The organism is Nocardioides endophyticus (genome assembly GCF_039543845.1).
GTDB lineage: Bacteria > Actinomycetota > Actinomycetes > Propionibacteriales > Nocardioidaceae > Nocardioides > Nocardioides endophyticus.
In genome coordinates this window covers 1-55,454 of sequence record NZ_BAABKN010000023.1, presented here as the reverse complement: position 1 = coordinate 55,454, position 55,454 = coordinate 1, and the positions used below count along the sequence as shown (strand labels likewise).

58 protein-coding genes and 3 tRNA genes (1 of these 61 running past the window's edge) are annotated in these 55,454 nt (G+C 71.1%); 34 read left to right on the top strand and 27 right to left on the bottom strand.

The window, feature by feature from the left end; genetic code table 11:
- Positions 1–715, top strand: the 3' portion of a protein-coding gene (locus ABEA33_RS17450) for an NAD(P)H-dependent amine dehydrogenase family protein (RefSeq protein WP_345528167.1). It extends 335 nt beyond the left edge of the window; 715 of the gene's 1,050 nt are visible here — the last part of the coding sequence; its start codon lies beyond the left edge, outside the window; it ends in the stop codon at positions 713–715.
- Positions 716–939: 224 nt separating this feature from the next.
- Here the strand turns inward: ABEA33_RS17450 and ABEA33_RS17445 are convergent, their stop codons facing one another.
- Complete coding sequence (locus ABEA33_RS17445) at positions 940–2,517, bottom strand: DHA2 family efflux MFS transporter permease subunit (protein ID WP_345528166.1); 1,578 nt, start codon at positions 2,515–2,517, stop codon at positions 940–942.
- A gap of 101 nt (positions 2,518–2,618) precedes the next feature.
- On the bottom strand, positions 2,619–3,107 hold the full coding sequence (locus ABEA33_RS17440; RefSeq protein WP_345528165.1) for a glutathione peroxidase: 489 nt from the start codon (positions 3,105–3,107) through the stop codon (positions 2,619–2,621).
- Between the two features lie 61 nt (positions 3,108–3,168).
- Here ABEA33_RS17440 and ABEA33_RS17435 point away from each other — a divergent pair, with 61 nt between their 5' ends.
- Both ABEA33_RS17435 and ABEA33_RS17430 read left to right on the top strand, forming a co-directional pair.
- Positions 3,169–5,880: a DEAD/DEAH box helicase gene (locus ABEA33_RS17435; protein WP_345528164.1), complete on the top strand. Its 2,712-nt coding sequence runs from the start codon at positions 3,169–3,171 to the stop codon at positions 5,878–5,880.
- The gene (locus tag ABEA33_RS17430) at positions 5,877–6,572 is read left to right on the top strand and encodes an SWIM zinc finger family protein (RefSeq protein ID WP_345528163.1); all 696 of its coding nucleotides are present in this window, start codon (positions 5,877–5,879) and stop codon (positions 6,570–6,572) included. Before ABEA33_RS17435 ends, ABEA33_RS17430 begins: the two co-directional genes overlap by 4 nt.
- On the opposite strand, the gene ABEA33_RS17425 is transcribed toward ABEA33_RS17430, so the two are convergent.
- Positions 6,565–7,107 (bottom strand): SACE_7040 family transcriptional regulator, encoded by a 543-nt coding sequence (locus ABEA33_RS17425; RefSeq protein WP_345528162.1) that lies wholly within the window; start codon positions 7,105–7,107, stop codon positions 6,565–6,567. The two genes, ABEA33_RS17430 and ABEA33_RS17425, sit on opposite strands and share 8 nt — an antisense overlap.
- Positions 7,108–7,245: 138 nt before the next feature.
- Positions 7,246–7,626, bottom strand: coding sequence for a thioredoxin (gene trxA, locus ABEA33_RS17420; RefSeq protein WP_345528161.1), 381 nt, complete (start codon positions 7,624–7,626; stop codon positions 7,246–7,248).
- Positions 7,627–7,713: 87 nt separating this feature from the next.
- Here trxA and ABEA33_RS17415 point away from each other — a divergent pair, with 87 nt between their 5' ends.
- The 6 genes from ABEA33_RS17415 to ABEA33_RS17390 are packed head-to-tail and all read left to right on the top strand — an operon-like array spanning position 7,714 to position 15,517.
- A complete protein-coding gene (locus ABEA33_RS17415) occupies positions 7,714–9,249 on the top strand; it encodes a carboxyl transferase domain-containing protein (RefSeq protein WP_345528635.1) in 1,536 nt (511 codons plus the stop codon).
- Positions 9,249–11,177, top strand: a complete 1,929-nt coding sequence (locus tag ABEA33_RS17410) for an acetyl/propionyl/methylcrotonyl-CoA carboxylase subunit alpha (RefSeq protein WP_345528159.1) — start codon at positions 9,249–9,251, stop codon at positions 11,175–11,177. The genes ABEA33_RS17415 and ABEA33_RS17410 overlap by 1 nt, the downstream gene beginning before the upstream one ends.
- A complete protein-coding gene (locus ABEA33_RS17405) occupies positions 11,170–12,093 on the top strand; it encodes a hydroxymethylglutaryl-CoA lyase (protein ID WP_345528158.1) in 924 nt (307 codons plus the stop codon). The genes ABEA33_RS17410 and ABEA33_RS17405 overlap by 8 nt, the downstream gene beginning before the upstream one ends.
- A 19-nt stretch (positions 12,094–12,112) precedes the next feature.
- Positions 12,113–13,201: a hypothetical protein gene (locus ABEA33_RS17400; protein WP_345528156.1), complete on the top strand. Its 1,089-nt coding sequence runs from the start codon at positions 12,113–12,115 to the stop codon at positions 13,199–13,201.
- A gap of 44 nt (positions 13,202–13,245) precedes the next feature.
- Positions 13,246–14,292, top strand: coding sequence for a hypothetical protein (locus tag ABEA33_RS17395; protein WP_345528154.1), 1,047 nt, complete (start codon positions 13,246–13,248; stop codon positions 14,290–14,292).
- 10 nt (positions 14,293–14,302) lie between these two features.
- A complete protein-coding gene (locus tag ABEA33_RS17390; RefSeq protein ID WP_345528152.1) occupies positions 14,303–15,517 on the top strand; it encodes a hypothetical protein in 1,215 nt (404 codons plus the stop codon).
- Here ABEA33_RS17390 and ABEA33_RS17385 read toward each other — a convergent pair.
- Entirely contained in the window at positions 15,478–16,170 is a 693-nt protein-coding gene (locus ABEA33_RS17385; protein WP_345528151.1) for an EcsC family protein, read from the bottom strand. The two genes, ABEA33_RS17390 and ABEA33_RS17385, sit on opposite strands and share 40 nt — an antisense overlap.
- A gap of 62 nt (positions 16,171–16,232) precedes the next feature.
- Between ABEA33_RS17385 and aat the strand changes: the two genes are divergently transcribed.
- Both aat and ABEA33_RS17375 read left to right on the top strand, forming a co-directional pair.
- A complete protein-coding gene (gene aat, locus ABEA33_RS17380) occupies positions 16,233–16,937 on the top strand; it encodes a leucyl/phenylalanyl-tRNA--protein transferase (RefSeq protein ID WP_345528150.1) in 705 nt (234 codons plus the stop codon).
- Positions 16,927–17,496, top strand: coding sequence for a hypothetical protein (locus ABEA33_RS17375; RefSeq protein WP_345528149.1), 570 nt, complete (start codon positions 16,927–16,929; stop codon positions 17,494–17,496). The genes aat and ABEA33_RS17375 overlap by 11 nt, the downstream gene beginning before the upstream one ends.
- Before the next feature lie 27 nt (positions 17,497–17,523).
- Here the strand turns inward: ABEA33_RS17375 and ABEA33_RS17370 are convergent, their stop codons facing one another.
- A complete protein-coding gene (locus ABEA33_RS17370; RefSeq protein WP_345528148.1) occupies positions 17,524–17,859 on the bottom strand; it encodes a rhodanese-like domain-containing protein in 336 nt (111 codons plus the stop codon).
- A gap of 131 nt (positions 17,860–17,990) precedes the next feature.
- Here ABEA33_RS17370 and ABEA33_RS17365 point away from each other — a divergent pair, with 131 nt between their 5' ends.
- Entirely contained in the window at positions 17,991–18,644 is a 654-nt protein-coding gene (locus ABEA33_RS17365; RefSeq protein ID WP_345528147.1) for a DUF4396 domain-containing protein, read from the top strand.
- Here the strand turns inward: ABEA33_RS17365 and ABEA33_RS17360 are convergent.
- On the bottom strand, positions 18,637–19,503 hold the full coding sequence (locus ABEA33_RS17360) for an Fpg/Nei family DNA glycosylase (RefSeq protein WP_345528146.1): 867 nt from the start codon (positions 19,501–19,503) through the stop codon (positions 18,637–18,639). The genes ABEA33_RS17365 and ABEA33_RS17360 overlap by 8 nt on opposite strands.
- Positions 19,504–19,562: 59 nt before the next feature.
- Between ABEA33_RS17360 and ABEA33_RS17355 the strand changes: the two genes are divergently transcribed.
- From ABEA33_RS17355 to ABEA33_RS17335, 5 genes are all read left to right on the top strand, one after another.
- Entirely contained in the window at positions 19,563–19,823 is a 261-nt protein-coding gene (locus tag ABEA33_RS17355; RefSeq protein WP_345528145.1) for a hypothetical protein, read from the top strand.
- 141 nt (positions 19,824–19,964) lie between these two features.
- Entirely contained in the window at positions 19,965–21,152 is a 1,188-nt protein-coding gene (locus ABEA33_RS17350) for an ATP-binding protein (RefSeq protein ID WP_345528144.1), read from the top strand.
- Positions 21,153–21,159: 7 nt separating this feature from the next.
- The gene (locus ABEA33_RS17345) at positions 21,160–22,800 is read left to right on the top strand and encodes an ABC-F family ATP-binding cassette domain-containing protein (RefSeq protein ID WP_345528143.1); all 1,641 of its coding nucleotides are present in this window, start codon (positions 21,160–21,162) and stop codon (positions 22,798–22,800) included.
- Between the two features lie 9 nt (positions 22,801–22,809).
- Positions 22,810–23,616 carry a glycerophosphodiester phosphodiesterase gene (locus ABEA33_RS17340; protein WP_345528141.1) on the top strand — a complete coding sequence of 269 codons (807 nt, stop codon included), beginning with the start codon at positions 22,810–22,812 and terminating at the stop codon, positions 23,614–23,616.
- Between the two features lie 9 nt (positions 23,617–23,625).
- The gene (locus ABEA33_RS17335; RefSeq protein ID WP_345528140.1) at positions 23,626–24,561 is read left to right on the top strand and encodes a DUF5926 family protein; all 936 of its coding nucleotides are present in this window, start codon (positions 23,626–23,628) and stop codon (positions 24,559–24,561) included.
- A 147-nt stretch (positions 24,562–24,708) separates the two neighbouring features.
- Here ABEA33_RS17335 and ABEA33_RS17330 read toward each other — a convergent pair whose 3' ends face one another.
- Genes ABEA33_RS17330 through larB form a run of 4 tightly spaced genes read right to left on the bottom strand, consistent with a single transcriptional unit; the run spans position 24,709 to position 28,403 of the window.
- Positions 24,709–25,929 (bottom strand): arginine deiminase, encoded by a 1,221-nt coding sequence (locus ABEA33_RS17330; protein ID WP_345528139.1) that lies wholly within the window; start codon positions 25,927–25,929, stop codon positions 24,709–24,711.
- A 10-nt stretch (positions 25,930–25,939) separates the two neighbouring features.
- Positions 25,940–26,530, bottom strand: a complete 591-nt coding sequence (locus ABEA33_RS17325) for a TMEM165/GDT1 family protein (protein ID WP_345528138.1) — start codon at positions 26,528–26,530, stop codon at positions 25,940–25,942.
- Positions 26,530–27,720 (bottom strand): nickel pincer cofactor biosynthesis protein LarC, encoded by a 1,191-nt coding sequence (larC, locus tag ABEA33_RS17320; protein WP_345528137.1) that lies wholly within the window; start codon positions 27,718–27,720, stop codon positions 26,530–26,532. Before larC ends, ABEA33_RS17325 begins: the two co-directional genes overlap by 1 nt.
- Positions 27,717–28,403, bottom strand: a complete 687-nt coding sequence (gene larB / locus ABEA33_RS17315; RefSeq protein ID WP_345528136.1) for a nickel pincer cofactor biosynthesis protein LarB — start codon at positions 28,401–28,403, stop codon at positions 27,717–27,719. The genes larC and larB overlap by 4 nt, the downstream gene beginning before the upstream one ends.
- 99 nt (positions 28,404–28,502) lie before the next feature.
- Here larB and ABEA33_RS17310 point away from each other — a divergent pair, with 99 nt between their 5' ends.
- Positions 28,503–29,270 (top strand): VOC family protein, encoded by a 768-nt coding sequence (locus ABEA33_RS17310; protein ID WP_345528135.1) that lies wholly within the window; start codon positions 28,503–28,505, stop codon positions 29,268–29,270.
- Positions 29,271–29,289: 19 nt separating this feature from the next.
- On the opposite strand, the gene ABEA33_RS17305 is transcribed toward ABEA33_RS17310, so the two are convergent.
- Entirely contained in the window at positions 29,290–30,123 is an 834-nt protein-coding gene (locus tag ABEA33_RS17305; RefSeq protein WP_425577445.1) for a prephenate dehydratase, read from the bottom strand.
- A 236-nt stretch (positions 30,124–30,359) separates the two neighbouring features.
- Between ABEA33_RS17305 and ABEA33_RS17300 the strand changes: the two genes are divergently transcribed.
- The 3 genes from ABEA33_RS17300 to ABEA33_RS17290 are packed head-to-tail and all read left to right on the top strand — an operon-like array spanning position 30,360 to position 32,889.
- Positions 30,360–30,755: a DUF4446 family protein gene (locus ABEA33_RS17300; RefSeq protein ID WP_345528133.1), complete on the top strand. Its 396-nt coding sequence runs from the start codon at positions 30,360–30,362 to the stop codon at positions 30,753–30,755.
- Positions 30,752–31,414 (top strand): ABC transporter ATP-binding protein, encoded by a 663-nt coding sequence (locus tag ABEA33_RS17295; protein WP_345528132.1) that lies wholly within the window; start codon positions 30,752–30,754, stop codon positions 31,412–31,414. Before ABEA33_RS17300 ends, ABEA33_RS17295 begins: the two co-directional genes overlap by 4 nt.
- Entirely contained in the window at positions 31,411–32,889 is a 1,479-nt protein-coding gene (locus tag ABEA33_RS17290; RefSeq protein ID WP_345528131.1) for a DUF6297 family protein, read from the top strand. Before ABEA33_RS17295 ends, ABEA33_RS17290 begins: the two co-directional genes overlap by 4 nt.
- Here ABEA33_RS17290 and ABEA33_RS17285 read toward each other — a convergent pair.
- Complete coding sequence (locus ABEA33_RS17285; RefSeq protein WP_345528130.1) at positions 32,886–33,797, bottom strand: MarR family winged helix-turn-helix transcriptional regulator; 912 nt, start codon at positions 33,795–33,797, stop codon at positions 32,886–32,888. The two genes, ABEA33_RS17290 and ABEA33_RS17285, sit on opposite strands and share 4 nt — an antisense overlap.
- A gap of 95 nt (positions 33,798–33,892) precedes the next feature.
- Here ABEA33_RS17285 and ABEA33_RS17280 point away from each other — a divergent pair, with 95 nt between their 5' ends.
- Positions 33,893–35,479, top strand: a complete 1,587-nt coding sequence (locus ABEA33_RS17280; RefSeq protein WP_345528129.1) for an MFS transporter — start codon at positions 33,893–33,895, stop codon at positions 35,477–35,479.
- 21 nt (positions 35,480–35,500) lie between these two features.
- A complete protein-coding gene (locus ABEA33_RS17275; protein WP_345528128.1) occupies positions 35,501–35,968 on the top strand; it encodes a nitroreductase family deazaflavin-dependent oxidoreductase in 468 nt (155 codons plus the stop codon).
- A gap of 111 nt (positions 35,969–36,079) precedes the next feature.
- Here ABEA33_RS17275 and ABEA33_RS17270 read toward each other — a convergent pair whose 3' ends face one another.
- Positions 36,080–37,651: a bifunctional phosphatase PAP2/diacylglycerol kinase family protein gene (locus tag ABEA33_RS17270; RefSeq protein ID WP_345528127.1), complete on the bottom strand. Its 1,572-nt coding sequence runs from the start codon at positions 37,649–37,651 to the stop codon at positions 36,080–36,082.
- A 73-nt stretch (positions 37,652–37,724) separates the two neighbouring features.
- On the opposite strand from ABEA33_RS17270, the gene serS reads away from it, so the two are divergent.
- From serS to ABEA33_RS17245, 5 genes are read left to right on the top strand one after another with little or no spacing between them, the layout of a single operon-like run.
- Complete coding sequence (serS, locus tag ABEA33_RS17265) at positions 37,725–38,993, top strand: serine--tRNA ligase (RefSeq protein ID WP_345528126.1); 1,269 nt, start codon at positions 37,725–37,727, stop codon at positions 38,991–38,993.
- Positions 38,990–39,814, top strand: coding sequence for an HAD family hydrolase (locus tag ABEA33_RS17260; protein WP_345528125.1), 825 nt, complete (start codon positions 38,990–38,992; stop codon positions 39,812–39,814). Before serS ends, ABEA33_RS17260 begins: the two co-directional genes overlap by 4 nt.
- Positions 39,811–40,305 (top strand): GNAT family N-acetyltransferase, encoded by a 495-nt coding sequence (locus ABEA33_RS17255; RefSeq protein WP_345528124.1) that lies wholly within the window; start codon positions 39,811–39,813, stop codon positions 40,303–40,305. The genes ABEA33_RS17260 and ABEA33_RS17255 overlap by 4 nt, the downstream gene beginning before the upstream one ends.
- Positions 40,298–41,119: an HAD family hydrolase gene (locus ABEA33_RS17250; RefSeq protein ID WP_345528123.1), complete on the top strand. Its 822-nt coding sequence runs from the start codon at positions 40,298–40,300 to the stop codon at positions 41,117–41,119. Before ABEA33_RS17255 ends, ABEA33_RS17250 begins: the two co-directional genes overlap by 8 nt.
- Before the next feature lie 16 nt (positions 41,120–41,135).
- Positions 41,136–41,720: a hypothetical protein gene (locus ABEA33_RS17245; RefSeq protein ID WP_345528122.1), complete on the top strand. Its 585-nt coding sequence runs from the start codon at positions 41,136–41,138 to the stop codon at positions 41,718–41,720.
- Between the two features lie 86 nt (positions 41,721–41,806).
- Here the strand turns inward: ABEA33_RS17245 and ABEA33_RS17240 are convergent, their stop codons facing one another.
- The 4 genes from ABEA33_RS17240 to mobA all read right to left on the bottom strand — a co-directional run bounded on the left by ABEA33_RS17240 (position 41,807) and on the right by mobA (position 44,443).
- Positions 41,807–42,385, bottom strand: coding sequence for a bacterial proteasome activator family protein (locus ABEA33_RS17240; protein WP_345528121.1), 579 nt, complete (start codon positions 42,383–42,385; stop codon positions 41,807–41,809).
- 100 nt (positions 42,386–42,485) lie between these two features.
- Positions 42,486–43,460, bottom strand: a complete 975-nt coding sequence (locus ABEA33_RS17235) for an NAD(P)H-quinone oxidoreductase (protein WP_345528120.1) — start codon at positions 43,458–43,460, stop codon at positions 42,486–42,488.
- Positions 43,461–43,497: 37 nt separating this feature from the next.
- On the bottom strand, positions 43,498–43,824 hold the full coding sequence (locus ABEA33_RS17230; protein WP_345528119.1) for a DUF6457 domain-containing protein: 327 nt from the start codon (positions 43,822–43,824) through the stop codon (positions 43,498–43,500).
- A gap of 70 nt (positions 43,825–43,894) precedes the next feature.
- The gene (gene mobA, locus ABEA33_RS17225; protein ID WP_345528118.1) at positions 43,895–44,443 is read right to left on the bottom strand and encodes a molybdenum cofactor guanylyltransferase; all 549 of its coding nucleotides are present in this window, start codon (positions 44,441–44,443) and stop codon (positions 43,895–43,897) included.
- A gap of 18 nt (positions 44,444–44,461) precedes the next feature.
- On the opposite strand from mobA, the gene ABEA33_RS17220 reads away from it, so the two are divergent.
- Together ABEA33_RS17220 and ABEA33_RS17215 are read left to right on the top strand one after the other, a co-directional pair.
- The gene (locus ABEA33_RS17220; RefSeq protein ID WP_345528117.1) at positions 44,462–45,226 is read left to right on the top strand and encodes a carbon-nitrogen hydrolase family protein; all 765 of its coding nucleotides are present in this window, start codon (positions 44,462–44,464) and stop codon (positions 45,224–45,226) included.
- 11 nt (positions 45,227–45,237) lie between these two features.
- Entirely contained in the window at positions 45,238–46,407 is a 1,170-nt protein-coding gene (locus ABEA33_RS17215; protein WP_345528116.1) for a hypothetical protein, read from the top strand.
- On the opposite strand, the gene ABEA33_RS17210 is transcribed toward ABEA33_RS17215, so the two are convergent.
- Entirely contained in the window at positions 46,319–46,975 is a 657-nt protein-coding gene (locus tag ABEA33_RS17210; protein ID WP_345528115.1) for a hypothetical protein, read from the bottom strand. The genes ABEA33_RS17215 and ABEA33_RS17210 overlap by 89 nt on opposite strands.
- A 68-nt stretch (positions 46,976–47,043) precedes the next feature.
- Here ABEA33_RS17210 and ABEA33_RS17205 point away from each other — a divergent pair, with 68 nt between their 5' ends.
- Positions 47,044–47,277: a biotin/lipoyl-binding carrier protein gene (locus tag ABEA33_RS17205; protein ID WP_345528114.1), complete on the top strand. Its 234-nt coding sequence runs from the start codon at positions 47,044–47,046 to the stop codon at positions 47,275–47,277.
- Positions 47,278–47,320: 43 nt separating this feature from the next.
- Here ABEA33_RS17205 and ABEA33_RS17200 read toward each other — a convergent pair.
- Both ABEA33_RS17200 and ABEA33_RS17195 read right to left on the bottom strand, forming a co-directional pair.
- A tRNA-Ser gene (locus ABEA33_RS17200) sits at positions 47,321–47,405 on the bottom strand.
- A gap of 70 nt (positions 47,406–47,475) precedes the next feature.
- Positions 47,476–47,859, bottom strand: coding sequence for a hypothetical protein (locus ABEA33_RS17195; RefSeq protein WP_345528113.1), 384 nt, complete (start codon positions 47,857–47,859; stop codon positions 47,476–47,478).
- Between the two features lie 109 nt (positions 47,860–47,968).
- On the opposite strand from ABEA33_RS17195, the gene ABEA33_RS17190 reads away from it, so the two are divergent.
- Positions 47,969–48,439 (top strand): hypothetical protein, encoded by a 471-nt coding sequence (locus ABEA33_RS17190; protein ID WP_345528112.1) that lies wholly within the window; start codon positions 47,969–47,971, stop codon positions 48,437–48,439.
- Positions 48,440–48,505: 66 nt separating this feature from the next.
- A tRNA-Ser gene (locus ABEA33_RS17185) sits at positions 48,506–48,599 on the top strand.
- 443 nt (positions 48,600–49,042) lie between these two features.
- On the opposite strand, the gene ABEA33_RS17180 is transcribed toward ABEA33_RS17185, so the two are convergent.
- The 3 genes from ABEA33_RS17180 to ABEA33_RS17170 form a co-directional block, all read right to left on the bottom strand.
- Positions 49,043–50,053, bottom strand: a complete 1,011-nt coding sequence (locus tag ABEA33_RS17180; RefSeq protein ID WP_345528111.1) for a LuxR family transcriptional regulator — start codon at positions 50,051–50,053, stop codon at positions 49,043–49,045.
- A gap of 122 nt (positions 50,054–50,175) precedes the next feature.
- Entirely contained in the window at positions 50,176–51,993 is a 1,818-nt protein-coding gene (locus ABEA33_RS17175) for a phosphoenolpyruvate carboxykinase (GTP) (protein WP_345528110.1), read from the bottom strand.
- A 347-nt stretch (positions 51,994–52,340) separates the two neighbouring features.
- Positions 52,341–52,610 (bottom strand): hypothetical protein, encoded by a 270-nt coding sequence (locus ABEA33_RS17170; protein ID WP_345528109.1) that lies wholly within the window; start codon positions 52,608–52,610, stop codon positions 52,341–52,343.
- Between the two features lie 108 nt (positions 52,611–52,718).
- Here ABEA33_RS17170 and ABEA33_RS17165 point away from each other — a divergent pair.
- A tRNA-Arg gene (locus tag ABEA33_RS17165) sits at positions 52,719–52,791 on the top strand.
- 562 nt (positions 52,792–53,353) lie between these two features.
- Here ABEA33_RS17165 and ABEA33_RS17160 read toward each other — a convergent pair.
- Genes ABEA33_RS17160 through ABEA33_RS17150 form a run of 3 tightly spaced genes read right to left on the bottom strand, consistent with a single transcriptional unit; the run spans position 53,354 to position 55,282 of the window.
- Positions 53,354–54,133 carry an MBL fold metallo-hydrolase gene (locus ABEA33_RS17160; RefSeq protein WP_345528108.1) on the bottom strand — a complete coding sequence of 260 codons (780 nt, stop codon included), beginning with the start codon at positions 54,131–54,133 and terminating at the stop codon, positions 53,354–53,356.
- A 5-nt stretch (positions 54,134–54,138) separates the two neighbouring features.
- Positions 54,139–54,972 carry an alpha/beta hydrolase gene (locus tag ABEA33_RS17155; RefSeq protein ID WP_345528107.1) on the bottom strand — a complete coding sequence of 278 codons (834 nt, stop codon included), beginning with the start codon at positions 54,970–54,972 and terminating at the stop codon, positions 54,139–54,141.
- A gap of 43 nt (positions 54,973–55,015) precedes the next feature.
- Entirely contained in the window at positions 55,016–55,282 is a 267-nt protein-coding gene (locus ABEA33_RS17150; RefSeq protein ID WP_345528106.1) for an alpha/beta fold hydrolase, read from the bottom strand.
- Positions 55,283–55,454 lie beyond the last annotated feature (172 nt).

Sequence of the window (55,454 nt, the reverse complement as noted above, 5' to 3'; positions counted from 1 at the left end):
GGACCGCGAGCGGATCCAGAAGTCGTGCGAGAGCGGGAACGCTTCGATCTTCGGCAGCGGCGCCCACCCCGGCATGACCAACCTGGTCGGCATGGTGCTCAGCGGGTCCTGCGAACGGGTGGACGAGATCCGGATCACCGAGTCGGTCGACTGCTCGACGTACGAGAGCGCCGAGACGCAGCGGGCCATGGGCTTCTCGCTCGACCCCGAGACGCCCGGCCTCGCCGAGTCGGTGCGCCGGGAGAGCGAGGTCTTCGCCGAGTCCGCCGCGATGATGGCTGACGCGCTCGGAGTGACCCTGGACCGGATGAGCTTCGACGTCGAGTTCACCGCGGCCACCGGCGACAGCGACCTGGGCTTCATGACGATCCCGGCCGGCACGGTCGGCGGCGTGATGGGTTACCACCGCGGCTGGGTGGGTGACCGCAACGTCGTGAGCGTCGGCTTCAACTGGACGATGGGCCAGCACGTCACGCCGCCCAAGCCGCTCCAGCACGGGCACGTGATCCAGGTCTTCGGGGTGCCCAACATGCGCACCGTCCTGCACTGCCTGCCGCCGAAGGGGTGGGCCGAGGGGTTCATGGACCTCGGGATGATCTACACGGCCATGCCGGTCACCAACGCGGTGCCGTACGTCGTCTCGGCGCCACCTGGGATCGTCACGCTGGCCGACCTGCCTCCCATAGCAGGAAGGGTTGCCGCAACCACCGGTTGAGGAGGGCCACCGGCGTCGGTCCCGCTGCGCGGGGACGCCCGGTTCGCTGTGTCGCCGGCGACGTACGCCGCGGTGAGGGTCCGTTGCGGCGCCGCGCCTCGCTTCTACGCTCACCGGGCGTCCCCGCTCCGCGGCTCCGGTGGTCGCCCCTCGGTGGTCGAGCAGCGAGCGCCAGCGAGCGTCGTCGAGACCCCCGCAGGGAGGGCAGGGTGCCGGGTTGCTCGTCAGTGACCGACGAGGACTGCGGGGTCGACGGGGGTGGCGGCCTTCTTCCGGGGCAGCATCAGGGCCGGGATGATGCAGACGGCGACCAGGATCGTGCCGACGAGGAAGGCCGAGCCGAAGGCGCCGGACATGTCGCTGAGTGCCGTGGGGACGATGCTCGGGTCGGGGGTCGTCCCGGACTCGGTCGCGGTCCGGAGCTCGGTGGCGGCCTCGCTGTCGTTGAAGCCGTTGGTGAGCACGACCGAGAACAGCGCCGTACCGATCGAGGCCGCGACCTGCTGGGTGATGTTCATCAGCGTGGAGCCGCGGGCGATCTCGTGGTCCTTCAGCGTCTGCAGCGCCGAGGTCATGATCGGCATCATCGTGCCGCCCATGCCCAGGCCCATGATGAAGAGGGCGGAGAGCAAGAAGAGGTACGACGGCTCCGTCACGTCGAAGCCGCTCGCCGAGGCGCTGATCGCGTCGGTGCCGACGGCCACCTGCGTGAACATGCCCATGCCGACCACGATCAGGGCGATCCCGGCCATCACGATCTTGCCGGGCCCGATCTTGTCCGTGAGGATGCCGGCCACCGGCATCGTCAGCATCGCCGCGATGCCCTGCGGGGCGAGCAGCAGGCCTGCGTCGAGGGTGCTCTCCCCACGGACGAGCAGGAAGTACTGCGGGAAGAGCAGGCTGGCTCCGAAGAAGGCGATCGCGAACAGCGACATCGCCACGACCGCGACGCTGAGCGACCGGTTGCGGAAGAGGTGCAGGTCCATCAGCGGGTGCTCGGGCGAGCGGAACAGGCTGCGGAGCACGAAGAGGACGACGAGGACGAGGCCGATCGCGGCCGTCACCAGGACCTTGGTCGCGAGCACCGTCCCGGTCTCGGGGATCGAGGAGACGCCGTACAGGAACAGGGCCAGGCCGGGGGAGAGCAGCAGCATGCCGACGAAGTCGAAGCTCTCGGACGGGGTCGGGCTGTCACTCGGCAGCACCTTGGCCGCGTAGACCAGCGCGATGATGCCGATCGGCAGGTTGATCAGGAAGATCCAGTGCCAGCTGGCGATGTCGATCAGCCAGCCACCGAGGATCGGGCCGAAGATCGGGCCGAGCAACATCGGGACGCCGAGCACGGCCATCACCCGGCCGATCCGGTGCGGTCCCGCGGCGCGGGTCATGATCGTCATGCCGAGCGGCATCAGCATGCCGCCGCCGAGGCCCTGGAGGACCCGGAAGAACGTGAGCATCTCGATGCTGTTGGCGGCCGCACACAGGATCGAACCGAGGGTGAACAGGGTGACCGCGAGCATGTAGAGGCGCTTGGTGCCGAAGCGGTCGGCGGCCCACCCGGTCAGCGGGATGACGGTCGCGAGCGCCAGCGTGTAGCCGGTCATCGTCCACGCAGTCTGGGCGGGCGAGGCGTCGAAGACGTTCTGGAACGTCGGCTGGGCGACCGAGACCACGGTGATGTCGAGGATCGACATGATCGCGCCGAGGACCACCACTCCCGCGACGAGGAGGACGTTGCGGTCGAGCTTGTCGTCGGCGGGGCCGGGCTCGCCAGCGGTGGTCGATGTCGTCTCGGTGCTCACCGGTCGAGGCTAGGTCGACCGGCCGACATCGGTCACCCGACTTTTGTCTCGTCGACCAGTGGTCTTCGTCACCGACCGAGTGCAAACAGTCGTGCGGCGGGTCAGCCGAGCTGGGCCTCGATGGCGCCGACGACCGCCGGGTCGTCCGGGACGACGCCGGGGCTGAAGCGGGCGACGACCGCGCCGGAGCCGTCGACGAGGAACTTCTCGAAGTTCCAGGTCACGTCGCCGGCCTCGCCCTTCTCGTTCGGGGTGTCGACCAGCGCGCGGTAGATCTCGTGGCGGTCGTCGCCGTTGACCTCGATCTTCTCGGTCATCGGGAAGGTGACGCCGTACGTCGCGGAGCAGAACTCCTGGATCTCCTCGGCGGACCCGGGCTCCTGGCCCATGAACTGGTTGCACGGCAGCCCGACGACGGTGAAGCCGCGCTCGGCGTACTTCTCCTGGAGTTGCTCGAGGCCGGTGTACTGGGGGGTCAGGCCGCACTTGCTCGCGACGTTGACCAGGAGGGCCGGCTTGCCGCCGGTGAGCTCGCCGAGCGTGGCGGCGGAGCCGTCGAGCCGGGCGATCGAGGAGTCGAGGATCGTCATGACTACGATCGTAGAACGCCGCGACAACAACCGTGTCGGTGTCTCGGGCTAGCGTCACTCCGTGTCCTTCGTCCCCCTCACCGGTCCGGCGACCTTCCGCGCCGCCGATCCGCCGAGGGAGGGGGTCGTCGAGTTCACCGATGCTCGCCGTACGGTCGCGCTCCCGATCCGAGCGGCGCTCCCGGTCCTGACGAAGGCGCGCAACCGCGAGGACCTGCACCCGAGCGTCGGGCTGCTGTCGGGGGCGGCGCTGCTCGGGATGCGGTTCGTGGCGGCCGGGAAGTTCGCGCCGAGCGCCCCGGCGTCGGGCACGGGTACGCCGAGCTGGCGGGTCAGCGGCCTCGACGAGGACGACGAGGAACGCATCGAGATGCTGGCGCGGGCCCAGCGCGAGGACGAGCGGCTGGTGCGTGACCTCATCGACGCGGTGGCCGACGCGATGCCGCGACAGCCGCCGGAGGCCTGGGTCGCCGTACCGAAGCGGCGGCCGAGCGAGCCGGCACCATCGTCCTTCGAGGAGCGGCTCCAGGCGCGGCTGGCCAAGCACCGTCGAGTCGACCCGACCGACCTGCCGCAGCTGGTGAGCCTCTCGATCCGGGTCGAGGCCGACGAGGAGGAGCTGGTCGCGGGCGCCGTACGACTGGTGCCGCAGGTGCACGACGAGCAGAACCCGTTGCACCTCTGCGACCTGGCGACGCTGTGGACCCACGACGCCGACGAGCACGGGTTCGGGGAGCGCGCGCGCACCCACGCGACGATCGCGCTGCGGGCCGCGGCCGACGCGTGGTCGGTGCTCGACCGGCTCCTGGAGCTCCGGGTGCCCGACCAGCTCGTGCTCGACACCGACGAGCTCGTCAGCCTGCTCGACGAGGGGGTCGGTGCACTGCGGGACCGCGGGGTCGACGTGCTCTGGCCGCGCAGCCTGGGCCGCGACCTGAGCGCGACCGCCACGCTCGACCGGGCGTCGCCGGCCGCACCACCAGGAGAACGACGGAGTGAGCCGCTCAACGAGCCGCTGCTCGGGACCGAGTCGCTGTTCGCCTTCAAGTGGCAGGTCGCGCTGCACGGCGACCCGCTGACCGACGCGGAGATGGACCAGCTCGCGTCGTCGGCGACCCCACTGATGCGGCTGCGCGGCAACTGGGCCGTGGTCGACCCGTCGATCGTCCGCAAGGCCCGCAAGCGGCTACTGCGCACGGTGAAGCCGGCTGAGGCCGTGGCCGCCGCGCTCACCGGCGTCGTACAGGTGGGCGCCGAAGGCGCCCCGGAGCAGGTCGTCGTCGGTGCCAGCCTGCTGAAGGTCCGCGAGCAGCTGCTGACGGCGGCGACCCGCGAGCCGGTCGAGCCGCCCGCCGCGCTGACCGCGACCCTGCGCGACTACCAACGACACGGGCTGACCTGGCTGGCCGAGCTCACCTCGCTCGGCCTCGGTGCCTGCCTCGCCGACGACATGGGGCTCGGCAAGACGATCACCCTGATCGCGCTGCACCTGCACCGCCACCAGCACGGGGCGACCGGGCCGACGCTCGTGGTCTGTCCCGCGAGTCTGCTGGGCAACTGGGAGGACGAGGTGCACCGGTTCGCCCCCGGCACACCCGTCGTCCGCTTCCACGGCAGCGCGCGGGATCTCGCCGGCGCCGAGGACGGGTTCGTGCTCACGACGTACGGCACGATGCAGCGTGATGCCGCGCGTCTGGCCTCCGTGGGTTGGGACCTGGTGGTTGCCGACGAGGCGCAGCACATCAAGAACCCGCGTACGTCGACCGCTCGCGCGCTGCGCACCATCCCGAGCACGGCGCGGGTCGCGCTGACGGGCACGCCGGTCGAGAACAACCTGACCGAGCTCTGGGCGATCCTCGACTGGGCGATCCCGGGGCTGCTGGGCAGCCGCAACGCCTTCCGCAAGGCCTGGGCCGCGCCGATCGAGTCGGGCAAGGAGCCCACGAAGGCCGCGCAGTTCGCCGAGCTGATCGGGCCGTTCCTGCTGCGCCGGCGCAAGTCCGACCCCGGCATCGCGCCCGAGCTCCCGGCGAAGACCGAGACCGACCACCGGATCGGGCTGACCCGCGAGCAGGTGGTGCTCTACGAGTCGTTCGTGCGCGACATCATGGAGCGGATCGAGCGTGCCGACGAGGACACCCGGCGCGGGCTGGTGCTCAAGCTGCTCACCGGACTCAAGCAGATCTGCAACCACCCGGCCCAGTTCCTCAAGCAGTCCGCCGTGAAGCTGTCCGGGCGCTCGCAGAAGATCGACCTGCTCGACGAGCTCCTCGGCACGGTGCTCGCCGAGGACGGGGCCGCGCTGGTCTTCACCCAGTACGTCGCGATGGGCCGACTGCTCGAGGCACACCTGGACCGCTCCGGCGTACCCCACCAGTTCCTGCACGGCGGCACGCCGGTGCGGGAGCGGGAGGCGATGGTGCGTCGCTTCCAGGCAGGGGAGACTCCCGTCTTCCTGCTGTCGCTCAAGGCCGGCGGCACCGGGCTCAACCTGACCCGCGCCGACCACGTGCTGCACGTCGACCGCTGGTGGAACCCCGCCGTCGAGGAGCAGGCGACCGACCGCGCGTACCGGATCGGCCAGACCCGGCCGGTGCAGGTGCACCGGATGATCACCCGCGGGACCATCGAGGAGAAGATCGCCGAGATGCTCGGTCGCAAGCGGGCGCTCGCCGACGCCGTACTGGGCAGGGGCGAGATGGCGTTGACCGAGCTCAGCAACGACGAGCTGCGCGACCTGGTCACCCTGCGCCCGGACGTGCTCGAGTCATGACGGGTGCCGTCCTCCACCCCCGGGTCCAGCCCCGCCGCGGTGCCGCGAGGGCGACGACGTGGTGGGGCAAGGCCTGGGTGCGCGCGGTCGAGGAGGCGTCGTACGCCGAAGCCGACCTGCGCGCCGCTCGGACGCTCGCCCGCGGCGGCCAGGTCGGCCAGATCGCCACAGAGCCCGGCCGGTACGTCGCGTCGGTCGAGGACGCGCGCGGTCTGTGGACGGTCGGGGGCACGCTGCCGGTCTTCGACGACGCGGGCGTGGCGGCGCTCGTCGAGACGGTCGCCGCGGCCGCCGGTCGGGTCGCCGCCCTGGTGGCCGGCGAGCTCCCCCACGAGCTGGTCGAGCAGGCCGACGAGGCGGGTGCGGAGCTGCTGCCGAGCGGGTTCGAGCTCGGCTCGACCTGCGGGTGCGACCACTGGACCGACCCGTGCGTGCACGCGCTGGCGGTGCTCTACCAGCTGGCGTGGCTGGTCGACGCCGACCCGTTCGTGCTCTTCCAGCTGCGCGGTCTGCCTCGCGACGAGCTGCTCGCGCGGCTGCACGCCCGGACGGTGGCGATCGAGGACGTCGACGTCGACCTGGATCGTGCCGTCGAGGCGGCGCTGTACGCCGCGCGCCTCGTCGAGGAGGTCGAGTCGTCCGCCTCTCCGCTAGCCATAGGGGCTTCTGAAGCGGACGACCCGGTTAGCTGAGCGCGCCGAGGGCCATCCGGGTCAGCAGCTCACGCATCTGTACGTCGGGGAGCAGGCCGCTGTGCGGCGTGGAGTTGATCAGTCCGAACGCCGCATGCGCCATCGACCGCGCGGTCGGCAGGTCGAGCTCGGGGTCGAGCACCTGGAGCTCGGCGGCCCACAGGTCGACGTACTCGCGCTGGAGGGCGCGCACCTGCTCGCGGGCGTCGGTGGGCAGTGACTCCCAGTCGCGGTCCTGCACCACGATCAGCGGCCGGTGGCGCAGCGCGAAGTCGACGTGCCAGTCGACCAGCGCGGCCAGCGCTGCCGGGGGTTCGGGCGTCTCGGCGACCCGGCGCCGGCCTTCGCGCAGCAGCTCCTCGCTGATCGAGACCAGCATCTCGGCGAGCATCGCCTGCTTCGACGGGAAGTGCTTGTAGAGCGCCGGACCGGAGATGCCGCAGGCCGCGCCCAGGTCGGCGACCGACACCCCGTGGTAGCCGCGCTGCGCGAACAGCTCCGCCGCCGTCGCGAGGATCTGGTCGCGTCGGCTCATGTCGCAAGGTTAGAGGTTGTTAACCCCGGGGCGGGTGGTTCGTCCGCGGGCCGGCGGCGTACCCACGGACGAAATGGTCGTTCGACGGGTCCATCGGCAGCCGTTTCGTCCGTGGCTACCCCGCCGAGTCGGGCCAGCTCAGGCCTCGGGCTGCTGGTCGTTCTGCTGCTCCGCGATCTGACGGCGTACGTCGTCCATGTCCAGGTCCTTGACCGCGGTGATGACCTGCTCGAGCGCGGGCGCGGGGAGGGCGCCGGGCTGGCTGAACACCAGGATGCCGTCGCGGAACGCCATCAGCGTCGGGATCGAGGTGATCTGCGCGGCGGCGGCGAGCGACTGCTCAGCCTCGGTGTCGACCTTGCCGAACACCACGTCCTCGTGCCGCTCTGCCGCGGCCTCGAAGACCGGCGCGAACTGGCGGCACGGGCCGCACCACGACGCCCAGAAGTCGACGAGGACGATGCCGTTGTCGACGACGGTCTGCTCGAAGGTGTCGGCGGTCAGCTGGGTGGTAGCCATGCGAGTTCCAACGGCGCCGGGGAGCGGGATGTTCCCGAGCGGTGGACCCCTAGGTTAATGATCGCTAACCTAGGCTGCGTGAGCCACATGAGGGAGCTGGTGGACGACCTGCGCGAGCGCCTGGCCGTCGCGCGCGCCGGCGGCAGCGAGTCCGCACGGACCAAGCACACCGACCGCGGCAAGCTGCTGGTCCGGGACCGGGTGGACCGGCTGCTCGACCCGGGCAGCCCGTTCCTGGAGCTGAGCCCGCTGGCCGCCACCGGGATGTACGGCGGCCCAGGCGAGTCACCGGTACCCAGCGCCGGCATCGTCACGGGCATCGGCCGAGTCAGCGGCCGCGAGGTGGTCGTCGTCGCCAACGACGCGACCGTCAAGGGCGGCACCTACTACCCGATCACGGTCAAGAAGCACCTCCGCGCGCAGACCGTCGCGGCGGACAACAGGCTGCCGTGCGTCTACCTCGTCGACTCCGGCGGCGCGTTCCTGCCGATGCAGGACGAGGTCTTCCCCGACCGCGAGCACTTCGGCCGGATCTTCTTCAACCAGGCCAACCTCTCCGCCCAGGGCATTCCGCAGATCGCGAGCGTGATGGGCTCGTGCACCGCCGGCGGCGCCTACGTCCCCGCGATGTCGGACGAGACCGTGATCGTGCGCAACCAGGGCACGATCTTCCTGGGCGGCCCGCCCCTGGTGAAGGCCGCGACCGGCGAGATCGTCACCGCCGAGGAGCTCGGCGGCGGCGACGTGCACGCCCGCACCTCCGGCGTCGTCGACCACCTCGCCGAGGACGACGCGCACGCGCTCGCCATCGTCCGCAGCATCGTCGGGACGCTCGAGCGCCGACCCGCGGGTGCGTCGTACGAGATCGCGCCTGTCGAGGAGCCCCACGAGGACCCGAGCACGCTGTACGACGTCGTGCCCGCCGACACCCGCACGCCGTACGACGTCCGCGAGGTGATCCGCCGGATCGTCGACGGCAGCCGCTTCCACGAGTTCAAGAAACTGTACGGCGAGACACTGGTGACCGGCTTCGCGCACGTCTGGGGCCACCCGGTCGGCATCGTCGCCAACAACGGCATCCTCTTCAGCGAGTCGGCCCTCAAGGGCGCGCACTTCATCGAGCTGTGCAACCAGCGCGGCATCCCGCTGGTCTTCCTGCAGAACATCTCCGGCTTCATGGTCGGCAAGGAGTACGAGAACAACGGCATCGCCCGCGACGGCGCCAAGCTCGTCACCGCCGTCGCCTGCTCGGTCGTCCCGAAGTTCACGGTCGTCATCGGCGGCTCCTTCGGTGCCGGCAACTACGGCATGTGTGGCCGCGCCTACGACCCGCGCTTCCTCTGGATGTGGCCGAACGCGCGCATCTCGGTGATGGGTGGCGAGCAGGCTGCGTCCGTCCTCGCGACGGTCCGTGGCTTCGACGATCCCGCGGAAGAAGAGGCGTTCAAGGCGCCGATCCGCGATCAGTACGAGACCCAGGGCTCGCCGTACTACTCGACCGCCCGCCTCTGGGACGACGGCGTCATCGACCCCGCCGACACCCGACGCGTCCTCGGCATGGGCCTCGCCGCCGCCGCGAACGCCCCGATCCCCACGCCGTCGTACGGCGTCTGGAGGATGTGATGAAGACCCTTCTCATCGCCAACCGGGGCGAGATCGCCCTCCGCGTGATGCGCACCGCGTCCCGGATGGGCATCCGCACCGTCGCGCTCTTCACCGACGCTGATTCAACGGGGGGCGCCGACGCGCCGCACGTGCGCGCCGCCGACAACGCCGTACGGGTCGAGAGCTACCTCGACATCGACTCCGTCGTGGCCGCCGCCCAGACCGCGGGTGCCGACGCGATCCACCCCGGATACGGGTTCCTCTCCGAGCGCGCCGCGTTCGCCCGAGCCGTCGAGGCCGCCGGCCTCAAGCTGGTCGGGCCGTCCGCCGACGTGATGGACCGGATGGGCCGCAAGGACGCGGCCCGCGAGATCGCCATTGCGGCAGGGGTTCCCGTGGTGCCTGCGGGGGTCTCGACAGGCTCGACCACCGACATCGGCTTCCCGGTCCTCGTGAAGGCTGCGGCCGGCGGCGGCGGTAAGGGCATGCGCATCGTCCGCTCCGCCGAGGAGTACGACGAGGCCGTGGCGGCCGCCAAGCGCGAGGCGCTGTCGGCCTTCGGCGACGACACGATGCTCGTGGAGAAGTACGTCGAGCACGGACGCCACATCGAGGTCCAGGTGATGGCCGACGCGCACGGCAACGTCGTGCACCTCTTCGAGCGCGACTGCTCCACCCAGCGCCGCCACCAGAAGGTGCTGGAGGAGGCGCCCGCGCCGACCATCACCGCGGAGGTGCGCGAGCTCGTCACGAGCAGCGCGGTCGCCTTGGCCAAGCACGTCGGTTACGAGAACGCCGGAACCGTCGAGTTCCTGCTCGACTCCGACACCGGCGAGGCCTACTTCCTGGAGATGAACACCCGCCTCCAGGTCGAGCACCCCGTCACCGAGGCGATCACTGGACTCGATCTCGTGGAGCTCCAGCTCAGGGTCGCCGACGGCGAGCGGCTCCCGTTCAGCCAGGACGACGTCACCGTCACGGGGCACGCCATCGAGGCGCGGGTGTACGCCGAGGACTCGTTCGGGGGGTTCCTGCCCCAAGCCGGGCGGACGTCCATCGTGCGGTGGCCCGGGTCGTCCGCCTCACGAGCACCTATGGCTAGCCGAGAGGCGGACGACCCGATCAGGGTGGACCACGCGCTGGAGCCCGAGCAGGTCGTGAGCACGTCGTACGACCCGATGCTGGGCAAGGTCATCGCGCACGGGGCGACGCGTGAGGACGCTCGCCAGGCCCTGGTCGCCGCCCTGGACGACACCTCGATCCTCGGCCTCACCACCAACGTCGGGTTCCTGCGGGCGCTGGCGGCGAGCGACGAGTTCCGCGACGCCACCATCGACACCGCCTGGCTCGACACCGCCGAGGTCGAGAAGCCGGACGACGAGCTGCCCCGGATCTTCGTGGCGTGGGTGAGCGCGATGCTCACGGCGGTCACCGACAGCGGACACCCGTTCCAGTCCGACGGTTGGCGTTCAGGCGCAGACCCGGCGCCGACGATCGTCGAGCTCGACCGCCCGGTCGTCGTCGACCGCGCCCGCGGGACCGTCGACGAGATCCCCGTCCGACAGATCGACGCCGCCCACCACACGCTCACCCTCGCGGTCGACGGAACGCGCCACCGGGCCGTCGTCAACGTTCAACCACATGTCGCCGAGGTCGCCTTCCGGGGCCAGCGGTTCGCGTTCGAGCGGCCGGACGTCTTCGGCGACCACGCCCTCGACGTGGGCGACGGGACGATCACGGCGCCGATGCCGGGCACCGTCCTCGACGTACGCGTCTCCGACGGCGACCGGGTCGACGCCGGCCAGGTGCTGGTCGTGCTCGAGGCGATGAAGATGGAGCTGTCGCTGAAGGCGCCATTCGACGGGACGATCGGCAGCCTCAACGCGACCACCGGAGCGCAGGTCGCGCTCGGCGCCACCCTGCTGGAGGTGCAGCCCGATGAGTGAGCTCCCGACGACGGTCCCGGCAGAGGGGCTGCCGACCGAGGTCACGATCTACGAGGTCGGCCCCCGAGACGGCCTGCAGAACGAGAGCGCGCTCGTCCCCACCGACGTGAAGGCCGAGTTCGTACGCCGCCTCCTCGCCGCGGGTCTGCCCATCGTCGAGGCGACCAGCTTCGTCCACCCGAAGTGGGTGCCCCAGCTCGCCGACGCCGCCGACCTGATGGAGCTCCTCGGCGAGGCGGGGCGCGACTGCCCGGTCCTGGTCCCCAACGAGCGCGGCCTCGACCGCGCGCTCGAGCTCGGCGCCAAGCACATCGCGATCTTCGGGTCGGCGACCGAGACCTTCGCGCAGAAGAACCTCAACCGCAGCCTCGACGAGCAGTTCGCGATGTTCGAGCCGACCGTACGACGCGCGCGCGATGCCGGTCTCGACGTCCGGGCTTATGTCTCCATGTGCTTCGGCGACCCGTGGGAAGGTGACGTGCCGGTCGACCAGGTCGTCGACGTCGGCAAGCGGCTCTTCGACCTTGGCGCCAGCCAGCTCAGCCTCGGCGACACGATCGGCGTCGGCACCGCCGGGCACGTGACCGCGCTGGTGCAGGCGTTCGTCCAGGCGGGGATGGAGATCGACCAGCTCGCGATGCACTTCCACGACACCTACGGCCAGGCCCTCGCCAACACCTACGCAGCCCTGCAGGCCGGCATCACGACGTACGACGCGAGCGCTGGCGGCCTCGGTGGCTGCCCCTACGCCAAGAGCGCCACCGGCAACCTCGCGACCGAGGACCTGGTCTGGATGCTGCGCGGCCTGGGCATCGAGTGCGGGGTCGACCTCCAGCAGGTGGTCGACACCAGTGTCTGGATGGCGGGTCACCTGGGCCGACCGAGCCCGTCCGCCGTCGTACGGGCGTTGGCGTGACTACGGCAGAATCCTCGGCATGGCCGATGTCGTCTACCTCCATGTGGGTGCTCCCAAGACCGGGACGACCTACATCCAGGACCGGCTGGCGCTGAACCGCACCCAGCTGGCCCGGCACGACGTCCGCTACCCGCTCGGTGCCCGGGGCGACATGTTCCACGCGGCCCTCGACCTGATCGAGCGCCCCTGGGGCGGGATGCTCCCGGACGCCAAGGGCGAGTGGGACGCACTGGTCAAGCGGACCCGTCGTGCTCACGGGTCGGTCGTGATCAGCCACGAGATCCTGGCCGGCGCAACCGGTGAGCAGGTCGAGCGGGCGGTCGCGTCGCTGGCGCCGGCCGAGATCCACGTCGTGCTCACCGTGCGCGACATCGCCCGCCAGGTCCCGGCGGAGTGGCAGGAGCGGCTCAAGCACCAGGGCCGGATGCGGTACGGCAAGTTCGTCCGCCGGATCCAGAAGCCACGCTCCGAGATCGGCCGGTCCTTCTGGCAGGTCCAGGGCGTCACCCAGGTGCTCGAGCGGTGGAGCCGCCAGCTGCCTCCGGAGCGCGTCCACGTCGTCACCGTCCCGCAGCCGGGGGCCCCGCACGGCGAGCTGTGGCGCCGGTTCTGCCGGGCGATCGACGTCGACCCGGACTGGGCGCCGCTCGACAGCGTGCGTCGCAACCCCTCCATCGGCGCCCCCGAGAGCGCGATGCTGCGCCAGCTCAACGACCGGCTCCGCCGCACCAGGCTCGAGCACGCCGACTACCGCACCCTGGTGCGGCACCTGATCGTGCACGAGACCCTGGCCACGGAGCCGGTCCAGCAGCGGATCACCCTGCCTCCGAACCACTACGAGTGGGCGGACGAGATCTTCGAGTCGTGGCGGGAGTGGATCGTCGGGTCCGGTGTCGCCGTCGTCGGGGACGTCGAGGACCTCCGCCCCGTCCGGCCGGCACCCGACGCGATCTGGCACGACCCCGACCGCACCCGACCCCGCCAGGTCGCGGATGCCGCGCTCGATGCGCTCGTCGCGATGATCGAGGAGGCGGCCCGCCGAGACGATCCCGACGAACACCTGAGCGTCCGGGTCACCAAGGCCGCCAAGCGGTTGCGCGAACGGTGAGCGGCGACAGCGAGACCCCGGGCATCAGGCGAGCGTGGGGATGGGTGGCCCATCTGCGCGCCGGCGGTACGACGCCGTGGCGGGACTGGGTCGGCGAAGGCGTCGCGTACGGCCGTCACCTCCCCGGCGCCCAGCAGCTCGAGCTGCTCCGTCGCCTCAACGAGGCCGGCGACGTCCCGGCTGAGCTCGCCACCCGCGTGATCGAGGCCAGCGCGCCCGGGCGCGGGCGGCCCGACCTGGAGCTCGTCGGGTCGGTCGACCTCCCCGCGTTCGGACCGCCCCCGGTCGACCCCGCTGACCTCAGCGCCGACGAGCTGCTCCGGGTGGCGACCGGGCTGCTCGCCGAGGACGTGCACGCTGCGGGGTTGCCGGAGCTCGCGCCGGTCCGGCCACGTCCGTGGCGCACCCGCTACCGGTTGCTGGGCGATCCGATGCTCGCCGCATCGCGCCGAGCGGAGCTGGTCTCGCGTGGTCGCCCGCCCGGCGGTCGCAACGAGCTGGTCCTCGTGCTGGGCACGGACGTCGCCCAGATGATGGTCGACGCCTGGACCGCGCGGAGCATCGGCATCGGGGTCTCGCCGTGGCCCGAGTGGGTCCGCAAGGCGCGGCGCCTCGACACCCTGCCCGAGCGGGTCGACCTGGCCCGGCAGGCCCGGTCCGCGGCCGAGCGGGTCGGCGTACGGCGCGTGCGGGTGGTGCTCGACGTCGACGCGCTCCCGCGCCTGGTCGGTGTACGCCGCCCCCTCGCCGCGGGGCCCGAGATCTCCGCGGACGCGGCCGAGCTCGCTCGCCGGACCGGGCAGGTGCTGGCGCTGCTCGCCACGCCCGTCGAGCGGGCCGCGCTGCTGCGCGAGGTGCTGGTGCCGCGCCTCGCCGAGCATCCCGGACCGGCGCTGGCCCTCCCGCGTCGCCACCTGGAGTGGGCGCGCGGCCAGGCCCGCACCATGCGCGATGAGCTGGTCCGCGCTGGCTACCCTGTCCACGGCGATCCCGACGGCCTGTTGCCCGTCGTCCGCCACGGCGTCTCGCAACCCTCGGACGCCGGCGTCCTGGCGCTCGCCCTGCGCCTGCTGCTGGAGAAGAAGAAGTAGTGGTCCACCCGTGAGCACCCGCGTCCTACTGCACGTCGGCACGCCGAAGACGGGCACGTCATACCTCCAGGACGTGCTCTTCCGCAACCAGCGCACGCTGTCCGCTGCCGGCATCCACTACCCGGCGGACCGGTTCGACGCCCACTTCCTCGCGGCACTCGACCTGATGCGGATGCCGTGGGGCGGGCTGGAGAACCAGGCCGTCGGCCAGTGGGACAAGCTCGCGAAGCAGGTGCGCCGCAACGACGGCACCTCGATCATCAGCCACGAGATCCTCGCGACCGCCTCCCGAGCGCAGGTGGGCCGGGCGCTGACCTCGCTCGGCCACGACGACGGCACGGAGATCCACGTCGTGATCTCGGTGCGAGACCTGGTGCGCCAGATCCCGGCCGAGTGGCAGGAGAACGTCAAGCACCGCGCGAGCCTCTCCTACCGCGCCTTCCTCGACCAGATCCAGGACCCGCGACGCGAGGCCCGGATCTCGACCTGGTTCTGGGGGGTCCAGGAGCTGCCCGAGATCCTGGACCGCTGGGGCGATGACCTGCCACCCGAGCGCATCCACCTCGTCACGGTGCCTCCGGTCGGCGGACCTCCGGAGCTGCTGTGGAAGCGCTTCAGCACCGCCTTCGGGCTCGACGGAATCGACCTCACCCTCGAGGCGGAGCGCACCAACCCGTCGCTCGGCGTCCCGGAGACCGCGCTGGTGCGCCGGATCAACCGGGCCGCCAACCAGGAGCTGGAGCCGCGCGACTACCGGCCGCTGGTGCGCGAGCTGCTCGCCCACCAGACGCTGTCGCGACGGGCCGGGTCGCCCCGACTGGCGCTGCCGCCGGACCTGCACCCGTGGGTCTCGGACGTCACCGCGTCGTGGGTGGAGGAGATCGAGCGGCGCGGGTACGACGTCGTGGGCGACCTGGGTGACCTGGCCGGCGCGCCGCCGGTCACCGACTACGTCGACCCCGACCACCCGGACGAGGCGCAGGTCGCCGACGCGGCGGTCGACGCGCTCAAGGCGGTGCTGCTCGAGGGCGCCCGGCTGCAGCGGCGCGAGGGTGAGCTGCAGGCCGAGCTCGACCAGGTCTACAAGGCCCTCGAACGGTCCTACCTGCGCCCGACGTACCGCTGGCGCGAGCGCACCGTGCGTCGGCTGCAGCACAGCGAGCTCGGTCTTCGCGCGTTGGCGGCCTACCGGCGGGCGCGCGGTCGCAGCTCGCCGCCGGCGTAGCGCCCGATCTGGTACGTCGCGAAGCCGTCGACGCTCATGCCGACGATGCCGCCGACGACCGGGACCTTGCGCGCGACCGCGATGGCGGCGTGCTTGCCGGCCACCTTGGTCACCAGCTCGGAGGTGACCTCGGCGCAGAGCACCCGTTCGATCTCCGGGTCGTGCACGGGCGCCGTCGCGATCGCCATCGGTGGCGCGGGGATCTTGCGGGCCTTGACCAGGGCCTCGACCTTGTCCTCGCCGAGCATGCAGGCGAGCACCGCGTTGCGCACCCGCGGGTCCTCGAGGTCGTAGCCGCGCAGGTGCGCGATCACCGCCACCATCCGAGCCTGGATCAGGGCCAGTCCGGTGATGTTGGTCGGGATCGTGACCATCGCGGTGAACGCCCCGCCGACGCTGGTCAGCATCCCCTGGGCGCCGGCGTAGCGGATGTGGTCGTCGATGACCGCCTTGATGGCACGCTTCTGCCTACCCTCGGCCGCACGCAGCGCCTTGTCGGCGGTCGCGGCGGCCGACGGGAGCGGGCCGATCCCGTGGATCGCCCGGTGCAGCGCCTCGCGGACGAAGGTCGCGTTGAGCTCGGGCGCCAGCGCGGGCAACCGCGGCGCGACGTACTTGCCCGCCGCCGAGGTGATGTTGCTCTTCGCGCCCACGCCTCGATCGTACGGACCGGACGCGACTCCGAGGGTCGTCGGCGCCCGCTACGGTCTGGATCGTGCCTCCGATCGAACCGCCGCCGTCGCGCTGGACGTTCGGTGATCCGGCGGGCTTCGACCCCCTCGACGACCTCGTCGGGATCGGCGCCGACCTGGCTCCGGGGACCCTGCTGGCGGCGTACCGGCACGGGCTCTTCCCGATGCCGTCCGGGACGCCAGGTGACCCGATGTATTGGTTCTGCCCGGTCCGTCGCGGCGTGCTGCCGCTCGACGGGCTGGTGGTGTCGAAGTCGTTGCGCCGCTCGTGCCGGGAGTTCGAGATCCGGATCGACACGGCGTTCGCGGAGGTCGCGGACGCCTGCGCCGACCCGTCTCGTCCTCAGGGCTGGATCGACCGCGACATCCGCGCGGCGTACCTCCGGCTGCACGAGCTCGGCTGGGCCCACTCCGTCGAGGCCTGGCGTGACGGACGGCTGGTCGGGGGCCTGTACGGCGTGGGCATCGGCGGGCTGTTCGCGGGCGAGTCGATGTTCCATCGCGAGCGCGACGCCTCGAAGGTCGCCCTGGTCGCCCTGGTCGAGGGCCTGCGGGCGAGCGATCCGGCCGGGCGACTGCTCGACGTGCAGTGGTCGACGCCGCACCTGGCGTCGCTCGGCGTGGTCGAGATCAGTCGACGGGAGTACCTGCGTCGTCTCGCGGCCACTCAATTTTTAAGCGAACCCGACATCTTCCGGCGCAATCCGGACGTCTTTGATGCAGAGTGACCCGGACCTGCTGCGGATCGAGGAGAAGACCTGCATGGACCGTCCGACGAACATCGCTCTGAAAGTTGCCGGGATCGCCTTGACGCTGGGCTTTCTGGGCGGCGCGCTGGCCGGGTGTGGTGGGAGCGACGGCGACGAAGCGCCGAAGGCGGATGCTTCGAAGGCGGATGCGCCGACATCGGATGCGCCGAGGTCGGATGCGCCGAGGTCGGATGCGCCGAAGGACGTGTCCACGGAGGACTTCTGCGAGCAGTTCCTGGGGCTCGCCAAGCAACTGGTCAAGATCGACATCAAGGATCCCGCCGAATCGATAGCGAGGATCAAGGAGTGGGCGGCCGGAATGGAGGACTACGGCACGCCGAGCGAGATGACCGACGAGGTCCGGCAGGGCATGGAGGTCGTCGTCTCCAGGTTCGTCGAACTCCCCGCAGACGCGACGGCCGAAGAGCTCCAGACAGTCGGCGCCGACCTGTCCGCCGAAGACAGCAAGGCCACTCAGGCCTTCGGCACCTGGACCGGAGAGAACTGCCCGCAGCAGCCCGACATCTCGGCCCAGTGATGACCGACCAGGCGATGCTCAGCGCACTCAGACGACTCGGGGCGGCGCGCCGGTCTCGCTGACCATCGGCCGGCCGGCCCCCGCCCAGTCGAGCATGCCGCCGTCGAGGTTGACGACGTCGTACCCCTGCTCGGCCAGCCAGGCGACGACCTGCCCGGAGCGGCCGCCGACCTTACACACGACCAGGGTCTGCCCGCCGCCGACCTCGTCGAGCCGCTCGGGCAGGTCGTTCATCGGGATGTGCACGGCGCCGTCGATGTGCCCGTGCTCCCACTCGAAGTCCTCACGCACGTCGAGCACTGAGAGCTCCTCGGGCAGCGGGTCGGGCACGGCATCGATGGAGACGGTGGGGATCTGGCTCACGGGTGGTCTCTCTCGGCGTTCGGCAACGGGACTGTGCTCCGAGGTTAGGCTTCGCCGGCCCGACCGGACGAACCCGGGAGTGCCCCTGGACTTGCCGGAATATACCCCCTATGGGTATAGGTTGGGTCGCCATGGACCACCACGAGCACCACGAGCACCACGCCCAGCACGGCCACGCGGCGATGGGTGGCATCAACTCGATGGCGGTCAGCGCCACGCTGCACTGCCTGACCGGGTGTGCGATCGGTGAGATCGCGGGCTTGATGATCGGCACCGCCGCAGGGTTGGCGAACGGCTGGACCATTGCCCTCTCTGTCGGGTTGGCGTTCTTCTTCGGCTACACGCTCTCGACGTTGCCGCTGGTCAAGGCCGGCCTGTCCGTGGGTGCGGCGCTGAGTGTCGTCCTCGCCGCCGACACGCTGTCGATCGCGACCATGGAGGTCGTCGACAACCTGGTCATGGCGGTCCTCCCCGGTGCGATGGACGCGGGCCTGGTCAACGTCGTGTTCTGGGTCGGGATGATGATCGCGCTGACGGCCGCGTTCTTCGCGGCGTACCCGGTGAACCGCTACCTGCTGCGGCGCGGCAAGGGGCACGCCCTGCTGCACCAGTACCACCAGGGCGGCGCGGAGGCGGTCGGCGTACGACGGCTCATCCCGTCGTTCGCGACCTCGACGTTGGTGGCCGTGCTGGTCGCGTTCATGCTCGGCGGCCTGGTGGTGTCGATCGCGGACGAGGTCGGTGGCGGACCGAGCGAGGACGGGCACGCCTCAAGCGCTACTTGAGCAGCTTGCTCATCCGCCGGTCGGCGAGCGGCTTGCCGCCGGTCTGGCAGGTCGGGCAGTACTGCAGGCTCGAGTCGGCGAAGGAGACCTCCAGCACGGTGTCGCCGCAGACGGGACACGGCTTGCCGGTCTGCCCGTGCACCGCGAGGTTGGACTTCTTCTCGCCCTTGAGCTCGCTGGCGTGCAGGCCGCGAGACCTCGCGACGGCGTCGCCGAGGGTGTCGCGCACCGCGGCGTACAGCGTGGCGAGCTCGTCGTCCGTCAGCCCGTTGGCCGGCTTGAAGGGCGACATCTTCGCGGCGTGCAGGATCTCGTCGGAGTAGGCGTTGCCGATGCCGGCGATCGTGCTCTGGGAGCGGAGCACGCCCTTGAGCTGCTTGCGGCCCTCGTGCTGGAGGATCTCGGCGAACTTGTCGATGGTGAACTCGTCGTCGAGCGGGTCGGGCCCGAGGCGGGCGATGCCCGGGACGTCCTGCGGATCGCGAACGACGTACGCCGCCAGGCTCTTGCGGGTGCCGGCCTCGGTGATGTCGAGCCCGGACTGGTCGTCGAGGACGACCCGGAGGGCGAGGGTGGACTTGGTGCTGGGCTTCGGCGGGACGGTCGGCACCTCGTCGCGCCATCGGATCCAGCCCGCGCGGGCGAGGTGAAGGCACAGGTGGATGCCGGACGCCTCGATGTCGAGGAACTTGCCGTGCCGGGTCACGTTGTCGACCATCGTGCCCTCAAGCGCGGACAGCGGTGGGTCGAAGGTCTTGAGCGCGCTGAACGCCGCGATATGGATCTTCGCGATGGCGTGGCCGTCCAGCCGGCTCCTCAGGTCGAGGGCCAGGGCTTCCACCTCGGGCAGCTCGGGCACGCCCCAGAGTCTAGGCAGAACCGGTGACAGGCCTTGCCTGTCGGGAGCATCATGGAGGTGTGCCCGCCGTACGCCCGCTGCCGGAGACGGGGTCGATCTTCCTCGACGCCCGCGGGGGCGACCGCGCGCTGCGGGTCTCGTGGCACCAGGAGGCCGGCATGGTGGTGCTGTCCCTGTGGCGTGACAACGTCTGCGCCGGCTCGTTCCGGCTCGCCATCGACGAGGTGCCGGACCTGATCACCGTGCTCCAGGCCGGGTTGGTGCGCTCCTACGAGGACGCCCGCGATCGGCTCACGGTCCTCGGCTCCGCGTCCGCCTGACCGGGGTTGTCGGCCGAAACCGTCGGACACGCCGTTGCCGCTACGGCGTGTCCGCGGGATTCCCCGGGCAGCCGGGGAAACCCGCCCGCCGCGCCGCCACATCTCTACGAAATCTCCTAGACACCTGGATACGGTCCTCACGTGGACCCGATCCGAAACCCGTACGCCCCCGGCGCCGGGCAGCGACCGCCCGAGCTGGCGGGTCGCGACCGCGAGCTTCAGCAGTTCGAGGTGACCCTCGAGCGCGTCGCGGCCGGCCGACCCGAGCGCAGCATGGTCCTCAGCGGCCTGCGCGGCGTCGGCAAGACCGTGCTGCTCAACGCGCTGCGCGGCCAGGCCGTACGACGGGCGTGGGGGACCGGCAAGATCGAGGCTCGCCCCGACCAGAGCATCCGGATCCCGATCGCCCAGGCCGTGCACGCGGCGGTCCGCGAGGTCGCCCACCGGCACCGTGACCCCGACCGGGTCGACGAGGTCGCCAGCGTCCTGAAGAGCTTCGCGCTGCGCACAAGCGTCGACGACCGCAAGGGGATGAGGTGGACGCCTCCGACCGACGTCACAGCGGCCAAGGGGAGGGCCGACTCCGGTGACCTCGAGCTGGACCTGGTCGAGCTGTTCGCCGACGTCGCCACGCTCGCCGGTGACCTCGGCGTCGGCGTCGCGCTCTTCATCGACGAGATGCAGGACATCTCCACGCCCGAGCTGGCCGCGCTCTGCGGCGCCTGCCACGAGATCAGCCAGCAGGGCGCGCCGCTGGTCGTCGTCGGCGCCGGCCTGCCACACCTGCCGGTCGCGCTCGCCGCGTCCAAGTCGTACGCCGAGCGCCTGTTCCGCTACGCCTCGGTCGACCGCCTCCCCCGGGAGATGGCCGACCGCGCCTGGCGGCTGCCTGCTGCCGAGGAGGGGGTGGAGTTCGAGGACGACGCCCTCGACGAGCTCTACCGGCTGACCGACGGCTACCCCTACTTCGTGCAGGCCTACGGCAAGGTGACCTGGGACGCCGCCGTCGGCTCACCGATCCGCGTCACCGACGTACGCGCCGCAGCACCGGAGGCTGAGGCCGAGCTCGCCGTCGGCTTCTTCGGCGCCCGCTACGACCGGGCCACCCCGGCCGAGCGCGACTACATGACCGCGATGGCCGACCTCGGCGCCGGCAACCTGGACGGGCCGATCGCCACCGCCGAGGTCGCGGCCCACCTGGTCCGCAAGCCGCAGTCGCTCTCCCCGGCGCGCGACGGGCTGATCAAGAAGGGCCTCGTCTACTCGGGCGAGCGCGGCAGCGTGGCGTTCACCGTCCCGCACTTCGGCAAGTTCCTGAGGTCCAGGTGATGACACGGTGAGCGCCACCCTCGTCGCCAAGGACCTCGCGGGAGGCCACGGCCACCGCACTCTCTTCGAGGGCCTCGACCTCACGGTCTCGCCCGGCGACGTCGTGGGCGTCGTCGGGGCCAACGGCGCCGGCAAGTCCACGCTCCTGCGGATCCTCGCCGGCGACCTGGAGCCACACGGCGGCACGGTCAGCACCGCACCCGCTGACGCGTTCGTCGGCTGGCTCCCACAGGAGCATGAGCGAGTCCCTGGCGAGACGGTCGCGGCGTACGTCGGCCGCCGCACCGGCGCGACCGCAGCGACCGCCGCGATGGAGGCGGCGGCCGAGGCGCTGGGCTCCGAACGGCCGGGCGCCGACGACGAGTACGCCGCCGCGTTCGACCGCTGGATGGCGAGCGGTGCCGCTGACCTCGACGAGCGGATCCCGCCGATGCTGGCCGACCTCGGCCTGGACGTCGGTGCCGACGCCCTGATGGCGAGCCTCTCCGGAGGCCAGGCGGCCCGGGCGGCGCTCGCGTCCCTGCTGCTGAGCCGCTTCGACGTCGTACTCCTCGACGAGCCCACCAACGACCTCGACCTGGCGGGCCTCGAACGCCTCGAGGCCTTCGTGCGTGGCCTGCGCAGCGGTGTCGTGCTGGTCTCCCATGACCGCGAGTTCCTCTCCCGCTGCGTCACCCGGATCGTCGAGCTCGACCTCGCTCAGCACCAGGTCGCGGTGTATGACGGCGGCTACGACGCGTTCCTCGAGGAGCGCGCCGTGGCCAGGCGGCACGCCCGCGAGGCCTATGAGGAGTTCGCCGACAAGAAGGCCGACCTCGTGTCCCGCGCCCGCATCCAGCGCGAGTGGAGCTCGCAGGGCGTCCGCAACGCGATGAAGAAGAGCCCCGACAACGACAAGATCCGACGCCGCGCCCAGTCCGAGTCGTCGGAGAAGCAGGCCCAGAAGGTGCGCCAGATGGAGTCGCGCATCGCCCGGCTCGAGGAGGTGGAGGAGCCGCGCAAGGAGTGGGTGCTGCAGTTCAGCATCGGCGCGGCGCCCCGCTCGAGCGCGGTGGTCGCGACCCTCAACGAGGCCAGCGTCCGGCGCGGTGGCTTCGCCCTCGGACCGGCCTCGCTGCAGGTCAACGCGCGCGACCGGATCGGCATCACCGGGCCCAACGGTGCCGGCAAGACGACGCTGATCGGCCTGCTCCTGGGGCGGATCGTGCCCGACGCGGGCACTGCCAGCCTCGGTGCGACGGTCGCGATCGGCGAGATCGACCAGGCGCGCACCGGCCTCGCCGAGGGCCTCCCGCTCGGCGACGCGGTCGAGGCTGCTCTCCCGGAGATGGCGCCCGCCGACATACGCACCCTGCTCGCGAAGTTCGGGCTCAAGGCCGACCAGGTCGCCAGCCTCGTCGGCCGGTTGTCGCCGGGGGAGCGGACCCGGGCCGCGCTCGCGCTCCTCCAAGGCCGCGGGGTCAACCTGCTCGTGCTCGACGAGCCGACCAACCACCTCGACCTGCCCGCGATCGAACAGCTCGAGGAGGCGCTCGCGTCGTACGACGGCGCGCTGCTGTTGGTGTCGCACGACCGCCGGCTGCTCGACAACGTCAGCCTCGACCGACGCTGGCGTGTCGTGGACGGGGTCGTCACCCAGGAGTCCTGAGGCGGCACCATGGTTGTTGTGAGACCCCAGGTCGTCGCGCATCGGGGCGCCAGTCATGACAACGCCGAGCACACCCTGCGTGCCTACGTCGCCGCGCTCGACGCCGGCGCCGAGGGGCTGGAGTGCGACGTCCGGCTCACCGCCGACGGCCACCTCGTCTGCGTGCACGACCGCGACCTGCGTCGTACGACGAGTACCCGCACGCTGGTCTCCAACACCGAGCTGGCCGAGCTGGACCAGCTGGACTTCCACTCCTGGAAGAACCCCTGGGCCGACCTCGACGACGAGGCGCCCGACCCGGACGAGCAGCTCGACCGGGTGCTGACGCTGCGCACCCTGCTCGAGGTCGTCGCCGACTACGACCGCCGCGTCGAGATCGCGATCGAGACCAAGCACCCGACCCGGTACGGCGGTCTCGTCGAGCGCCGCCTGGTCGACCAGCTCCGGCACCTCGGCTGGGACCGGGCCGGCACTCCGGTCCGCGTCATGAGCTTCTCCTGGACCGCGCTGCAGCGGGTCGAGCGGCTGGCCCCCGAAGTGCCGTTGGTGATGCTGCTCGAGCACTCCCGCAACTGGCCGATGCTGCGACGGATGATCGGCCCGGACTGGCTGGTCGGACCGGGCATCAAGGAGCTGACCGAGCACCCCAAGCTGGGTCCACGGATCATCCGGTCCGGACACGACATGCACGTGTGGACGGTCAACACGCAGAAGCAGCTCGAGCTCTGCCTGGAGCTGGGGGTGAAGGCCGTGATCACCGACCGTCCGGCGTACGTCCTCGACCTGCTTGACACCCGGGAGAGTGCCGGCGGATAAGTTGCCGCCATGGCCAAGAAGTCCCGGAACAAGCCCCGTCCCGCCCAGCTCCCCGGCGAGGTCGGCCCGCGCCAGCCCTGCCCCTGCGGATCGGGCAAGCGCTACAAGGCGTGCCACGGCGCTCCGGGCGGTGCCGCCGGGGTGTACGTCGGCCGGCCGTTCGAGGGGATGGCGTCGGAGTGCGACGTCGTCGCGTTGCGTGAGCTGGTGCCGGCGGCGACAGCGCCGCTGACCCTGAAGTCCGACGCCGACCGGGTCGTGAAGCTCTGCACGCTGCTGCCGATGGCCGCGCCGGCGATGGTGCGCGACAACGGCGAGATCTGGCTCGGTCTCCAGGTGCAGCACAACTTCGGCGACCCGGCACGCGACCTGGGTGCCGTGCTCGAGCTGGCCCTGACCGCCGAGCCCGGCGTCGTCGGCCTGACCGACCCTCCCGGCGAGGGCGCGCGCCTCCAGGACCTGATCGCCGACGAGGCGCTCACCGTCACCGTCCACGACGGCTTCGGCTTCTGGGTGTCCGACGTCCCGGAGGCCGACCGGGCCGCCGCGGAGGCCGCGCTCGAGCAGGCGAACGCCGCCGCGAACCCGACTGCCAAGCTCACCAGCGCCGAGGCGGCGTACTGGACCAACGTCGGCCCGAAGGAGCACCTGCGCTGGGTGATGCCGGAGCCCGAGGACCAGCTGCTGGACGCCCTGGCGCGGCTGCACGCGGCCGGCAGGGACACGCTCGTCGAGGGCTCCCGCTTCGTCGGGATGTTCCGTGCTCACGGGCTGCTCGCCCCGGTCTGGGACCTGCCCGTCGGCACCGGTCCCGAGGCGCTCGAGGAGCCGGCGGAGCGGTTCGCGGCTGACCTCGCGGCAGCGCTCGCCGCCGACTCCGACCTGTCGACCGAGGAGCGTTCGGCCCGGTCCGGACTGGCCAACCGCCAGGTCACCCTGCGCTGAGATCGGCCGATCGGCCCTGATTGTTGTGAATCTCGTCGCCGCGAGCGTGTTGAGGTTTGTCGCGGTGCGGGTACGGGACGTAGTGTCGCGCTGCCCGGTCGTTGTCGCCTCCCCCGTCGGCAGCGGCCGGGTCTTTCACTTTCACGCCTAGTCGACCGGGATCGGCTCCCGCGAGACCGGGCAGCTCATGCACCTCGGGCCACCCCGGCCCGAACCCAGCTCGGAGCCGGCGATCCGCACGACCTCGATGCCGGCCTCCTCGAGACGTGCGTTGGTCTCGTGGTTGCGCTCGTACGCGACGGCGACCCGGGGTGCGATCGCCAGCGTGTTGTTGCCGTCGTCCCACTGCTCTCGCTCGGCGGTGACCGGGTCGAGCCCGGTGTCGATCTGGTGCAGGGTGTCGATCTCCATCGCCTTCGCCGCCGCCACCAGGAACGGCTCGGCGTCGGCCACCGACAGCACCAGCGCGCGCTCGTCGTCGGCGGTGCCCGCGGCCGTGACGGCGTACGCCTGCAGGGAGTCGGCGACGTTGGGATACATCACGATCTTGTCGACATCGACCATCGTGCACACGGTGTCGAGGTGCATGGTCGCGCGTTCCTGGGCGATGGGTACGGCGAGCACGGTGTGCGCGAGGTCGGCGTGGAAGGCCTGGCGGGCGAAACGCTCGACGCCGGCCGGCGTGGTGCGCTCCCCGACGCCGACCGCGATGACGCCCGGCGCCATCAGCAGCACGTCGCCGCCCTCGACGTGCTCGTGGTGCCAGCCGTGGATCTTGCCGGTGCCGCGGAAGCGCGGGTGCTCGGTGTAGATGAGCTCGGTCAGTTGCGTCTCGCGCGAGCGCGCGGGCATGGTGAGTGACGTGACCGCGACCCGGTCGCGGACCCAGACCGAGGAGTCGCGGGTGAACAGCAGGTTGGGCAGCGGGTCGATCAGGAAGTCGTCGGTCGCCAGCAGCGAGGTCACCAGCCCGAACCCGCCGCGCACCTCGTCGTTGCGGATGCCGGCGGTCAGGTAGTCGGTGAGCTCGTCGGGCGACGCGTCACCGAGGAAGCGCGCGAGGTAGTCGCGCAGGGTGTCGCCGAGGTGCAGCCCGGCCAGGGCGGTGGTGATGGCGTGGTGGCGCGCGGACGGTTCGGCAAGCGTCTCGGTGAGGAGGTCGGTCAGGTAGAGCACCTCGGCGCCCCGAGCGCGTAGCGCCTCGGCGAAGGCGTCGTGCTCCTCCTGGGCGCGCGCGACCCATGGGATCCCGTCGAAGAGCAGCCGGTCGTTGTTGCGCGGGGTGAGTCGCTTGAGCTCGTTGCCGGGGCGGTGGAGCAGGACGGTCCGGAGCTTGCCGACCTCGGAGTCGGCTCCGTGCGTTGCCATGCGTACGACTCTAGGTGAGCAGCTCGTACGCCGTGATCGCGGCGAGCAGCAGGCAGACGCCGGCGCCGATGTAGTGCAGGACGTGGAGCTTGACGAAGCGCTGCAGCTGGCGGCCGGCGACCACGGCGAGCCCACTGACCAGGAGCAGCGCCGCGAGGGCACCGATGAAGACGGCGACCGGCTCCTCGTACTTCGCGACCAGCGAGATCGTCAGCAGCTGTGACAGGTCGCCCCACTCGGCCGCGAAGAGCACCAGGAAGCTGGCCAGGATCGCCCGCCAACCGTGCACGGCCTTGGCCTCGATCTCCTCGTCGCCGGCGGCGGCCTCCTGGTGGCTGCGGCCCTCGCGGATCAGGATCACCGCGCCCACCAGGAACATCACCCCGGCCGCAGCCTGCACGACCTCCTCGGGCAGGAACGACACCGCGTGGCCGAGGAGCACCGCCACCGTCGTCTGCACCAGGAAGGCGAGACCGACCCCGATCCACACCAGGATCGGGCGGTACTTCGTGGCGAGCACCAGCGTCGCGAGGAACGTCTTGTCCGGCAGCTCGACGACGAAGATCGCGAAGAAGGTCAGGCCGATGACGACCGGGTCCATCAGAGGACCGTGCCGATAAGGAATTGCCGAGCAAGCGCTGTGGCTTCGGCGAGGACGTCGGCGACGGGACGGTCGAGCACCGCGGCGGCCCCCGCGACGTCGTCGTACTCGGGCTGGGCGTTGACGACAGTCCCGTCGTGGCGGGCGAGCTTCACGCTGATCGTCTGCCCCCCGACATCGACGGACGCGAACTCACGCTCCAGCGCGTGCTTGGTCAGCGGCTGCTCGCGCAGCCCGATGGTCGACGTCTGCTGGAAGATCGCGGTGCGTACGCCGGTGGCGTGCTCGCCGTCGACCAGGGCGCTGAGCGTGTGGGCCGGGCGGCCCTTCTTCATCAGGATCGGCGTCAACCAGGCGTCCGAAGCCCCGGCCTCGAGCAGGGCCGCGATCACCGCCGGCCAGACCCGCGGGTCGAGGTCGTCCACGTTGCACTCCAGCAGCAGCGGCCCGGCCCCGGTGGTGTCGGCGGTTGAGGTGCGAGCGGAGCCAGCCTCGAAACCACCACCCACGAACAACCGCACGACGTTGGCGTGCCCGTCCGGGTCCCGCCCACCCGCTCCGACCCCGATCTCCTCGACGCTCATCGCGGGCTGCGGCCCCCAGCCGGTGGCGAGCGTGGTCAGCAGCGCTGCTCCTGTCGGCGTGCACAGCTCCATCGGCACGTCGCCGGCGTACGACGGGACGCCGCGCAGGAGCTCGGCGACGGCGGGCGGCGGGACCGGGAGGGTGCCGTGGGCTGCCTGGATGGTGCCGGAGCCGACGGCGACGGGCGAGACCGTGACACTCGTGGCGCCCAAGTGGGCGAAGCCGGCGCACACCCCGACGACGTCGGCGATCGCGTCCAGCGCGCCGACCTCGTGGAAGTGCACCTCGTCGGGGGTGGTGCCGTGGACGGTGGCCTCGGCGACGGCGAGCCGCTGGAAGACGGCGACGGCCAGGTCGGCATCGCCGAGCAGTGCCCGCACGTCGCGCCAGGTCCGGTGGTGGTGGGACTCGGCGACGTCCACGTGGACGCGGGTGGCGGCCAGCCCGCCACGGCGCACCGCCTCGACGCGCAGCGCGATGGGCTCCGGCGCGACGGCGTCGATCGCGGACTGCATCACCTCGACGGGGACGCCGGCGCCGACCAGGGCACCGAGCAGCATGTCGCCGCTGGCGCCGGAGGAGGCGTCCACCCAGAGGACGCTCACCGAGGCACGCTCTGGCGGGCGACCCGGGCGGCGTGCACGCCGGCGCCGTACCCGTTGTCGATGTTGACGACCGTGACGCCCGGCGCGCACGAGTTGAGCATCGCCAGCAGGGCAGCGATGCCGCCGAGGGAGGCGCCGTACCCGACGCTCGTGGGCACGGCCACGATCGGTACGCCGGTGAGCCCGCCGACGACGGAGGGCAGCGCCCCCTCCATCCCCGCGACGACGATCAGGCAGTCGGCGGCGGCCAGCCGGTCGCGTACGCCGAGCAGCCGGTGCAGGCCCGCGACGCCGACGTCGTCGATGCGGTCGACGGCGGCACCGTGGACGGCGACGGTGAGTGCGGCCTCGGCAGCGACCGGAGCGTCGGAGGTGCCGGCGCTGACGACGGCGACGGTGCCGCGTGCGGTCGGGAGCGGGCCGAGGGTGACGGCGCGAGCGACCAGGTCGACGGTGGCGTCCGGCAGGGCCGCACCGACGATGTCGAGGGCCTCGGGCGCCAGGCGGGTGGCGAGCACCGCGCGCTCGGGATGCTTGTCGTGGAGAGCCCGGAGGATCGCCACGACCTGGTCGGGGGTCTTGCCGGCGCCGTACACGACCTCGGGGTCGCCGGTGCGCGCCGCGCGGTCGACGTCGACGCGGGCGAAGCCGAGGTCGGCGATCCGGGGGTCGTGCTGGTCCACGGGGTGAACCTACTCGTTCACCCGAGAGGCGTTGTCACTGTCGGTGGTCGGGTGTTGTCTGGCAGGTGAGGTCGACCGAGCGCACGAGGGAGCAACGACATGCCGAAGTTCGAGTCCTACGTCCAGGGCACACCCAACTACGTCGAGCTGATCACGCCCGACCAGGCCGCCGCCAAGACCTTCTACGGATCCCTCTTCGGATGGGAGATCGCGGAGGTCCCCATGGGTGACGCCGGCTACTACCTGACCGTCGCCAAGGACGGCTCGTCCGTCGCCGGCATCGGCGCGATGATGCCGGACCTCGCCGGCCACCCTGCGTGGTGGGGCGTCTACCTCGCCGTCGACGACGTGGATGCGGTCACCGCGAAGGTCGTCGATCTCGGTGGCGAGGTGGAGGCCGGGCCGTTCGACGTGATGGAGCACGGCCGGATGTCGTCGATCAAGGACCCGAGTGGAGCCCGGGTGAACCTCTGGCAGGCGAAGAACCACGTCGGCACGCAGGTGGCCAACGAGCCCGGCACTCCGATCTGGAACGAGCTGATCACTCCGGACCTGGCGGTCGCGAAGGCGTTCTACACCGACCTGCTCGGCGTCGGGTGGGAGGCGCAGCCGATGGACGGCGGCATGGAGTACACCTGCCTGGTCGTGGCCGGCAACCAGGTCGGCGGGGCGATGCCGCCGATGATGGAGGACGTCCCGCCGCACTGGAACGTCTACTTCAACGTCGAGTCGGTCGACGACACGATCGCGCGCGTCGTCGAGCTGGGCGGCAGCGTCGTGGCTCCGGCCTTCGACGTCCCCGGCGTCGGCCGGATGGCGGTCCTGGCCGACCCGCAGGGCGCGATGTTCAACCTGATGGCCACCTGATGGCCGGCCCGGCGACCGCTCAGCCTCGGAAGGCGTCGGCCGGGTAGACCCCGAGGATCTTGACGTCCGTGGTGAAGAACGCGAGCTCCTCGAGCGCGTGCTTGAGTCCGGTGTCCTCGGGGTGGCCGTCGACCTCGGCGAGGAACTGGGTCGCGGTGAACTCCCCGCCGACCATGTAGCTCTCCAGCTTGGTCATGTTGACGCCGTTCGTGGCGAAGCCGCCGAGCGCCTTGTAGAGCGCGGACGGCAGGTTGCGCACGTTGAAGATGAAGCTGGTGACGACCGGACCGTTGCCGGGGGCCGCCTCGACCAGCTCGCGCGAGAGCACCACGAACCGGGTCGTGTTGTGGTCCTCGTCCTCGACGTCGTCGGCCAGGATCTCCAGCCCGTAGATCTCGGCCGCGAGCGGCGGGCTGATCGCGGCCTGGGTCGGGTCGCCGAGCTCGGCGATCTCGCGGGCCGCACCAGCGGTGTCGCCGGAGATCACCGGGGTGAAGCCGTACCGTCGGATCACCTTGCGGCACTGGCCGAGCGCGTGGACGTGGCTGTGCACGGTGCGGATGTCGCCGATCGCGGTGCCGGGGATCGCCATCAGGGAGAACCGGATCCGCAGGAAGTGCTCGGCGATGATGTGCAGCCCCGAGTCGGGCAGGAAGTGGTGGATGTCGGCCACTCGGCCGGCGATCGAGTTGTCGATCGGGATCATCGCGAGGTCCGCGTCGCCTCCCTCGACCGCCGCGAAGACGTCCTCGAACGATGCGCACGCCAGCGCCTCCCAGTCGGGGTAGTGCTGCTTGCACACCAGGTGGGAGTTGGCGCCGGGTTCGCCCTGGTAGGCGATGCGTCGGGTCACGTCCGTCATGGTCCCACGGCCGTCTCGGCGTGGGCGGCGGCTGCCCAGACTTCGGCGACCTAGTGTCGCGCGCACGACATCCTTGGACGGTTCGACGCCGCCATGGCACGCCCCTCGCTGCGTTGGCAGCACTCGGAAGACACCCGGTATGCCGTCGTGCCGCCGCCTTGCGAGGCACGCACCCTGACGACGCCGACCATCCAACTACTTCGCACCCGCGCCACTAGGCTCAGGACGTGGAGATCCTGGCCGTGCTCGCGCTCGTCGTCGCCCTGCTCGCTCTCGCGTTGGCGGTGGTCGCGTGGCGCCGTACGACGGTCCGCACCGGCACCGGGGTCGAGGCGGTGCCCGAGGACGTGCACGGGCTGCGCCAGGAGGTCGCGGCGCTGCGCCGCGAGGGCACGGACGCGCTGCGTCACCTGGCGGTGGTGCGGTACGACGCGTTCGGCGACATGGGCGGTCACCTCTCGTGGTCGGTCGCGCTGCTCGACGACGGCGGCCACGGCGTCGTCCTGACGTCGATCCACGGCCGCAGCGACGCGCGCACGTACGCCAAGACCATCACCGGCTGGACCTGCGAGCAGCAGCTCTCGCCGGAGGAGCTCGAGGCGATCGAGCACGCCCGCCCGTGAGCAAACCGGCTAAACCCAGCAAGACACCTCCGCTGCTGCGCGTGCGCGGGCTGACCAAGAAGTTCGGCGACATCGAGGTCCTCTCCGGTGTCGACCTCACGGTGACGGCCGGCAGGGCGCTGGCGCTGCGTGGCCGCAACGGCGCCGGCAAGTCCACGCTGCTGCGTTGCGTCACGGGCGTCGACGCACCGACCGCGGGCTCGGTGGAGCTGGACGGTGAGCCGGTCGACGAGCGGTCGGTCGCCGTACGCCGCGACCTCGCGATCGTCCTGGACGACATGGACTTCTTCCCCGACCTCAGCGTCATCGAGCACCTCGACCTCTTCGCCCGGGCCCACGGTGTCCCCGACGCCGAGGCGCTGGTCGACGCCGTGGTCGAGGAGGTGCGGCTGACCGCTCAGGCAGCCCAGCTGCCCGGCACCCTGTCGTCGGGGCAGAAGCGCCGGCTCGCGCTGGCGAGCGCGTTCGTGCGCCCGCGCCGGCTGCTGGTGCTGGACGAGCCCGAGGCCCGGCTGGACCAGGCCGGTCTGGAGTGGCTGACCGAGCGGCTCCTGAAGGAGAAGGCCGACGGCCTCGGGATCCTCCTGGCGAGCCACGACCCCGACCTCGTGAAGGCGGTCGCCGATCGGGTCCTCGACCTCGACGAGCTCTCCCCGTGAGTGCCTCGGCCGCCGAGGTCAGAGCGCTCCGCTCCCAGATCCGCACCTGGCGTCGGGGCCGGGTCGACACCAGCCTGATGGAGGCGCTGAGCGACGCGTACGTCGTGGTCTTCTCCGCGCTCGTCCTGGGTGCGATGGCGGTCAACGTCATCCTCAACGTCCACGTCATCACCTCCGGCGGCTGCTCGTCGGTCTCCTGCCTCGACGCTCGTGACGCCCTCGGGTGGCTCTTCGGGCTGGGCGCGATCACCGTCGTGCTCGCCACCGCCCGGCTGCTCGGGCCGATGCTCGTGACGCCGGCGGTCGGCACCTGGCTGCTCACCGCTCCGCTCGACCGTACGGCGCTGGTGCGCGGCCGCCTCCTCGGTACGTCGGTCGTCGCGGCCCTCGTCGGGGCCGCCCTGGCCGCGACCGGCGCGGCGCTGAGCGCGTACCCCGTCGACGTGATCGGCTGGCTGACCCTGTTGGCCGGATCGGTCTGCGTCCTCCTGGTCGCGATCGCGACGGTCGACCAGGCCCGAGGCGGGCCGGTCGTGCGCCTGCTCGTCTGGTCGCTCGGCGTCGTGCTGTGGCTGGGCCTGGTGCTGGTCGCGCGCGACGACGTCCCCGCCCTGCTGCGGGTGCCGGCAGTCGCGCCCCTTCGAGTCGGGGTGGTGGTCACCGCCGTCGCGGGCGTCGTGCTGCTCGTCCTGGCCTATCGCAGCCTGCACCTGATCCGCCGCGAGCGGCTGGTGTCCGGCGGCAACCTCCTGCCCGGCATCTCGGGCGCGCTGGCCAGCCTCGACCTCACGCTCTTCTACGACATCCTGGTCGCGCGGCACTGGCGTGCCCGGAGCTCGGTGCGGGTGGTCCGGGGCAGGGGCAGCGGCGCCGGTGCCCTGGTCTGGCGCGAGGTGGTGCGCCTGCGGCGTACGCCCCAGGTGCTGATCGGCCTGGCCGCCGCGCTGGTCCTGCCCTACCTCGCCACGGCGCTCGGCCTGGGCCACGTCATGGTCGTCGCCGTGACGTTGACCGGCTTCGGGGCGGGCGTCGGGCTCTTCACCTCGCTCCGCGTGCTGAGCCGCACGGCGAGCCTGCTGCGCTGCTTCCCGCTCCCGGCCTCGACGGTGAGGCTGGCCTGTCTCGGCGTGCCGTGCCTGGCCCTCCTCCTATGGTCGCTCGCCACCACCCCGGCCGTGCACGGCGCCGTCGGCGGATCCTGGGCCTCGTGCGTGGCGGTCGCGCTCGCCTGCGGCGCCGCGTCGGCGACCGCGGCGGTCCGCTGGATGACCAGCCATCCGCCGGACTACCGACTGCCGCTGATCACGTCGCCGATGGGCGCTGTCCCGACCTCGCTGTACGTCAGCGTGCTGCGCGGCTTCGACGTACTCCTCCTCGGCACGGTGCCGCTGCTGATCTCCCCGACCCCGACCGGGGCGGCCTGGACAGCCGGACTGATGGCCGCCGTACTCGCGTTCCTGGTCTCCCGACCTTAAGGAGCGGTGACGAACCGCTGCAGCAGGAGGACCAGGCGTCGCGCCTGCTCGGCGTCGAGCGCCCCGAGGCGCCCGGCGACGGTCTCGTCGGCGATCCGGGCCGCCTCCGCCAGCACGTCGCCCGCCTCCGGGAGCAGGTGCAGGACCTGGGTGCGCCGGTCGGTCTCGAGGCGGCGGCGCTCGACCAGCCCGCGGGCCTCCAGATCGTCGATCATCTGGACCACGCTGGCTCCGCTCACGCCGAGCTGCCGGCCGAGCTCGGCCTGGGCGACCGGACCGAGCGCGGTGACGGTGGTCAGCACCCCGAAGTGGCGCGGCTCGATCCGTAGCGGCTCGAGAGCACCCGCGAACGCCCGGTGCATCCGGGCGTGGGCCCGGGTGATGAGGAAGCCCAGGCTCTCCAGCAACGGCTCGGGGGTCTCGGGGGAGAGCTCGCCCTCGATGACGCCGAGCAGCAGCCGGCGCAGCTCCTCGCGCTCGGCCTCGGAGAAGCCGGCGGTCAGCGCGTCCTCGAGGTCCTCGGCGTGCCGGCGCCAGCGCCGGGCTGCCGCGGCCCCGTGCGGCGTGCGGGTCAGGGCGTAGGAGCGTCGGTCGTCAGGGTTGCGCACGCGCTCGACAAGGCCCTGCTCGGTCAGGGCGGCGGCGACCTTGACCATCGTCGTACGACTCACGTCGATCCTCTCGGCGATCGCCTGCTGGGAGCGGGTGGTGCCACCGGCAAGGGAGAGCAGGGCGGCGTACGCGTGTATGTCGACGCCGGGCGGCAGCGTGGCGCCGAGCTCGACCGTGACCCGGGCGGCGGCCCGCCACAGGAGGTGTCCGGGGGCGTCGGCGAGAGCCGGCAGCAGCTCCCTGCTGACGGAGGCCTCGGGCAGACCCATGTGATCCAACTCCTGATCGTTAGCCACTTGACGATTCTGCGAAGAAGCGTATCGTACTGGGGGTAATCGTTAAGTAGTTGATCGTTTAGCCCCGGACGATTGCGGATGAAGATGGAGACGACATGACCGTGCAGGCAGAGACCCGGATACCCGAGACCGGCCGGTGGTGGACCCTCGTCGCGGTGTGCACGGGCGTGTTCATGCTCCTGCTCGACGTGACGATCGTGAACGTCGCGCTCCCCGACATCCAGCGTCAGTTCGACGCCTCGCTGTCGGGCCTCCAGTGGGTGATCGACGCGTACGCGCTCAGCCTCGCCGCGCTCCTGCTCACCGCGGGCTCGCTGGCCGACATCTACGGACGCCGCAAGGTCTTCGTGATCGGTACGGCGCTCTTCACGCTCGGCTCACTGCTCTGCGGCCTCGCACCCAGCATCGAGTTCCTCGCGATCGCCCGCGCCGGCCAGGGCATCGGCGGCGCGGCGATGTTCGCGACGTCGCTGGCGATCCTCGGCACGACGTACACCGGGAAGGACCGCGGCGTCGCCTTCGGCGCGTTCGGCGCGACCACCGGTGTCGCCGTGGCGATCGGCCCCGTGCTCGGCGGCATCCTGACCAGTGGCCTGTCCTGGCGCTGGATCTTCTTCGTCAACCTGCCGATCTGCCTGGTCGCGATGTTCATCTCCATGACCAGGGTCGAGGAGTCGCGCAACCCGTACGCCGGCCGTCCGGACTGGATCGGCTTCGTCACCTTCAGCTCGGCCCTCGGACTCCTCGTCTACGGCCTCATCGAGGCCGGCAAGGACGGCTGGGGGCACAGCACGGTCGTGACCAGCCTGGTCGCCGCCGCCGTGCTGATGGCCGCCTTCGTGGTCAGCCAGCTGCGGCAGCAGGACCCGATGTTCGACCTCGCGCTGCTCAGGAAGCCCACCTTCACAGCCGGCCTGCTCGCGGCGTTCGGGGTCTCGGCGTCGATCTTCTCGCTGCTGACCTACATCGTGATCTACCTCCAGAACGTCCTCGGGTACTCCGCGGTCGAGACCGGACTGCGGCTCCTCTTCCTGTCGGCAGCTGCCTTCCTCGCCTCGGCCATCACCGGCCGGTTCATGGACCACGTGCCGACCCGGTGGCTCATCGGCCCGGGCTTCCTGGTGCTCGGGGTCGGTCTCCTGCTCGTGATCGGCATCGACACCGGCTCGAGCTGGACGCACCTCATCCCCGGCCTGATCGTCTCCGGCATCGGCGTCGGGATGATCAACCCGCCGTTGGTCTCCACGGCTGTCGGCGTCGTCGCCCCGGCCCGGGCCGGCATGGCGTCCGGCGTGAACTCGACCTTCCGGCAGGTCGGCATCGCCACCGGCATCGCGGCTCTCGGCTCGATCTTCAGCCACCAGGTCGCGGCCGACCTCCAGGACAAGCTGGCGGGTACGCCGGCCGCGGGCCAGTCGGGCCGGATCGCGGAGGCCGTCACGGGTGGACAGGTCGCCGCCGTCATCGAGCAGGCGCCGGCCGGCGTACGCCCCACGCTCGCGGACGCCGCGACGTCGAGCTTCGTCGAGGCGCTCAACCACATCGGCCTGATCGCGGCGGTGCTGGCGTTCGCCGTCGGTGCCCTGTGCCTGGTCCTGATCCGGCAGCAGGACTTCGTCCAGCACGGCGCACCGTCTGGCACCACGGTGGAAGAGCCGGAAGAAGTCGTCACAGGGGCCTGACCGGCGCCCTATAGTCCCGCCATGAACCCGATGCGGTGGATGGCGATCAAGCTGGGCGCCCAGCCCTGGCTGCCGCGCTACTCGAAGCTGATCGTCGCCAGCGACAAGTTCCTGCAGCGTCTCAGTCGAGGGCGGGTCACCATCATGATGGCGACCGGCCTGCACGAGCTGGTGCTGCAGGTGCCGGGCCGCAAGACCGGCATCCTCCGCTCGACCCCGCTCCTGACCGTCCCGCACGGCGACGGCTGGCTGATCGTCGGCTCCAACTGGGGCGCGGAGGACCCGCCCGCCTGGGCCGGCAACCTGCGCGCCGCCGAAGAGCCGACGGTCACCTTCAAGGGCCGCACGGTCGCCGTCGACGCCCGCGAGCTCGCCGGGCCCGAGCGCGACGAGAAGTGGGCGATCGCCGTCGCCGGCTGGCCCAACTACGGCAAGTACGCCGAGCGCACCGAGCGCGAGCTGCCGCTCTTCTGGCTGACGCCGCGCTGACGGTCAGCCCCGACTCTTCCCTCACCGGGTCTCGACACGCCGGTCGCGGCTTCGTTCCTCAGCCGCGCGGCTTGCTCGACCACCATCAGCGGATCCGCTGACGCGTCTCCGCTACCTCGGCACCCGCACCAGCAGCCGCCCGTGCACGCACTCCATCCGCAGCTCCTTGCCGGGGCCGATGGAGTCACCGTCGAGCTGGCGGGGGGTGTCGGAGGACGTGCGGATCACGACGGAGCGCCCGGTCATCCGGTTGACCAGCTCGTCGGTGCGCGGCCGGCGGGCGAGGACCCGGTAGGCGAGCGGGATCCAGGAGAGGAACTTGCGCGGGTGCAGCATCACGATGTCGAGCACGCCGTCGTCGATGGCGGCGTCCGGCAGGAGCGGCATCCCGGCCTGCAGGAACCCGACGTTGCCGACAACGATGGTGCGGGCACGGTGCTTGGTGTACTCGCCACCGTCGACGGCGACCTCGACCCGGACGGCCGGGAACATCAGTGACTTCAGGGCCGACAGCACGTAGGCCAGCCAGCCGACCCGCTTCTTGATGTCCTCGTTGACGCCCTCCATGATCGCGGCGTCGAAGCCCATCCCCGCCATCACCATGAAGTGCGTGTCGTCGAACCCGTCGCCCGAGACCTCGACCAGGTCGATCGCGCGGTCCTGGCCGGTGAGGGCGACGTCGATCGCCGCGCGCAGGTAGAGCGGGATGTCGAGATTGCGGGCCAGCAGGTTGCCGGTGCCGGCCGGGATGATCCCGACCGGGATCCCGGTGCCGGCGAGCTCGGCGCAGACCTCACGGACCGTGCCGTCGCCACCACAGACCAGCACCAGGTCGGCACCCCCGACCGACGCGGCCGCAGCCATGCCGGTGCCCGGGTCCTCGATGGTCGTGTAGTGCCACGACGGGGTCGACCACCCGGTCTCGGCCGCCATCGCGGTCACGATCGCCTTGAACTGGTCGATGTCCTCGACCTTGATCGGGTTCAGCACCACCGCGAGCTGCCGCTCGGAGACGAAGACCTCCGGCAGCGGTTCGACGCTCGCCGAGTGGCTGCGCGGCAGCGGGTTGTAGACCCCGATCCCGAGCAGCAGCACGCCCGTCCCCAGCAGCACGCCGCCGACGACGTCGGACGGGTAGTGACGACCGAGCAGCACCCGGTCGAGGCAGACGACGACGACCATCAGTACGACGCCGACGTACGCCAGTCGGCGCACGCTCTTGCGGCGCACCAGCATCGAGACCAGCACGATCACGATGCCGCCCAGGGCGGTGGCCGCCGAGGCATGACCGGAGGGGAAGGCGTTGGTGCTCAGCAGCGCGTCGGGGTTCTGCCACGACGGCCGGTCCCGGCCGACCATGAGCTTGATCGCCGTCGTCGCGAGGGGGGTCACGATCATCACGCCGGCGGTGAAGAACGCCGCCCGGTGGTAGCGGCGCAGCAGCACCGCGACCAGCACGATCGTGTAGGCCGTCATCGCGATGGTGCCGAAGGCGATCTCGACGACCCGCAGCACGTCGTGCAGCCACGAGACGTCGGTCGCCCACTCCCGCGACGACTCGCCGCGGTTGTCGACGTCCACCAGCCACGAGGCGTCGTTGACGACGGCGAGGGCGAGCAGGCCGAGGAGCGCGAAGCACAGCGCGGCCCAGCTCAGGACGATGGCGCGGGGTCGGTCGAGCACGCCCCGAGTATGCCGTCCTCGGCCGAGGAGATCTCCCGCGCGCCTCCGGGGGAGACCCGGATAGCCTGACGACATGATTGACCCGCGCATCCTCCGAGACGACCCCGACCGAGTCCGCGCCGCCCAAGCCAAGCGTGGCCTGTCCGACGAGGTCGTGGACCGGGCGCTGGCCGCCGACACCGCGCGGCGGCAGGCGATCGTCGAGTTCGAGGCCAAGCGGGGCGAGCAGAAGCAGCTGGGCAAGCTGATCCCGCAGGCGCAGGGCGACGAGAAGCAGGCGCTGCTCGCGCAGACCAAGACCCTCGCCGCCGAGGTCAAGGCGGCCGAGGCCGCCCAGGCCGCGGCCGAGGAGGCCTGGCAGACCGAGCTGATGTCGATCCCCAACCTCGCGGCCGACGAGGCGCCGGCCGGCGGTGAGGACGACTACACGGTCATCGAGACGGTCGGCACGCCGGTCACCTTCGACTTCGAGCCGCGCGACCACATCGAGCTCGGCAAGATCCTCGGCGCTATCGACATCGAGCGCGGCGCCAAGGTGTCGGGCTCGCGCTTCTACTTCCTCACCGGGGTCGGCGCGGAGCTCGAGTTCGCGCTGATCAACCTCGCCAACGAGACGGCTCGTGAGCACGGCTTCACCCAGGTGATCGCACCGTCGATGGTCAAGCCGCGGGCGATGGACGGCACCGGCTTCCTCGGCCAGGCCGCCGACGACGTCTACCGGATCGAGGGCCAGGACATGTACCTCGTCGGGACCTCGGAGGTCCCGATGGCGGCGTACCACTCCGACGAGATCCTCGACGCCGCGAAGCTTCCCCTCCGGTACGCCGCCTTCAGCCCGTGCTTCCGCAAGGAGGCCGGCTCGCACGGCAAGGACACCAAGGGCATCATCCGGGTGCACTGGTTCGACAAGGTCGAGATGTTCGTCTACACGACGCTCGAGGAGTCGTACGCCGAGCACCAGCGGTTGCTCGAGATCGAGAAGGCCTTCCTCGACAAGCTCGAGCTCGCCTACCAGGTGATCGACACCGCGGCCGGCGACCTCGGCCTCTCGGCCATCCGCAAGTTCGACTGCGAGGCGTGGATCCCGACCCAGGGCAAGTACCGCGAGCTCACCTCGACCTCCAACTGCACCGAGTTCCAGACCCGCCGGCTCGACACCAGGGCCCGGTTCCCCGAAGGGGTCAAGCACGTCGCCACGCTCAACGGCACGCTGTGCGCGTCGACCCGCACCATCGTCGCGATCCTCGAGACCCACCAGCAGGCCGACGGCTCGGTGAAGGTCCCGAAGGCGCTGCAGCCGTGGCTGGGTGGCCGCGAGGTCCTGGAGCCGGTCGCCCTGTGACTGACTGGAAGCCTCGGCTGGTCGCGCTCGACATCGACGGCACGATCCTGAAGTGGGTCGATGGCGCCGGGATGACGCACGAGGAGATCTCGCCCGCGGTGAAGGCGTCCGTGCACCGGGCGATCGACGCCGGGGCGCACGTCGTGCTCGCCAGCGGCCGCTCCCCGGACGGCATGACCGGCGTCGCCGACAAGCTCGCGCTGTACGACGAGCAGCGTGGCCGGCTCTGGATCGTCGCCTCCAACGGCGCAGTCGTCTTCCGCTACCCGCCGCTCGAGGTCGTGCACGAGGAGAAGTTCGACGCTCGTCCGGCGGTCGAGGCGATCCTCGACCGGCACCCGACGGCGCTGGTCGCGGTCGAGGAGCGCGGCGTCGGCTACCGGGTGAACTCCCACTTCCCCGAGGGCGAGCTCTCCGGCGACATGATCGTCACCGAGGTGGCGGACCTGATCGCCGCGGAGGTGAGCCGGGTGATCATCCGCGACCCCGACGCCACCGCCGATGACTTCGTCGCGCTCGCCGCCGACCTCGGCCTGCACGGCACCAGCTACGTCGTCGGCTGGACCGCCTGGCTCGACCTGGCGCCGGTGGGGGTCTCCAAGGCTTCCGGGCTCGAGTACGTCGCGCGGGAGCTCGGGCTGACCGCCGCCGACGCCCTCGCGGTCGGTGACGGCCGCAACGACCTCGAGATGTTCGAGTGGGCACATCGCGGCGTCGCGATGGGCCAGGCGATCCAGGTCGTGCTGGACGCGGCCGACGACGTCACCGGCAGCGTCTACGAGGACGGGCTGGCCACCGAGCTGGATCGCTTCTTCGCATGACGCTGCCGCAGACAGTCACCAGCGAGCGGCTGACCCTGCCGCTGTGGACCCCGGACGAGGCTGCGGACATCCGGGCCGGTCGCAGCCGTCGGGGCTGGCACCCCGACTATCCACGCCGGGACGACCGGGACGCAGCGACGCTCTACCAGCCCGGCGACCCGTGGGCTCCGCGCCACATCGTCCGCGGCACCACCGCGCTCGGCTCGGTCGGCTTCTTCGGGCCCCCGGAGGCCGCGCCCGACGGCGTCCTCGAGGTCGAGGTCGGCTACGGGCTGGTCGAGGAGGCGCGCGGCTGGGGCTTCGTGACCGAGGCACTGCAGGCCCTCCTCGGCGAGACCGACGCCGCCGGCGTACGCGTGCGGGCCAGCGTCGAGCCCACCAACAAGCCCAGCGTCCGGGTGCTCGCCAAGTGCGGCTTCACCGAGCTCCGCGGCGCCAACGAGGACGGCGAGCTCGTGATGGCCCGCCCGCTCCCGGCCGCCGGTGGTTGAGGAAGGCGCCCCGGCGCCTGTCTCGAAGCCCCGCCTCGTCGCCACCGACCTCGACGGCACTCTGGTCCGCACCGACGGCAGCGTCTCCGAGCGCACCCGCGAGGTGCTGCTCGCCGTCGAGGCGCTGGGTGTCCCGGTCGTCTTCGTGACCGGCCGGCCGCTGCGCTGGACCGAGGTGGTCTTCGAGCACGTCGGGTCGCACGGTCTCGCGATCGTCTCCAACGGCGCGCTCGTCTGGGACGTCGCCCGCGACGAGCCGCGCACGGTGCGGCCGATGGACACTGCCACTGCGCTCGCGGTGTCCCAGGACCTGCGCGCTGCCGTGCCCGGCACGACGTTCGCGGTCGAGTCGCTCGAGGGCATCGACCTCGAGCCCGGCTTCATGGAGCGCGCCACGCTGCCCGCCGGCGTACGACGGGCTCCGATCGAGCAGCTCTTCGACCGCCCGGCGCTGAAGCTGCTCGCGCGCCACGAGGAGCTCGACCCGGAGGAGTTCTGGTCGCTGGCCGAGGAGGTCGTCCAGGGTCGGCTGGTGGTCACCTGGTCGTCGACCAGCGCGCTGCTCGAGATCAGCGCGCCGGGGGTCACCAAGGCGTCCACGCTCGCCCAGGTCGCCGCCGGGCTCGGCGTCGAGGCGGCGGACGTGATCGCGTTCGGCGACATGCCCAACGACCTTCCGATGCTGACCTGGGCGGGCACGTCGTACGCCATGGCCGACGCCCACCCGAGCGTCGTCGCAGCGGCCGACCACCTCGCGCCCGGCCACGACGACGACGGTGTGGCGCAGGTGCTCGCTGGTGTCTTCGACCTCTGATCTGTTAGATGGACGGGTGTTCGTAGTCCACCGGCTCCTCGCTGCCCTCCTCCTCGCGTGCTCCGCAGTGGTGGCCCTGGCCGCGCCGTCGCTTGCGGCATGCGCGCCCGGAGGCCGGACTCTGGAGCAGAAGGTGGCCGTGGTCGACGACGTCTTCAGCGGCGTGGTCGAGGACCGGAAGGTCACGGGCAGCACCGCTACCTACACCGTCAAGGTGGACCGGATCTACCAGGGCGCACTCGCCGACGAGCAGGTGGCGGTCTCCACCGACACCCGGCCCAAGGCCTGTGGCCTGCCGCGACTGGAGAAGGGCACGACCTACGTCTTCTTCGCGCAGGAGGACGGCAGCGACCTCACCAGCGAGCTGCGCAGCGGCACGGCACCGGCGACGGCGGCGTACGTCGCGCGCGTCGAGAGCCTGCTCGGCGCTGGCAGCCCGGCCGGGCCGCCGGTCTCCGAGGCTCCCGCAGAAGCCACCTTCACGACCGTCGCCGACGCTCCCGCCAAGGTGCAGCGGCTAGCCGCCCCCGGTGCCGCGCTGGTGATCGTCGGCGTCCTGGGGCTGGTCTTCGTGGCCTGGCGCGGGCGGCGTCGGGCGTAGCGTCCAGGGATACCCGGTTCACCGGGTATCCCTGAGCTTCTCGGGCTTTGCAACGCCCAAGAAGTTGATGGAGTGCCCGAGAACCCTCAGAGGTACATGCCGCCGGAGTCGCCCGGCGTCGGACCGGTCTGCTCGCCGCCACCCGGGCCGTGGCCGGCACCAGTCGCGGACGCACCCGGCGGCAGACCTCGTCGGATCTGCTCGAACTGCGCCCGGGCGGCCATCTGCTGGGCGTAGATCGCGGTCTGGATGCCGTGGAAGAGGCCCTCGAGCCAGCCGACCAGCTGCGCCTGCGCGATCCGCAGCTCGGCGTCGGTGGGTACGGCGTCCTCGGTGAACGGCAGCGAGAGCCGCTCCAGCTCCTCGACCAGCTCGGGAGCGAGCCCGGTCTCGAGCTCCTTGATCGAGGCGGCGTGGATCTCCTTGAGCCGGATCCGGCTGGCCTCGTCGAGCGGCGCCGAGCGTACCTCCTCGAGCAGCTGGCGGATCATGCCGCCGATCCGCATCACCTTCGCCGGCTGCTCGACCAGGTCGGTGATCCCGTTCCCGTCGTCGTCCGAATCCGCTGGCGGCTCCGACACCGACACCGCCGAGGCGGGTACGGCGACGGGCTGGCCGTCCGGTCCGATGATCACGACGTGCTGCTCCTGGTCGGCGTCACTCATACGCGTCCTCGCTTCGCTCCGTGCGCGCATGAGGCACCAGTCGCGCTGTGTTGGACGATTCGCTCGCTCATGGGATCACCGTATCCGGGTGGCCCGAAGCTCAGACGGTCAGCAGGATCTTGCCGCTGTGCTCGCCCGACTCCATCAGCGCGTGGGCCGCAGCGGCCTCGGCCAGCGGGAAGGACCGGCCCACGATCGGCTGCACCAGGCCCTCGGCCACCAGCGGCCAGACGTGCTCGACGACCGACGCGCAGATCGCCGACTTCTCCTCCGTGGGCCGCCCCCGCAGGTTGGTCGCGATCACGGCACCGCGCTTGCGCAGCAGCTTGTTGATGTCGAGCTCGGCCTTGGTGCCGCCCTGCATGCCGATGATCACGAGCCGGCCCTGGGTGCGGAGGGCGTCGATGTTGCGGTCGAGGTACTTCGCGCCCATGTTGTCGAGGATGACGTCGATGCCGCCGTCGGTCTCCGACCGGACCACCTCCACGAAGTCCTGGTCGCGGTAGTTGATCACCACGTCGGCACCCAGCGCGGCGCACGCGGCGAGCTTGTCGGCGGTCCCGGCGGTGGTGACCACCCGCGCCCCGAGCCGGTGGGCGAGCTGGATCGCGAAGGACCCGATCCCCCCGGCGCCACCGTGCACGAGCAGCGTCTCGTCGGGCTGGAGCCCGGCGACCATGAAGACGTTCGACCACACCGTCGCCGCGACCTCGGGGATGGCCGCCGCGGTCGCCAGGTCGACCCCGTCGGGCACCGGCATCAGCTGGCCGGCCGGTACGGCGACCTGCTCGGCGTACCCGCCTCCTGCCAGCAGCGCGCACGCCGGGTCGCCGACGGACCAGCCCGTCACGTCGGCACCGACCGCGGCCACCGTGCCGCTGCACTCCATCCCGATGACGTCGGAGGCACCGGGCGGCGGCGGGTAGAAGCCCTGCCGCTGCAGCAGGTCGGCGCGGTTGAGGCCGGCAGCGACGACGTCGAGCAGCACCTCGCCGGGGCCGATCTCGGGGTCGGGGATCTCCGTGACGGTCAGGACCTCGGGTCCACCGGGCTCGGTGGCGATGACGGCGCGCATGTCCCCACCCTAGGGACGCGCCCCAGGCGCCGACGCGTCAGTCGTCCTCGAAGGCCTCGCCCGTGTGGTCGACGCCCCGGTCGTCGGGGATCGGGTCGTTCACGTCGTCCGGGTCCGGCGCGCCCGCAGGCTTGTCCCAGTTCTCGGCGAGCTTCTGCGCGCGGGCGGCCAGCGCCTCGATCTGCTCCGGATTCGCGTCCTGGGCGCCTGCGGCGTACCCCAGGAGGTACGTCGTGATCGGCGCCGCCGGTCGGGCGACGTTGTGGGCCGCGACCCGGGCGAGGTCGAGCAGCAGTCCTTCGTCGACCTCGGTGTCGGCATCGAGGACGTCGCTCAGCTCGTCGATCCAGTCGTGCAGGTTCACGACACCAAGGTTCGCCGCATCGCGGGGCGGTCGCAACCCCCTGGCCGTGCTCGTGCGACGGGCGGTGCCTTCAGAGGTCGCGGAGATCCGCCCAGCTGTCGATGTCGTGCCCCTCGTCGCCGACCGGCGGCACCAGCGCGAGGTCGAGGTCGGCGAGCAGCGTGCGCAGGGCCATGCCGTGCTGCGCCTCGGGCTCCGGGCGTACGCCGTCGAGCCGGTCCGCGTCGAGGACGCCGGCCAGCTGGCGGCGCCCGTCGGCGTCGGTGAGGAAGGCGCCGTCGCGCCCGTCCGCGGCCTGCCGTAGCCGCCGGAAGGTCCACGGGGTGACCTTCGGCATGTCGACCGCGAGCACGCCGAGCGTGCGCGCGGAGCCCAGCAGGGCGTCCCGTCCGGTGAGCAGCGCGGCGACCGGTCCGCCGTACCGGGGACTCTCGCGGGTGAAGGTCACCGGCCGCGTGGTCGGCACCGGGTCGCCGACCACGACCACCTCGGCCGCGTCGGCCAGCGCCTCGATCGCGTGCTCGAGCAGGGTCCGGCCCTGGTACTCCACCGATGCCTTGTCGGCGCCGTCCAGACGCTCGGCCCGGCCCCCGGCGAGAACGATCGCGGCGAAGGTCATATGTGGCAGTCTCGCACCGTGGGCAGTCTGCGCGTGGCTCTCGTCCAGCAGGCGTCCGGCCTCGAGCCGGACGCCAACCGTGCATCCCTCGACGGGCTCGCGCCCCGCGACGCGGACCTGATCGTCTTCCCCGAGGCGTACGCCCGCGACTTCGGCGAGGCCGGCTCTGACGTCAGCGCGTACGCCGAGCCGCTGGACGGTCCCTTCGCGACAGAGGTCGCCCGGGTGGCCGAGGAGCGGCGCGCCACCGTGGTCGCCGGAATGTTCGAGCCCGGCGAGGACCCCGAGCGCCCGTTCAACACCCTGGTCGCGCGCGGCGGGGCGGCTGCGGCGTACCGCAAGATCCACCTCTACGACTCCTTCGGCTACCGGGAGTCCGACCGGCTCTCGGCCGGGCCGCCGGAGCCCGTCGTGTTCGACCTCCAGGGCTTCGGGGTCGGGCTGATGACCTGCTACGACCTGCGGTTCCCCGAGCTGGCCAGGGCCTTGGTCGATGCGGGAGCCGAGGTGCTGGTGGTGCCGGCCGCCTGGGTCGCCGGCCCGCACAAGGTCGACCACTGGCGCACCCTGGTGCGCGCCCGGGCGATCGAGAACACCGTGTTCGTCGTCGCCGTCGGACAGCCGGGACCGCGCTACAGCGGGCACTCGCTCGTGGTCGATCCGCTGGGCGAGGTACTCGCCGAGGCGGAGGACGGTGCGGAGGTCGTGACCGCTGTGCTACAACACACCGACCTGGAGCGGGCCCGCAGGACCAACCCCTCCCTGGCCAACCGGCGTCTGTAGCCTTCCTCCCCGTGTCCAGGTCCGTCCCCCGTCGCCGTGCCGAGCCCGCGCCTCGGAGGCAACGCAGAGCCCGGAGCGCACCGACGCCGCCCGCGACGCCGGCCGATTCGCCGGCCGTCACCCCCGCCGCGCCGCCCGTCAGCGTCGGGTCGGACCGGCCGGACCGGTTCGATCGCAGCGACCCACGCGAGCTCGGCCGCGGTGCGCGATTCGCCCGGTCGCGCTGGCCGCTGGTGATCTGGGCGGTCGCGGTGCTGACCGGTCTCGTCGGTCTCGTCGGCTGCCTCTTCGAGGTCGGCCCGGGCTGGGGGTGCTCCGCTGGTGCCGTCACCGTCGCGACGACGTACTCCTGGGCCCTCGCGGTGCGCACCGGTGGCCGCCCGATCGTGGCAGGCGCGCTCGCGCTCGCGCTCGGCCTGACGGCCGTGATCAGCGACGACGACGCACTGCGCACCGGTGCCGCGGTCCTGACATGTGTCGTGGCGGCGGTCTTCGCGGTGATGGCGACCGTCCCCGCGGTCCGCTTCGCGGCAGCCGTCCGCGAGGTGGTGGTCGCGGTCCTGCTCGCTGCGGTCGGTGCCCTCGCCACCGTCGGCTTCGAGCCGGTCGTCCAGGTCGTCCGGTTCGAGTACGCCACGCTCGGGCTGGCACTGCTCGGCGCGTTCGCCCTCGTCTACAGACTGGGCGCCGGCCTGCACGGGCTCGGCCGCCGCGGCGTGGTGATCGTCCTGCTCGGCACCGGTGTCCTCGCCATCACGCTCGCGTACGCCGAGCTGCTGCGGCGCTACGGCACCCCCGGGCTGGTCACCAACCTGCTGGACGTCGTGAAGTGGTCGCGCGACAACCTGGGGGCCTTCCCGCGCCCCCTCGAGACCGTGCTCGGGATCCCCGCCCTGGCCTGGGGCGTCCACATGCGGGCACGCCGTCGGCAGGGTTGGTGGGTCTGCGCCTTCGGCGTCGCCGCCACCGCGCCCGTCGCGAGCGCCCTGGTCAACCCCTCCGTCACGCTGGCCGAGAGCGTGCTGTCGGTGACGTACGGCGCCGTGGTCGGCCTGGTCATCGGGTTCGTGGTGATCCGGCTGGACCTGGCCCTCACCGGGCCGCGTGGGCGGCGCGGTCGTCGCGCCGAGGAGGCCGGTGCGCTGCGACCGGAGCCAGGGCGTACTCGCGCCCTGCTCTGACGGGCATCGTCTCGACGGGCGCCGCGGTCAGGGTCAGGTCGGCCGCGATCACCGGCGTCTCGCCGTGCAGCTCCGTGGCCGGGACGGCGAGCTCCCCGCTGAGGGACACCGTGACTCCGGGCGCCGGTATCACCACGATCCCGACCGTGCCGACCTGGGCCACGAGCACCTGGTCCGGGTGGTACGTCGGTGGCCGGGTGCCGAGCTCACCGGCCACGATGCTGGTGATGCCGTGGCCGCGGCAGCGCTCGAGGCGGCGGCTCGAGAAGCGCGGCCCGAGCACCTGGGTGGTGGGTGCGACGTCCAGCCGGACGGCGGCGGTCCAGGGGTGCAGGACCGGGAGCCGGGTGGAGACGGGCGCGCCGTCGTGCCGGTGGTAGGTCTCCAGACCCGCCTCGCGGAGCTTGCGCCACCACGCCTGCCGGTGCCGCCCGGTGGTGACCCCGCAGCCGACGTACACGTCGGCGTCCAGCCGGAGCATCGCGTCCAGGTCCTCGCACACGTAGGGCTGTGGGAGCTCCGTGCCACCGAGGGTGGCCACGGCGGTGCGGATCCGGAGCATCGTCATGCCGTGGAGGAGCGGAGTGCGGCGGCCCTGATACCGGCCTACGAGTCGGTAACGACTAGGTTCGCTGCATGGCTCGCGAACAGGTGACGGAGATCGTGGCCGAGATGGTCGCCAACGTGCTGACCCTGGCGGTCTCCCCGGGCGAGAGAGTGACGGCCGGGGACACGGTCGTGCTGCTCGAGTCGATGAAGATGGAGATCCCGGTGCTGGTCGAGGCGCCCGGGACCGTCCGCGCGATCAAGGTCGCGCCGGGCGACGTCGTCCAGGAGGGCGACGTGCTCGTGGAGATCGTCGCCGACTGACCTCGCTGCAGGCTCCCAGCCTTCCCAGGCTGAGGCACAAGAGCAGAGGGGGCGGGATTCGAACCCGCGGTAGGTCTCCCTACGACCGCTTTCAAGGCGGTTCCGATCGGCCGCTCCGGCACCCCTCCTCGTGCTCGGACCTCGATCCGGGCACGCGAGCAGTGTAGAAGGTGCCGACGCCGGGTCCGGAGAGGCCGCCTACTCCGAGCCGCCGAGCTCGAGCTCGACCTCGTCGTACGCGAGGTCGTGGAGCCGCTGCACGTGGTGTCCGACGTCGACCAGGAGCCGTTGCACCTCGACGTGGACGACGGCGGGCTCCGGGTGCTCGAGTACCCGCGGCCCGAGCGCGCCGAGGCGGGCGAGCAGCACGTTGCGCTCGCGCAGCATGCCGCCCTGGCGGGCGACGGTCCAGCCGTCGGCGCCGTTGTCGGCCTCCGCGACCAGCGCGTCTCTGACAGCGGCCATCTGCTGACGGACCCGCCAGCGCCACTGACCCACGGACGTCCCTGGCTGGTCGTAGGCGTTCACCGACTGGCTCAGGCTCTGCATCGCGACCGGCAGTCCGGTGTCGGCGACGGTCATGGCGGCCTCCCGGTGGCCCGGAGGAGTGAGGGACTTCGAGTGTCGCCCCTCGACGGCCCCGCGACAACCCGCTGTGGGCGACCAATCCGATGTCTTGTTCAATCAGTGCATGCCCGACGTGCCCCCCGAGGTGTCGCAGTACCGGTTCGCGCCAGCGATCGCTGCCCGGATCGTGGGCGGTCTGCTCGTCGTCCTGGCGATCCTGCTCGCGGTGGCGACGCTGGTGGTCGCCGTGGCGGGCCTGTCCGTCCTGGTGTTGGCGGCGGCGGCCGCCGTCGGCGTGGCCGTGGTGTTGGCGGTCGGCCACCTGCTGACCCGCCGGGTCGCGGTCGTCCGGCTGGACGCCGCGGGATACCGCGTACGACTCGTGCGCGGCGCGGGGGTGCACGCCGCCGCCTGGACCGAGGTCCAGGAAGCGGTGACCTCGACGCCACAGGGGCTCCCCGTGGTCGTGCTCAAGCTGGTCGACGGGCGCACGACGACGCTGCCGGTGACCCTGCTCGACATTGATCGCGAGCAGTTCGTACGCGACCTCCAGGCCCACCTCCAGCGGGGCCAGGGGCTGCGTCCGCTCGCCTGACGTGCTCATTGCCCGGCCCTGATTCGGCACCCGCACCCGCGTCCTTGTAGCCTGTGCTCGCTGTCGGGAGGCGTCGCCTAGTCCGGTCTATGGCGCCCGCCTGCTAAGCGGGTTTGGGGCTAAAACCCCATCGAGGGTTCAAATCCCTCCGCCTCCGCCAGTATCCGGCCCCCTTCGCCCACTGTTGCGGAGGGGGCCGGAGCCGCTCTCAGGGCGTCGGTCCACGCTGCAGACACGCGCAGATTGCAGGATGTTGCAATGCAGATAAGTGAGGCAACGTTTGGTTCCGAGCCTCCCGGTTCATCGCCGACACTTGTGTCACTGGGCCTTCCGTGGGGCCCTCGACATGCCAGAGGTGAAGAGTATGAAGATTGCGCGAAAGGTTGCGGTGGTCATGGCCACCGCGATGCTCAGCGTTGGTCTGCTGGGGATTTCGGCTCCGGCCCACGCCGACTGGGGCTGGTACTCCGTCCGCCGCTGACGCGGTCTAACCGTTCCTGAGGCGGGAGCCGGTCACGTCCCCCCACGTTGACCGCCTCCACAGGCTCACCCCCTGAGCCCGCCTCACCCGTTTGAGGGCGGTGGTCTGTCGGACCACCGCCCTCAAACGTCTTCGAGGCCGTCGTCTGTTCTCACACCTGCGCGCCCCAGCGAGTAGCCGAGCTGGAAGCGCGTCTCCGCATCGAACTCGTCCTTGAGGTCGGCCACGTAGCCGGCGTACGTGCGGGGGCTGACCCCGAGGCGCTTGGCCGACACCGGGTCGGAGTGGCCTTCGATGAGCATGCGCATCGTCATCGCACGTTGCTCGTCGGCGATGTGCTTGACCACCGAGGCCTCGTGGCTGGTGAAGGGACGCGCCCGCTCCCAGGACCGCATGAACACGTCGACGAGATAGGCCACGATCGTGGGCTCGCGGATGGCGAGTGCCGTCTGCAGGTCCTCGGGTGACGGGATGATCGCGATCCGACGGTCGACCACGATCATCCGGTTGAAGAACTCGTCCTGGGTGCGCACTTCGGCTCCGGCCGGCGTGATCTCGGTGACGTATTCGCGGATGGCCGTGCTGCGCCGCGCGCTGTGCTGGTAGAGGGTGAGGACTCTGACTCCTCGTTCCAGCAGGGCCCGCTCGGTCTCGACCACGTGCGCGGCGACCTCGCCGGACCCTCGTCCGCTCTGCGGGTGCGCCGTCAGGATCTCCTGCTCGGCCTCGGGTACGACGCTCGACAGGAAGAGGTTGATGGTCTCGCCGCCGTGCAGGTAGCGGAACGGACCTTGCTCGACGGCACCCGGTGCGCGGCGCCAGGCCTGGGTGAGGCCCTGAAAGGCCTGGGACCAGAGCGCCGACTCCTGGAGCAGTTCGGCGCCCTGCTGCGTCAGCGGCGCGATCACCCGGGTATGGACCAACGCAGGGTCCTCCACCACCCAGGTGTCCTTGTCGGAGTCGAGCCGGACCAGGCCCAGCTCGCGGAGCTGGGTGAACGGCGCGTGCAGGTCACCCCCCGGCTCGATCCGTGGGTCGCCGGCGATCACGCCACCCGAGCCGGCGATCTCCTCGTACAGCGCAGTGCTCGCGGCTTCGAAGAGCGCGCGAGCCTCCGCCTCGGGTGTCCCCACATCCCCTCCTGGTCGTCCCCCTACCTGTCCCCGTGTGACTGATGATTCCACAGGGAACAAGCGACGAGGGCCCCGTCCGTTGGACGGGGCCCTCGTGAGTTGTACGGCGTACGGCGGGGGCGTCAGCTCCCCAGTCGGGCGCGCAGCCCGTCGAGCTCGGTCCAGAGGACGGCGGGCAGGTCGTCGCCGAACTTCTCGAACCACTCCTGGATCTGCGGGATCTCGGCGGCCCACTCCTCGACGTTGACCGCGAGGGCGGCCTCGAGAGCCGCTTCGGTCATGTCGAGACCGTCGGTGTCGAGCGAGGCCGGGGTCGGGACGTAGCCGATCGGGGTCTCGACCGCGGCGGCCTGGCCGTCCATGCGCTCGACGACCCACTTGAGGACGCGGCTGTTCTCACCGAAGCCGGGCCACAGGAACCCGCCTTCGTCGTCGCGCCGGAACCAGTTGACGTAGAAGATCTTCGGCAGCTTGGCGGCGTCGTTGTCCTTGCCGATGCTGATCCAGTGGCTGAAGTAGTCGCCGGCGTTGTAGCCGATGAACGGCAGCATCGCCATCGGGTCGCGCCGCACGATGCCGACCGCGCCGACCGCGGCAGCGGTCGTCTCGGAGGACAGCGTGGCGCCGAGGAACGTCCCGTGGGTCCAGTCGCGGGCCTCGAAGACCAGCGGGACGGTGGTCTTGCGTCGACCGCCGAAGAGGATCGCGTCGATCGGCACGCCGCGCGGGTCGTCGTACTCGGCGGCGAGGATGTCGCACTGCTTGATCGGCGTGCAGTAGCGGCTGTTGGCGTGGCTGGAGAGCTCCTCGGACTCGGGGGTCCACGGCTCCCCCTTCCACGAGGTCGCCTTGGCGGGCGGGTTCTCGAGGCCCTCCCACCAGATGTCGCCGTCCTCGGTCAGCGCGACATTGGTGAAGACCGAGTTGCCCTTGTTGATGGTGCGCATGGCGTTCGGGTTCGTGTGCTCGTTGGTGCCCGGCGCGACGCCGAACAGGCCGAACTCCGGGTTGACCGCCCACAGTCGACCGTCGGCACCGACGCGCATCCAGGCGATGTCGTCGCCGAGGGTCTCGACCTTCCAGCCCGGGATCGTCGGCTGGAGCATGGCGAGGTTGGTCTTGCCGCACGCGCTCGGGAAGGCGGCCGCGATGTACTTGACCGTGCCCTCGGGCGAGGTGAGCTTGAGGATGAGCATGTGCTCGGCGAGCCAGCCCTCGTCGCGGGCCATCACGCTGGCGATGCGCAGCGCGTAGCACTTCTTGCCGAGCAGCGCGTTGCCGCCGTACCCGGAGCCGTAGGACCAGATGGTCCGCTCCTCGGGGAACTGCACGATGTACTTCGTGTCGTTGCACGGCCACTTGACGTCGGGCTCGCCCTCGGCGAGCGGGTGACCGACGGAGTGCACGGCCTGGACGAACGGCGCGTCGAGCTCACCCATCCGGGCCAGGACGTCGCTGCCCATGCGCGACATGACGCGCATCGACGCGGTGACGTACGCCGAGTCGGTGACCTCGATGCCGAACATCGGCTTCTCGGCGTCGAGGTGGCCCATCACGAACGGGATGACGTACATGGTGCGGCCGCGCATGCAGCCGGCGTACAGCCCGCGCATGAGGTCCTTCATCTTCTCCGGCTGCATCCAGTTGTTCGTGGGGCCGGCGTCGCGCTCGTCGACGGAGCAGATGTAGGTGCGGTCCTCCACGCGGGCGACGTCGATCGGGTCCGACGCGGCGTAGAACGAGTTGGGCTTGATGGCGGGGTTCAGCTGGGTGAAGGTCCCGGTGGCCATCAGCTGGGTGGTGAGCTCCGTCCACTCCTCATCGGATCCGGTGCACCAGTAGATCCGGTCCGGCTGGGTCAGCTCGGCGACCTCGTTGACGAAGTCGACGATGCCCTGGTGGGTGGTCGGGTAAGTGGGGGCCTGCGTGTCGGCGGTCATGCCTGTTCCCTCTCGCGATTCGCGGTGCCGCCCGCTGGAGGGGGACCGGCCGTCGAGCGCATCGACGGTATGTCGTGGAGTAGTGGTGGATCGCTCGGCGTCGTTGTCGGCGAGGTGGTGGAGCACCGGGCTCCGGATTGGGGCGAGAGTACCGGGCAGTCTGGCCGCCACACATTGGATCGATCAATGGCCCGTGGGGAGCGTCACATCCCTTGTTCTGAGCGGGAAAACCCGTCCACGGCCGCCGAGGCTTCGGCCTTTTGCGGACCTAAGCGAGCGGCGTGGCGAGGGAGAGATCCGCCGGTGCGAGGACCGCGCGGCGACGTCGTCGTCGACCGTCACGACGACTACGCCACCCAGGGCCGTGGCATGGTCCCGCGCCCGTCGTACGGCGCCGCGCGACCCGGCCGGCGAGCACAGCAGCGCCGACCCGCCGCTGGACGAGAGCGGCGGTCGCCGCGCATGAGCGGGAGCGCCGATCGCAGCTCGACAGTGAGAGGCCCGTCGACGTGCGGCGGGTCGGGGAACGCCTGGATGCTGCTCGGCGTCGGGCCGGCCGGCTCGTCCCCCTGGCAGCCGGCCAGTCCCAGGCACGCGACGGCGGTCCCGGGGAGCACGCCTCGATCCTTGCTTCGGAGGTCCTCGAGGTCGAGCGCCGCACTGATTTCGGCAACCCCGGCGCGGTCGGCTATCCTCGTCCAGTCGCTCACGCGAGTGGGCGGCGTGCGCCTGTAGCTCAACGGATAGAGCATCTGACTACGGATCAGAAGGTTTGGGGTTCGAATCCCTACAGGCGCGCAGGACACGAAAGCCCCAGGTCAGGCCTCTGACCTGGGGCTTTGCGCATTTTGTGGTCGGGCGAGGTGGCCATCTCGGCGGCGAAGAACTGGGCCGGCCAGGTTCCGGGCACACTCCGGGCACACTCCGGGCACACTCTGGGCACAGTTGTGTCTGACGACGAGGACGTCAGCGAGCTGCCAAAGTCGAAATTTCAGCCCCGGATTGGGCCGCCTGCGGTTCGTCTCTGGGGTCCTCTGCAGCGAACTGTCCAAACGGATGGCGCGATGACTCAGTCTCTGTTTACGGCATCTGCGACGAAGATCGTCCTCTGACGACGCTGTCCGCACCACCGAGGCGACCAAGAGGACGGGCCCGGGAGGACAACGGGGAAACGACTCTGGCTCCAGCGCGGCCGGCTCACATCCCCACACCAGCTCTTCGGACAAGTCACTTCCCGGACCCGCCGAACAACACCCTAGAACCCCACTCCCGACTGCGTCTTGACACAGAGGGGTGCCAGATCCGGACGGTTGAGGGCTCGAGTCGGACAAACGCTGGCCACAGCGCGCTGAAGGCTGGCTCAGACAGGGGTTGGGATGCCTGGCTCCAGCCATTGCACGATGTCTCCGGTGCTGTCCGGGGTCAGGCGTGAGCGCGCGCCCTTCTCGAGTTCGGAGAAGTGGGACCAGCCTTCGAAGTGGACCGGGACAGCTCTTCGAGGGCGGGCGAGTTCGAGCAGTTCGAGTCCGTCTCTGCTGTCCATCGAGTACCGCAGCGGGCCAGTGAGAGAGAACCGCACCCGCCCGAGGTGCATCAAGACCACGTCCATTCGGTGCGAGCTCGCGAAGGTCCGCACTGCGCGGTGCAGGACTGTGTCCCCTGTGATCCAGAGCTGAACCTGCTCTGTCTCGTCCAGGCTCAGGGCGAATCCGATGACGGAGCCGACCACGGCTCGGCTGAGAGGTGGGCCGTGTCGGCACGGTGTCGCTGTGACCGTGAGGTCGGGCTTCCCCGACGCTCTGAGGATGTGGGTTCCACCTGCGCGGAGCCCGGTGGTGCCGGGCAGGTTGATGCGCCGGGCGCCCGGCACGGTTGTGATGACTGCGCTGACGTCGGTGAGGAGGGCGCGGCCGCTGTCGTCGAGGTTGTCGGCGTGGTGGTCGTGGCTGAGCAGAACGGCGTCGACCGGTCCCAGTTCCACTGGCGTCAGGGCCGGGCCGGCGGTCTTCGTCGAGGAGGTGCCGAGCGCGAAGCCGTAGGTCCGCCCGGGTGGGTCGAACGTGGGGTCGGTGAGGATGCGCCACCCGTCCAGCTCGACGAGGACTGTCGGTCCTCCGATGTGGGTGAGAGTGAGCCCCATGGATGTCAGGGCGTCGGCTGAACGGCCGGCGGGGTGGCGGCCGCATTGGCCAGTGCCCACTCGAGGGCACGGTCCGCGACCTCTTCCCAACCAGGGCCGGCGACCATGAGGTGGGGACGGCCCTCGTAGGTCTCGTGCTCGGTGACCGTGCCCTCGCCCTTGTAGTGCTTGGCGTTCGATGCTTGCACGGATGCCGGCATGATGTGGTCGGCGGAGCCGGACAGGAACAGCAGCGGTGCCCGGTTGGGGTTCTTGAAGTCCACCCAGGCGTCCTGGTGGCCGGGTTGGAAGTTCGCCAGGACCGAGTCGAACAGGACCCGTCCGGAGGCGGGGATGTGGTAGCGCTCGTAGAACGCGAGGGACTGCTCGTCGGTGTAGGTGTTGGTGAAGGCGTACTTCCACTGCTCGGCGTCGAACCCGACGGCGCGGTGGTGGTTGAGCGGGTTCTTCAGCGCCGGGAACACCGAGTGCAGCTGGGTCCACGGGGTGGTTCGGACGCCTTCGGTGGGAGCCGAGTTGAGGGCGACCCCTGCGCATCCGTAGCCGTGGTCCATGACGACTTGCATGAACGCTCCGCCGGCAGAGTGACCCATCAGGATGGGCCGGGTGTCGAGAGTGTCGAGGAAGTTCTCCAGGTTCGTGATGATCGACTCGATGGTGAGGTCGGCGATCGGCTGTGGGTCGGCCCGCAGGGCTTCGACCTCGACCTCGAACCCCGGGTAGCCGGGTGTGTGGACGGTGAAGCCCTGCGCTTCGTAGCGGGACTTCCAGTGCTCCCAGGAGCGGGGTGTCACCCAGAAGCCGTGGATGAGGACGATGGTGTCGGGCCGGTCAGTCATGGTGGTGGTCCCTTTCGTAGGTCTGGTTCGTGGGTCTCAGTGGTCAGCGGTTGATGAACACGAGCAGGTCATCGGTGAGCTGCTGGTGGTGGGTCTGGGTGATGCCGTGGGGTGCGCCGGCGTAGATCTTGAGCTCCGCGCCGGCGATGAGCTCGGCGGAGCGTTGGCCGCCGACCTCGAACGGCACGACCTGGTCGTCGTCGCCGTGGATGACCAGTGTCGGGATGTCGACCTTGGCCAGGTCAGGGCGGAAGTCGGTCGCGGAGAACGCCGCGATGCACTCGTACGCCGCGCGGTGTCCGCATGCCATGGACTGCAACCAGAAGGCGTCGCGGAACCCTGGGGTGACGTCGCCGCGGCGGTTGTGTCCGAAGAATGACCCGTCGGCGAGGTCTCGGTAGAGCTGGGACCGGTTTCCCTCCTTGCGGACTCAACCGGTTGTTGCAACGAGCCTCGTGTCGAGTGCTCGTCCGGGAGTCTGC

Coding starts and splice junctions, on each gene's coding strand:
- ABEA33_RS17440 (WP_345528165.1), bottom strand. CDS start 3,107: ATGACGATCCTCGACTCCTCGATCGCCCGGCTCGACGGCTCCGCCGCC.
- ABEA33_RS17430 (WP_345528163.1), top strand. CDS start 5,877: ATGACGGGTGCCGTCCTCCACCCCCGGGTCCAGCCCCGCCGCGGTGCC.
- ABEA33_RS17425 (WP_345528162.1), bottom strand. CDS start 7,107: ATGAGCCGACGCGACCAGATCCTCGCGACGGCGGCGGAGCTGTTCGCG.
- trxA (WP_345528161.1), bottom strand. CDS start 7,626: ATGGCTACCACCCAGCTGACCGCCGACACCTTCGAGCAGACCGTCGTC.
- ABEA33_RS17415 (WP_345528635.1), top strand. CDS start 7,714: ATGAGGGAGCTGGTGGACGACCTGCGCGAGCGCCTGGCCGTCGCGCGC.
- ABEA33_RS17410 (WP_345528159.1), top strand. CDS start 9,249: ATGAAGACCCTTCTCATCGCCAACCGGGGCGAGATCGCCCTCCGCGTG.
- ABEA33_RS17405 (WP_345528158.1), top strand. CDS start 11,170: ATGAGTGAGCTCCCGACGACGGTCCCGGCAGAGGGGCTGCCGACCGAG.
- ABEA33_RS17400 (WP_345528156.1), top strand. CDS start 12,113: ATGGCCGATGTCGTCTACCTCCATGTGGGTGCTCCCAAGACCGGGACG.
- ABEA33_RS17375 (WP_345528149.1), top strand. CDS start 16,927: ATGCAGAGTGACCCGGACCTGCTGCGGATCGAGGAGAAGACCTGCATG.
- ABEA33_RS17365 (WP_345528147.1), top strand. CDS start 17,991: ATGGACCACCACGAGCACCACGAGCACCACGCCCAGCACGGCCACGCG.
- ABEA33_RS17340 (WP_345528141.1), top strand. CDS start 22,810: ATGGTTGTTGTGAGACCCCAGGTCGTCGCGCATCGGGGCGCCAGTCAT.
- ABEA33_RS17335 (WP_345528140.1), top strand. CDS start 23,626: ATGGCCAAGAAGTCCCGGAACAAGCCCCGTCCCGCCCAGCTCCCCGGC.
- ABEA33_RS17330 (WP_345528139.1), bottom strand. CDS start 25,929: ATGGCAACGCACGGAGCCGACTCCGAGGTCGGCAAGCTCCGGACCGTC.
- ABEA33_RS17325 (WP_345528138.1), bottom strand. CDS start 26,530: ATGGACCCGGTCGTCATCGGCCTGACCTTCTTCGCGATCTTCGTCGTC.
- ABEA33_RS17310 (WP_345528135.1), top strand. CDS start 28,503: ATGCCGAAGTTCGAGTCCTACGTCCAGGGCACACCCAACTACGTCGAG.
- ABEA33_RS17280 (WP_345528129.1), top strand. CDS start 33,893: ATGACCGTGCAGGCAGAGACCCGGATACCCGAGACCGGCCGGTGGTGG.
- ABEA33_RS17275 (WP_345528128.1), top strand. CDS start 35,501: ATGAACCCGATGCGGTGGATGGCGATCAAGCTGGGCGCCCAGCCCTGG.
- serS (WP_345528126.1), top strand. CDS start 37,725: ATGATTGACCCGCGCATCCTCCGAGACGACCCCGACCGAGTCCGCGCC.
- ABEA33_RS17255 (WP_345528124.1), top strand. CDS start 39,811: ATGACGCTGCCGCAGACAGTCACCAGCGAGCGGCTGACCCTGCCGCTG.
- ABEA33_RS17240 (WP_345528121.1), bottom strand. CDS start 42,385: ATGAGTGACGCCGACCAGGAGCAGCACGTCGTGATCATCGGACCGGAC.
- ABEA33_RS17235 (WP_345528120.1), bottom strand. CDS start 43,460: ATGCGCGCCGTCATCGCCACCGAGCCCGGTGGACCCGAGGTCCTGACC.
- mobA (WP_345528118.1), bottom strand. CDS start 44,443: ATGACCTTCGCCGCGATCGTTCTCGCCGGGGGCCGGGCCGAGCGTCTG.
- ABEA33_RS17210 (WP_345528115.1), bottom strand. CDS start 46,975: ATGACGATGCTCCGGATCCGCACCGCCGTGGCCACCCTCGGTGGCACG.
- ABEA33_RS17205 (WP_345528114.1), top strand. CDS start 47,044: ATGGCTCGCGAACAGGTGACGGAGATCGTGGCCGAGATGGTCGCCAAC.
- ABEA33_RS17195 (WP_345528113.1), bottom strand. CDS start 47,859: ATGACCGTCGCCGACACCGGACTGCCGGTCGCGATGCAGAGCCTGAGC.
- ABEA33_RS17190 (WP_345528112.1), top strand. CDS start 47,969: ATGCCCGACGTGCCCCCCGAGGTGTCGCAGTACCGGTTCGCGCCAGCG.
- ABEA33_RS17175 (WP_345528110.1), bottom strand. CDS start 51,993: ATGACCGCCGACACGCAGGCCCCCACTTACCCGACCACCCACCAGGGC.
- ABEA33_RS17160 (WP_345528108.1), bottom strand. CDS start 54,133: ATGGGGCTCACTCTCACCCACATCGGAGGACCGACAGTCCTCGTCGAG.
- ABEA33_RS17155 (WP_345528107.1), bottom strand. CDS start 54,972: ATGACTGACCGGCCCGACACCATCGTCCTCATCCACGGCTTCTGGGTG.
- ABEA33_RS17150 (WP_345528106.1), bottom strand. CDS start 55,282: ATGGCATGCGGACACCGCGCGGCGTACGAGTGCATCGCGGCGTTCTCC.